Source organism: Streptomyces sp. NPDC024555 (assembly GCF_055559335.1).
The window spans coordinates 1-56673 of record NZ_JBVHKV010000001.1 but is presented as its reverse complement, the minus strand read 5'-3'; the positions used below and the strand labels follow the sequence as shown (position 1 = coordinate 56673).

Below are 56673 nucleotides of genomic sequence, written 5' to 3'. Positions count from 1 at the left end.
TGCTGGACGAGGTCGAGAAGGCCCACCCCGAGGTCTTCGACATCCTGCTCCAGGTCCTCGACGACGGCCGGCTCACCGACGGACAGGGCCGGACGGTGGACTTCCGCAACACCATCCTGATCCTGACGTCCAACCTCGGCAGCCAGTACCTGACCGATCCGCTGAGCAAGCCCGAGGAGAAGAAGAGCCAGGTCCTGGACGTGGTCCGGGCCGCGTTCAAGCCGGAGTTCCTGAACCGGCTGGACGATCTGGTGGTCTTCTCCGCGCTGTCCGGCGACGAACTCGCGCATATCGCGGGGCTCCAGATCGACCGGCTCGCCAAGCGGCTGGCCGACCGGCGGCTCACGCTGGACGTCACCCCCGAGGCCCTGGCGTGGCTGGCCGAGGAGGGCAACGACCCGGCCTACGGCGCCCGGCCGCTGCGCCGCCTCATCCAGACGGCGATCGGCGACCGGCTCGCGAAGGAGATCCTCGCGGGCGAGGTCGCGGACGGCGACACGGTGCGCGTCGACCGGGCCGGTGACGGACTGCTGGTCGGCCGGGCGGTCTGAGCCGCCGCCGCGACGGGGGCGCCGGGAATACGGTGATTCCCGAGGAATGGACGGGACGTCCTCCGTCCGGAGCGATCCATTCCCCGACATCGGAATCGCGCCAAAGGTGCTGCCCCGCCCCCTGTGCGCGAACACCCATACCGGCGCTTCCGCGACCACCCCGAACCCCCTCTGGCAAGGGAGTTCGGGGTGCGGAGCCCCACCGTCCGGCCAGGGGTGCGCGTATAAACAGGACACCGCACCCCACCTGCGGCGACCTGCCCGCGGCTGGGAATAGAGGTCGAATTGTGCGGCCGGTAGCGTGCCCGCATGAACGAGCGGACAGGCGATGAGATAACCAACGGACCCAAGAAGTCCAGATCTGACAATCTCTTTCACCTTGGCGAATTCCGTACCCTTTGGGCTGCTTACGCTCAGTCGATCCTGGGCGACCAGCTGGCCCGTGTGGCGCTTTCGTTGCTTGTCTTCGAACGTACGGACTCGCCGGGATGGACCGCGGCGACCTATGCCCTGACCACCTTGCCGGCGCTGCTCTCCGGAGTGCTGCTCTCCGGTCTGGCGGACCGGTTCCCCCGGCGCACGGTCATGGTCAGCTGCGATCTGACCCGGATGGTGCTGGTCGGGCTGATGGCGCTGCCCGGGATGCCGCTGCCGCTGCTCGCCGGACTGCTGGTGCTGGCGCAGCTGGCCGAGGCGCCCTTCGGGGCCGCCCAGGGCGCGCTCCTGCCCACCGTGCTGGGCGTGGAGCGGTACGAGCGCGGCCAGCGGGTCATGCAGATCACCCACCAGGCGGGCCAGCTGGTCGGGTTCGCCGGGGGCGGGCTGCTGGTCGCGTGGCTGGGCAGCAACCGCTCGCTGGCGGTGAACGCGGCGACCTTCCTGGTCTCGGCGGCCCTCATCCGGTTCGGGGTGAAGGCCCGCCCGGTGACGAGCGCCGAGGCGCGTACGGCGAAGCTCGGCGCCCAGGTCGGTGGCGCCGCCGCGCTGATCTGGTCGGACCGCAGGCTCCGCTCGCTGCTGGCCCTGGGCTGGCTCGCGGGGTTCGTCGTCCTGCCGGAGGGGCTGGCCGCCCCGTTCGCCGACGAGGCCGGCGGCGGGACCTACGCGGTGGGGCTGCTGCTCGCCGCGCATCCGGCGGGCATGGTGCTGGGCGCGGCCCTGCTGGGACGTTCCGCGGTCGGGGACGAGACCCGGCGCCGGCTGCTCGGCCCGCTGGCCGTCGCCGCGAATCTGCCGCTGGTCGTCTACCTGCTCCACCCCAGTACGGAAGTGGCCATGTTCCTGCTGCTGGTCGCCGGGGTCTGCTCGGCGTACCAGATCACCGCCGGGGCCACCTTCGTCCTGCTGACCCCGCCCGACCGGCGCGGCCAGGCGCTGGGGCTCGCCCGGTCGGGGGTGACCGCCATGCAGGGCGTCGGTGTGGCCGCCGGCGGGGCGGTGACCGAGCTGACCGGCTCCTCGGGGACCACCATCGGGGCCTCCGGGCTCCTCGGGGTGATCTGCGCCGTCCTGGCCGCCACCGCCTGGGCACGGGCACGGGGGACCGGGGCCGAGATGATCCCCGGGAAGGCGTAGGGCCTCCCACGCCGCTCGCACGATCCGCACACAGGCCTCCCGGCCCCGTGCGGTCTACGCTCCGGCGGCCAAACGCGGCTAGGGTCGTCGGCAGGAAACCACGCGCGATCCACAGGAGTACCCAGCGATGTCTATCGACCCGTCCTCGATCCCCAACTTCGGGGGCCAGCCCGAACCGCAGGCGACAGGACCGGAGGGCCCCGTCGTCCCCGACCAGGACCTCGTCAAGCAGCTCCTGGAGCAGATGGAGCTGAAGTACGTCGTCGACGACGAGGGCGACCTCGCCGCGCCGTGGGAAGAGTTCCGCACGTACTTCATGTTCCGCGGCGAGGGCGAGCAGCAGGTCTTCTCGGTCCGTACGTTCTACGACCGCCCGCACGACGCGGACCAGCGTCCGGTCCTCCTCGACGCGATCGACGACTGGAACCGCCGCACCCTGTGGCCCAAGGTCTACACCCACACCCACGAGCCCGAGGAGGGCTCCGAGGAGACCGGCACCTCGATCCGGCTGATCGGTGAGGCGCAGATGCTCATCGGCACCGGCGTCTCGCTGGAGCACTTCGTCTCCTCGACGGTCAGCTGGGTGCGCGCCTCCATCGAGTTCGACAAGTGGCTGCTGGAGCGCCTGGGCCTGGCCCCGGCCGAGGAGAAGACGGAGGCCGCCGAGGGCGACCCCACGCCGCCGGGAGTCTGAGCCCCCGCGTCACGACACCGGGCCCGGCCCGGGAGCGGCCCCTGCGGACCGCCCCGGACCGGGCTCCGTCATGTCCGGGACGGGGCGGGCGGGAACCCGGCCGCCCCCAGCGTCTTCAGCCGGGCGACGGCCTCCTCCAGGACCTCGGTGCGCTTGCAGAAGGCGAAGCGCACGAAGGGGGCGCCCTGTTCGCGGTGGTCGTAGAAGACGGCGTTCGGGACGGCGACCACACCGCAGCGCCCGGGAAGCGAGCGGCAGAAGGCGAATCCGTCGCCGGCCGGGTCGAGCGGGCCGATGCCCGTGGTGACGAAGTAGGTGCCGGAGGGGCGGTAGACCTCGAAGCCCGCCTCGGCCAGCCCGTCGCTCAGCAGGTCGCGCTTGGCCCGCAGATCGGCGCGCAGCCCGTCGAAGTACGCGTCGGGCAGACGCAGCGCCTCGGCGACCGCGTACTGGAAGGGCCCCGCCGACACATACGTGAGGAACTGCTTCGCCGAGCGGACCGCCGCCACCAGCTCCGCGCCCGCGGTGATCCAGCCGACCTTCCAGCCGGTGAACGAGAAGGTCTTGCCGGCCGAGGAGATGGTGACCGTGCGCTCGCGCATGCCGGGGAACGAGGCGATCGGGACGTGCTCGCCCTCGAAGACCAGGTGCTCGTAGACCTCGTCGCTGACCACGAGGAGGTCGCGTTCGCACGCCAGCTCGGCGATCGCGGCGAGTTCCTCGCGGCCGAGCACGGTGCCGGTGGGGTTGTGCGGGGTATTGAGCAGCAGCAGCCGGGTGCGGGGGGTGACGGCGGCGCGCAGTTCGTCGAGGTCCAGCCGGTAGGTGCGCGTGGACGGTTCGGGGTGCAGGGTCACGGGGACGCGGGTGGCCCCGGCGAGGGCGACGGAGGCGGCGTACGAGTCGTAGTACGGCTCCAGCGCGACGACCTCGTCGCCCGGTTCCAGCAGGGCGAGCATGGCGGCGGCGATGGCCTCCGTGGCGCCCGCCGTGACCAGGACCTCGGTGTCGGGGTCGTACGCCAGGCCGTAGCGGCGCAGCTGGTGGTCCGCGATCGCGGTGCGCAGCTCGGGGACGCCGGGGCCCGGCGGGTACTGGTTGCCGTGGCCGGCCCGCAGGGCGCGGACCGCGGCCTCGCGGACCTCCTCGGGGCCGTCGGTGTCGGGGAAGCCCTGGCCGAGGTTGATGGCTCCGGTGCGGGCGGCGAGGGCGGACATCTCCGCGAAGATCGTCGTGCCGAACTCGGCGAGGCGGCGGTTGAGCAGCGGTCGGCGCTGTGTCATGGACGTCATCCTGCGCGGAAGCTCTGGAGTTGCTCAAGTCGGCTTTGGCGCGGCGGCGGCGGGGGCATCCCCCAGGCACGCGGGAATCGGCAGGGAGCGGGGGCTCCGCCGCGGGGGACGGAAGGACGTGAGGTCGATGGTGGCTCTGCTCGTCGGGGTGATCGTGATCGTGGGGGTCGTGCTCCTCGTCGTGAGGCTGGCGAACGCCGGAAGCCGGGGGAATCCGCTGAGCGGTGCGCCCCGGAGCCGGCGCGGGGCGCGCAGCGGGGGTGCGGCCGGGGGCAGCTGGTGGGTCGGCGGCGGGGACGGCGGCGGCGGTGACTCGGGCGGCCACTCCGGGGGCCACTCGGGCGGCCACTCCGGAGGTCACGGGTGCGGTGGAGGCTCCTCGTGCGGCGGCGGCTCGTCGTGCGGGGGCGGGGGCGGATGCGGCGGAGGCAGCTGACACGGGGCAGCTGGTCCGCGCGGGCCGGGCCCACGTGTCCGGCCCGGTCCGGCAGAAAGGTGTTCGGAGGGACCGGGGGGATTCATCGAAATCCCCCTAAGTCCCTTCGGACACCTTTTTGTTGGCCGTCCGGCGCGTGCGCGGTGAACATCAGAACCGGAGGGCCCCCGGGGGGATGGAAACCACGTCAAGTTGGGCAAAAACGCTGCGAGTACGGCGTAGTCCGTGATTCCCTCATGAGAGAGAACATTCAGCCCTCGGACCCCAGTTGGACCTGATCGGGCGCTTCCCACCTCCCACGTGCACCACGTCGGGGCGCCCCCTGTCCACGTGTCCCATGTGTGTTTTGCGGAGCCGACCCATGCTCACGACCCTCCATACGGCCTATTCCGACACCCGCGCCGCCGATCTGGCCTGGGCGCTGGGGCGCGAACCGCTCCCGGCGCTCGCCGTGCTCGACCTCGAACTCGGCGGCGCGCAGTTGCAGCTGCGCCTGCTCGGCGCCTCCCACCAGGTGCTCCTCAAGGAGGAGTACGGCGACTGTTCCGAGACCGTCGCCTGTATCCCGGGCAGCAGCACCCCGCTGCCCCTCGGCGTCTCCAAGCGGCTGGGGGAGTGGGACTACGAGTTCGCCGCCCGCGTCGAGACGCTCACGCCGGGTTCGTTCGCCGGGCGGGCGCAGGAACTGCTCGCGCTCGTCGCCGACCACCCGCACGGCCTGGCGGGAACGTTTCCCGGCAGCCCGCACGCCTTCACGGCGATGCTCGCCCAGCGGACCGAGGGCCAGGTGCGCTGGCGCACCTGGCACGCGTACCCGCAGGAGGGACGCCTCGTGGTCACCCGGACCCGGGTGGGTGTGCGGATGCCGGCCGCGGCAGCGCTGTGACCGGGCCCAACTCCGGTGCGCGTGCGCCGATTACACCCTTGTGGGTGACAAGCGGCGACGGGTCCGTGACGTAGCGTTCGCGGCATGATCGACCAGCAGGTGTCGCTGCGAGGGGGCGCGGCGCGGCTCCCCGTGCGGCCGAGGACCGGCCGGTACCTCGTGCTGGCCGCCGTCTTCATCTGCGCCGCCTGCGGGCTGGTGTACGAGCTGGAACTGGTGGCGCTCGCCTCCTATCTGATCGGCGACTCCGTCACCCAGGCCTCCGTCGTGCTGTCCGTGATGGTCTTCGCCATGGGGATCGGCTCGCTCTTCGCGAAACGTTTACGCAACCACGCGGCGGTCGGGTTCGGGCTGATCGAGGCGGCGCTCGCCCTGATCGGCGGCTTCTCCGCCCTGGTGCTCTACGCCTCGTTCGCCTGGTTCGGGGAGTCGAGAGTCGCCCTGGTCGGGTTCTCGCTGGCCATCGGCATCCTGATCGGTGCGGAGATCCCCCTGCTGATGACGCTGATCCAGCGGGTGGACCGGCAGGACGCGGGCGGGGCCGTGGCCGATCTCTTCGCGGCCGACTACGTGGGCGCGCTGGTCGGCGGACTGGCCTTCCCGTTCCTGCTGCTCCCGATGTTCGGGCAGCTCACCGGTGCGCTGCTCACCGGCGCGGTGAACGCGGCGGCGGGCGGGGCGCTGGTCCTGTGGGTGTTCCGCCGCGACCTCACCACGCGCTCCCGCTGGCTGCTGGTCGTCGCCAACGTCGGGGTGATCGCCGTGCTCGCCACGGCGGCCCTGCTCTGCGACGACTTCGAACGGGCGGCGCGGCGGGCGGTGTACGGGGACGGGGTGCGCGTCGCCGTGCAGACCGAGGTCCAGGAGGTGGTCCTCACCGGCAGGGGCCGGGACTCCCTGGACCTGTATCTGGACGGGCGGCTGCGGGTCAGCTCCAAGGACGAGTACCGCTACCACGAGGCGCTGGTGCACCCCGCGATGAACGGGCCGCACGCCCGGGTGCTCATCCTGGGCGGCGGGGACGGCCTGGCCGCCCGCGAGGTGCTGCGCTACCCGGACGTACGCCGGGTGACGCTGGTCGAGCTGGACCCCGGCGTCACCCAGTTGGCCCGGACGGACCGCGCCCTGTCCGCGCTGAACGCGCACGCCTACCGCGACCCCCGGCTGACCGCCGTGACCGGGGACGCGTTCACCTGGCTGCGCGCGGTGCGCGACCGCTTCGACGTGGTGATCGCCGACCTTCCGGACCCGGGGATCTCGGCGAGCACGAAGCTGTACTCCGCCGAGTTCTACGGGCTGGTCGCCGGGGCGCTGGCCCCCGGCGGCCGGCTGGTGGTGCACGGCGGGCCCCCGGTGAGCCGGCCGCACACGTTCTGGACGGTGGAGGCCTCGGTCCGGGCGGCGGGGCTGCGGACCCGCGCCTACCGGGTGAGCGGGCGGTACGCGGGGTCCCCGGCCGGCCCCGACCGGTCGAGCCGCCGGGCCGGGGAGGCGCACGGCTGGGGGTTCGTGCTGGCGGCCCCCGGTGCGGTGCCGCGCCTCGGGCTGGCTCCCGGGGCCCCGCGCCTGCGCTCGCTGACCGGCCCCCTGCTGCGGGACGCCGGGCGGCGGGCGGAGGCCGGGCGGCTGCCGGACCAGGCGCCCTCGACCCTGGTGCACCCCCGGTACTGGGAGCGGTGACCGGGGTGTGCCGGGCCGGGGGAGGAGGGGGTGCGCCGGTCCGGAAGCGCTGACGCGGCGGCCGGGGTCCGAGTAGCCTCGGGTGCCATGGAGCATGAGGTGTTCGTACCGGTTCCGGTTCCGGCCCTGCGGCGGGCGCTGGACGATCCCGCCCGTGTCGCGCGCTGTGTGCCGGGGCTCCAGCGGGACGCCGACGCGTCCGCGGGCCCGCTGACCGGCCGGCTCAGGATCAGGGCCGGCGGCCACACCATCACGTACCGGGGCGCGCTGCGGCTGACCCCGTCGCCGGACGCGGCGGACGGCGCGGACTACGCGCTCTCCGTCGAGGGCGAGGGCACCGAGGCCCGTGGCGGCGGTTCCGCCCTGCTGGCCCTGACCCTCCGCCTGGCCGCCCGCGACGACGGCACGGCGATCACCTTCGCGGGCACGGCGACCGGCGAGGGCCGCATCCTGGAGCTGGACCCGGCCGCGGCCCTCTCGGCCGCCCACCGCCTGCTGGACCGCTTCGCGCAGCAACTCGTGACGGAATCCCTGACGGCCCACGGGCAGGACGGCGCGGAGGAGGGCGACGGGGGCGCGGGTGACTCCGCCGCGGGTGAATCGGTTTCGGGCGATCCGGCGTCGACTGAAACCGCCTCGGGTACGGCGGTTCCGGCCGCCGGGAAGCCGCCCGTCCCCGACGAGAAGCCTCCCGCCGTCTCCGCCGACGAGGAGCAGGCCGTCGGGGAGGCCGTGGAGCAGGCCATCGAGGAGGCCGCCGAGGAGGCGGACGAGGAGCGGGGGTCCGTGTTCGACGCCCCCGTGCCGCCATCGTCGCTGGACCCGGTGGCCGGGATCGAGTTCACCGTTCCGGACGGGCCGCCGGCCGAGGCCGCGCACGCCCGGCGCACGATGATCGGGCGCAGCGCGGAGGAGGTCGACCACGCCCCGCCGCGCGGCCGGTACGCCCCGGTGCCGTCACCGGACGCGAGCGGTGCGGGTGCCACGCTGCGCTGGGTGGCCCCGGCGGCCGCGCTGGCCCTCGCCTCGGCGGTGGTGGTCGGCCGGGCGCTGCGGCGCCGGAAGTAGGGGGCGGCTCCGGCCCGGCCGGCGGGACACCCCCGGTGGCCGACGTTTGGATCGGGTCCGGGCCGCGCCAGTAGTGTCGTCGGGTGAGCAGCAGCGAGAAGAGCGTCCGGCTGGCCGTCGGCGACGCAGAGTTGACCGTGAATCCCGACAACGGCTGCCGTATCGGCAGCCTGCGGATCGGTGGGACCGAACTGCTGCGGCAGGGGGAGCGCTACGGCTGCTTCCCGATGGTGCCGTGGTGCGGACGGACCGGGAACGGGCAGTTCCGCAACGGCGGTGTGCTGCACCGGCTCCCGCTGACCGCGCCGCCGCACGCCATCCACGGCACGGGCCGGGACACCGCCTGGCGCACCGCGCACGCCAGTGACACCGAGGCCGCCTTCTACTACGACCTGGCCGACCCCTGGCCGTACCCGGGACGGGTCACCCAGACCTTCGAGCTGACCGGGTCCGCGCTCACGGTGGCGTTCGGCATCGAGACGTACGGCGACTCCTTCCCGGCGCAGGCCGGCTGGCACCCCTGGTTCCGGCGCAGCCTCGGCGAGGGCGGGGACGTCCGGATCGCGTTCGACGCCGCCTGGCAGGAGGAGCGCGGCGAGGACCATCTGCCGACCGGCCGCCGGATCCCGCCGCAGCCCGGCCCCTGGGACGACTGCTTCGGGATGCCCGACGGCGTCGACGTGACGCTGACCTGGCCGGAGCGGCTGGAGCTCACGGTGAAGAGCCGGAGCGAGTGGGTCGTGGTCTACGACGAGCAGGACGAGGCGGTCTGCGTGGAACCGCAGTCGGGCCCGCCGAACGGGCTGAACACCGACCCGCGCTACGTCACCCCCATCGACCCCCTGGAGATCGCGACCACCTGGAGCTGGCGCACGCTCTGAGCACCGGGGCGGACCGCGCCCGGCACGCCCCGTGCCCACGGCGCCTTATCCTCGTAGCCATGACTGACGTACGCGCTGAGCTGCTCCAGCAGATCAAGGACAAGGCCGTGGTGCACGGCAAGGTGACGCTCTCCTCCGGGCTCGAAGCCGACTGGTACATCGATCTGCGCCGCATCACGCTGGACGGCAAGGCCGCTCCGATGGTCGGTCAGGTCATGCTCGACGCGACCGCCGAGCTGGACTACGACTGCGTGGGCGGGCTGACGCTGGGTGCCGACCCGGTCGCCACCTCGATGCTCCACGCCTCCGCCGCGCGTGGTCAGGTGCTGGACGCGTTCGTGGTCCGCAAGGCCCAGAAGGCCCACGGCATGCAGCGCCGGATCGAGGGCGCGGACGTCAAGGGCCGCCGCTGCCTGGTCGTCGAGGACACCTCGACCACCGGTGGTTCGCCGCTGACGGCCGTCGAGGCGGTGCGCGAGGCCGGTGGCGAGGTCGTCGCCGTCGCCGTGATCGTGGAACGGGGGGCCGCCCCGGCCATCGCCGAGGCCGGGCTGCCGTATGTCCACGCCTACACGGTCCCGGACCTCGACCTGTCCTGACCTGCGGTTCTTCGCGAAGGCGGTCGGTTTCACGTGAAACCGACCGCCTTTGTCGTACCCCTTCAGACCCGGTCGCCGAACGCTGGGGGAGTACACCGGGTGGAGCCCAGGCCAGAGTCTGGGAGGATGGGGGCGACGATGACGTCGCCCCCAGGTCAGGGAACCAGCAACGCACACCCGCACATCCCAAGGAGCGGACAGATGCCCATCGCAACCCCCGAGGTCTACGCCGAGATGCTCGACCGGGCGAAGGCAGGCAAGTTCGCCTACCCGGCCATCAACGTGACGTCGACCCAGACCCTGCACGCTGCGCTGCGCGGCTTCGCGGAGGCCGAGAGCGACGGCATCGTGCAGATCTCGACCGGCGGCGCGGAGTTCCTGGGCGGCCAGTACAACAAGGACATGGTCACCGGCGCCGTCGCCCTGGCCGAGTTCGCGCACATCGTCGCCGCCAAGTACGACGTCACCGTCGCCCTGCACACGGACCACTGCCCCAAGGACAAGCTGGACGGCTATGTCCGCCCGCTGCTCGACATCTCCGCCGAGCGCGTCGCCAAGGGCCTGAACCCGCTGTTCCAGTCCCACATGTGGGACGGCTCGGCGGAGACGCTGGCCGACAACCTGGCCATCGGCCAGGAGCTGCTGGCCAAGGCCGCCGCCGCCAAGATCATCCTTGAGGTCGAGATCACCCCGACCGGCGGCGAGGAGGACGGCGTCACCCACGAGATCAACGACGAGCTGTACACCACCGTCGACGACGCGCTGCGCACCGCCGAGGCGCTGGGTCTGGGCGAGAAGGGCCGCTACCTGCTGGCCGCGTCCTTCGGCAACGTCCACGGCGTCTACAAGCCGGGCAACGTCGTCCTGCGTCCGGAGCTCCTCAAGGACCTCCAGGAGGGCGTGGGCGCGAAGTACGGCAAGTCCTCCCCGTTCGACTTCGTCTTCCACGGCGGCTCCGGCTCCACCGCCGAGGAGATCGCCACCGCGCTGGAGAACGGCGTCGTGAAGATGAACCTCGACACCGACACCCAGTACGCCTTCACCCGCCCGATCGTGGACCACGTGTTCCGCAACTACGACGGTGTGCTGAAGGTCGACGGCGAGGTCGGCAACAAGAAGGTCTACGACCCGCGCAGCTGGGGCAAGTCCGCCGAGGGCGGCATGGCCAAGCGCGTCACGGAGGCCTGCGCCAACCTGCGGTCCACCGGCACCAAGCTGAAGTAGTCCCGTACGGATGTGCGGCGTGGGCCCGGCACCCCTCGGGGTGTCCGGGCCCACGGCATGTCCGGACCCCACCCGCACGACCCGAGGGAACAGCTGTGAGCACGTCCTACGACTTCGACACCGTCATCGACCGCCGCGGCACCTGGTGCGTCCAGTGGGACGGGGTCGCGGACCGCTTCGGGGTGGACGGGCTGCTGCCGTTCACCATCTCGGACATGGACTTCGAGACCGCCCCCGAGGTGCTGGCCGCCCTCCGGGCCCGGCTCGACCACGGCGTCCTCGGCTACACCGACTGGCGGCAGGACGACTTCCGCTCCGCGATAGCCCACTGGTACGCCACCCGGTACGGCACCGCGATCGACACCGGGACCCTCGTCTACGGGCCCTCCGTGCTCAGCCAGTTCTCCCAGCTGCTCCAGATGTGGACCTCCGAGGGCGACGGCGTCGTCCTCCACACCCCCACCTACGACGGCTTCCGCAAGGCCATCACCGGACTGGGCCGGGAGCTGCGCGGAGTGGCGCTCGGGGACACCGCCGCGCTGGAGCGGGAGCTGGCCCGGGAGGACAGCAAGGTCCTGGTGGTCTGCTCCCCGCACAACCCCTCGGGCCGGGTCTGGACCGAGGCGGAACTCGCCGCGACGGCCGCGCTCGCCGCCCGCCACGGCGTCGCCGTGATCAGCGACGAGATCCACGCCGACTTCGTCCACGACGGCCGCCCGCACGTGCCCTGGTCGCGGGTCGCGGGCGAGGGCCGCTGGGCGATCATCACCTCGGGTTCCAAGTCCTTCAACTTCCCGGCGCTGACCGGTTCGTACGGCTTCATCGGCCGGCCCGAGGACCGTACGGAGTATCTGCGCCGGATGGAGACGGCGGAGGGCCTCGCCTCCCCGGCGGTGCTCTCGCTGACCGCGCACATCGCCGCCTACCGCGAGGGCGCGCCCTGGCTGGACGCCCTGCGCGACTACGTCGCCGGCAACCTGGCCCTCGTCGCCGAACGGCTGGACGCGGCCTTCCCCGGACTGGGCTGGGAGCCGCCCCAGGCCGGCTACCTCGCCTGGATCGACGTACGGGCGGCGGGCGTCACGGACGACGAGGCGCTGCAGCGCGTGCTCGTCGAACAGGAACGGGTCGCCATCATGCCCGGCGGGGTCTACGGCGCCGAGGGCTTCGTCCGGCTCAACGTGGGCTGCCCCCGCAGCAAGGCGCTGGCCGGGGTCGAGGCGCTGATCCGGGGGATCGGGACGGTGCGGTCCGCCGCGTAGGGCGTCCGGGCAGGGCGTCCGGGTAGGGCGTCCGGCCCACCCCGCTGGTCCGCCGTGCGCGCGGCGGTGATGCTGGGGCCATGGCGAACAGCGAGGCGGACGGGCCCGGTATCCGGGTCGCCTCCGCCGCCGGGCGCTGGGTGGTGCTGACCACCGTGCTCGGCTCCGGCATGGCGATGCTCGACTCCACCGTCATCAACGTCGCCCTGCCCCGCATCGGCGAGGACCTGGGCACCGATCTGGCCGCGCTCCAGTGGACCGTCAACGCCTACATGCTCACGCTCGCCGGGCTGATCCTGCTCGGCGGCTCGCTCGGCGACCGCTACGGGCGGCGGCGGATCTTCGTCCTGGGCGTCGTCTGGTTCGCCGTCGCCTCGCTGATCTGCGGACTCGCGCCCAACGCCGCCGTGCTCATCGCCGCCCGCGCCCTCCAGGGGGTGGGCGGCGCCCTGCTCACCCCCGGTTCGCTGGCCCTGATCCAGGCGAGCTTCCACCCGGACGACCGGGCCCGCGCGGTCGGGCTCTGGTCCGGCTTCGGCGGGATCGGGGCCGCCGTCGGACCGTTCGTCGGGGGCTGGCTGGTCGACGGGCCCGGCTGGCGATGGGTGTTCCTGCTCAATCTGCCGCTTGCCGCGCTCTGTGTGCCCGTCGCGCTGCGCCACGTACCGGAGTCCCGCGATCCGTACGCGCACGGGCGCTTCGACGTCCTCGGGGCGGCCCTCGGGGCGCTCGCGCTCGCCCTGGTGACCTATGCGCTGATCGAGGCGCCGGGGCGGGGCGCCTCCCCTGCGGTGATCGGCGCGGCGGTGGGCGGGGTGGTGCTCGGCGCGGTCTTCGTCGGGGTCGAGCGGCGGCGGGCCGACCCGATGCTCCCGCCCTCGGTCTTCGCCTCCCGGCAGTTCACCGCCGTCAACGTCGTCACCTTGTGCGTCTACGCGGCGCTCGGCGGCTACTTCTTCCTCTCCGCGATCCAGCTCCAGGTCGTCGCCGGCTACTCGGCGCTCGGCGCGGGCACCGCTCTGCTGCCCACCACCCTGCTGATGCTGCTGTTCTCGGCCGCCTCGGGCGAACTGGGCCAGCGCATCGGGCCGCGCATCCCGCTGACCGCCGGTCCGCTGATCGCCGCGGCGGGCATGCTGCTGATGCTGCGCGTGGGGCCCGGCTCGGCCTCCGTCACCGGCTACCTCACCGACGTCCTGCCCGCCGTCGTGGTCCTCGGCACCGGGCTCGTCATCGTCGTCGCCCCGCTCACCGCGACCGTCCTGGCCTCCGTGGACACCGCCCGCGCCGGGCTCGCCAGCGGGATCAACAACGCCGCCGCCCGCGCCGCCGGGCTGATCGCGGTGGCGGCGCTTCCGCTGCTCGCCGGGATGGGGCCGGAGGCCTACCGGGACGCCGGGGAGTTCGCCGCGACCTTCCGGCGGGCCATGCCGATGTGCGCCGGGCTGCTGGCCGCCGGCGCCCTGATCGCCTGGGCGACCGTCCGCGATCCCGCGCCCGCCGTGCGCGACGCCGCCCGGCCCGAGTGCACCGTGCACTGCGGCGTCTCCGGCCCGCCGCTGGAACCCGCGCCGGAGACCGCCCGCCCGGACGGCGGCACGACCACGACCGGCGCGGACTGAACCGGCACGTCCCGCGCGGCGCGAACCGGCGCGGACTGAACCGGCGTGCCCCGGGCGGCGCCCGGGACAGGCACACTGGAACCCATGTCGATCCACGAGAACCTGCTCGGGGGCCCGCCCCCGACCCACCTGCCCGACGACCCGGAGCCGCGCGACCTGCTCGCCGCCGGCACCGCGCCCGCCGACGTCGCCGCGAAGTACCCGACCTCCTCGCTGGCCTGGGCACAGCTCGCCGACGAGGCCTTCGAGGGCGGCCGGGTCGTCGAGTCCTACGCGTACGCCCGCACCGGCTACCACCGCGGCCTGGACGCGCTGCGCCGGGCCGGCTGGAAGGGCCACGGCCCCGTCCCGTTCGAGCACGAGCCGAACCGCGGCTTCCTGCGCGCCCTGCACGCCCTCGCGCGCGCCGCGCAGGCCATCGGTGAGCAGGACGAGTACGAGCGCTGCTCCACGTTCCTGCGCGACTCCTCGCCGACCGCCGCCGAAACCCTCGGCTAGCCGATTCCCGCCCTGCGGGCCCCGCGGACGCCGCCGTCCGCGGGGCCTGCGCGTTCGCGGGGGCCGTGGTTAGGATGCGAACAGGGGACCGGGGCTCCACTTCCTCACCGGAAGGGGCGGACCGCTACCCGGAAGCTCGTGTCGAGGAGACAGCGATGTCGACGATCCACCCCGACCCCGAAGCCACCGGTGCGGCGACCCCGCACCTGGACTTCGCGGGAACGACTCCGTACGAGGACTATGTCCAGGCGGATGTTCTCACCCACCTCCAGCACCTCCGCTCGGACGATCCCGGCGAGATGGTCTTCCTGGTCACCACCCAGGTCATGGAGCTGTGGTTCACGGTCATCGTCCATGAGTGGGAGACCGCGGCGCACGCCCTGCGCCAGGACCGGCTGACGGTGGCGCGCGACGCGCTGAAGCGGTCCGTGCGGGAGCTGGAGGCGCTGAACGCCTCCTGGACGCCGCTCGCCCAGCTCACCCCCGCCCAGTTCAACTCCTACCGGTCCGCCCTCGGCGAGGGTTCCGGTTTCCAGTCGGCGATGTACCGGCGGATGGAGTTCCTGCTCGGCGACAAGTCCGCGTCCATGCTCGTGCCGCACCGGGGCGCGCCCCGCGTCCACGCCGAACTGGAGAAGGCGCTCGGCGAACCGGGGCTGTACGACGAGACGCTGGCCCTGCTCGCCCGGCGCGGGTACGCGATCCCGCCGGCGGTGCTCGAACGCGACCTCACCCTGAAGTACGAGCCCTCGCCCGAGGTCGAGGCCGTCTGGGCGGAGATCTACGCCGACCCCGACCAGCACGGCGAACTGGTCCGGCTGGGCGAGGCGCTGACGGACGTCGGCGAACTCGTGTGGCGCTGGCGCAACGACCATCTCGTCGCCACCCGCCGCGCCATGGGTTCCAAGACCGGCACGGGCGGTTCGGCCGGGGTGGCCTGGCTGGAGAAGCGCGCCACGAAGAACGTGTTCCCCGAACTCTGGACGGCCCGCAGCCATGTCTGACCTCCAGGAGCGCGCACAGGCGCTCGACACCGCCGACGCGCTCGCCCCGCTGCGGGCGCTGTTCACCCTCGACGACACCGTCTACCTGGACGGCAACTCGCTGGGCGCGCTGCCCCGGCACGTCCCCGCGCGGATGCAGGACGTCCTCACCCGCGAGTGGGGCGAACTGCGCATCAGGTCCTGGGACGAGAGCGGCTGGTGGACCGCGCCGGAGCGGATCGGCGACCGCATCGCCCCGATCGTCGGCGCGGCCGCCGGGCAGATCGTCGTCGGCGACTCCACCAGCGTGAACGTCTTCAAGGCCGTCGTCGCCGCCTGCCGGCTCGCGCCGGAGGGCCGCGACGAGATCCTGGTCGACGCCGCCACCTTCCCCACCGACGGCTACATCGCCGCGTCCGCCGCCCGGATGACCGGCCACCGCATCACCCCGGTCGCCCCCGCCGACGTGCCCGACGCGCTGGGGCCCCGGACGGCCGCGGTGCTGCTCAACCACGTCGACTACCGCACCGGCCGGCTCCACGACCTGCCCGGTCTCACCGCCGCCGTGCGGGCCGCGGGCGCGGTCTCCGTCTGGGACCTCTGCCACAGCGCGGGCGCCCTGCCCGTCGGCCTGGACGCGCACGGGGTCGACCTGGCCGTCGGCTGCACCTACAAGTACCTGAACGGCGGCCCCGGTTCGCCCGCGTACCTGTACGTCGCCGCCCGCCACCAGGACGCCTTCGACTCGCCGCTGCCCGGGTGGACCTCGCACGCCGACCCGTTCGCCATGACCCCCGGCTACACCCCCGCCGACGGAGCCGTACGCGGCCGGACCGGAACGCCCGACATCCTGTCCATGCTGGCCCTGGAGTCCTCCCTGGACGTCTGGGACGGGGTCCCGGTGGAGGCCGTGCGCGCCAAGTCGCTGGCCCTGACGGACTTCTTCCTGGAATGCGTCGAGGCGTACGCGCCCCGCGGCCGGGTCGCCTCCGTCACCCCGGCCGCGCACGCCGAACGCGGCAGCCAGATCGCGCTGCGGTGCGAGGACGCCGAACCGGTCATGCGCGCCCTCATCGCGCGCGGGGTCGTCGGGGACCTGCGCCGCCCCGATGTGCTGCGGTTCGGATTCACCCCGCTGTACGTGGGGTTCGCGGACACGGAACGCGCGGCGCGCGTGCTCGCGGACGTGCTGGCCGCTCCCTCGGCGTAGGCTTCCGGCTCCGTCCGGTGACCGGCTCGCCCCGGTCACCGGACGGCTGGGCGGGCGCCCGGCAGCCCGGGGGTTCCCGCCGGGCGGGCACCCGCGTGGTACTGGTACCGTCCCCGCAGGTCAGGCCAGTTGACTAGGCATCAGGGACGGTTGGAGCACCATGTCGGATTCTGCCGCGCGCGATCGGGACGCCGTCGAGACCGAGTCGGCGTTCTCCCATCCGGCCGTCGCGCCCGATACCTCCGCCGCCTACGGCAGCCATCCCGACCAGGTGATCGACTTCTACGCGCCGCGCGACGGGCGCACCGGCGCGCCCGTCGTGGTCGTGCTGCACGGCGGGGCGTGGCGGGCGCCGTACGACCGGGGCCATGTGTCGCCGTTCGCGGACTTCCTGGCCCGGCGCGGCTTCGCGGTCGCCAGTGTGGAGTACCGGCGCGGCAGCGAGCTCCCGCAGCAGCGGGGCTCCGGTCCGGTCGCCGGTCGCTGGCCGGAGACCTTCGACGACATCGCGGCGGCCATGGACGCGCTGCCCGCCCTGCTGGCGCGGGAGCTGCCCGCGGCGGACGCCCGGCGGACCGTCGTCACCGGGCACTCCGCGGGCGGGCAGCTCGCCCTGTGGGCCGCCGCCCGGCACGTGCTGCCCGAGGGTTCGCCCTGGCGGCTGCCCCGCCCGCCCGCGCTGCGCGGGGTGGTCGCGCTGGCCCCGATCGCGGACTTCGCCTCGGCCGTGGAACTGGACGTGTGCTCCGGCGCGATCGGGCAGTTCCTGGGCCGGGCGGAGGACTACGCGGAGCGGTCCGCGTACGCCGATCCGGCGCGCCTGCTGCCCACCGGCATCGCGACCGTGGTCGTCCAGGGCACCACGGACCTCACCGTTCCGCAGGCCGTGTCCGAGGCGTTCGTCGACGAGGCCGCGCGCCGGGGCGAGACGGTGGGTCTGACGCTGCTGCCCGAGGTCGGGCACTTCCCGCTCATCGACCCGGCGGCCGACGCCTGCGCGGTCGTCGCCGAGGAGATCGCGCAACTGGCCTGGTAGAACCCGGTGCGGAGGCGGAGGAGGGCCGCGTAGTACTTGCGACGGACGGTTCAGGATCCGCAGCGCTGCTGACGACCGGGGTCCCGTGTCCCCGTACGTTGGAATCGTGACCGAGACCAAGACCAGGAGCCCGGAGCTCCGTGTGGCCGCAGGGGCGATAGGCGGCCTGCGGCAGGACCTGATCCACGACGCGTTCGCCTACCGGCCGCTGGCGCCGATGCGGACCGACGGGGTGCTGACCCGCAGGCTGCCGGACCGCTTCCGCGCCCGGGTCGCGTGGACCCCGCACGCGGTGGTCCTGACCGCCGCCCTGATCTCCTTCTTCGTGGGGTTCTCCACCACCGGCAACGCCGGAGTCCTCGTGTCGGGGCTGCTGCCCGCCGCCTGCGTCGGGATGACGCTGGTGCGGCCGGTCGGGGCGTTCTGGATGTCGATGGCGCTCATGCCGCTGTGCATGGTCACCTCGGCGTCCGACGGTCCGTGGGTGGCGGGCACCTTCTTCGCGCACCTGGTGGTGATGACCGTCGTCGCCGCCCGGACCCGGCCGCGGACCGGGGCCTGGATGTGGGGCCTCACCCTGGTGTTCGGGGTGCTCCTGGAGAACGCCGCCGGCTGGCACTCCGGACCGCCCACCACCGCGATGGCCGTCGCCTCGGCGTTCTCGCTGCTGGTGGTGAGCCTGGTGCAGGTGCGGCGCGAGGCCGAGCGCGAGGTGACCGTGCAGCGCACCGTCACCGCCGTCGAACGCGACCGGCGCACCCTGCTGGAGGAGCGCACCACCATCGCCCGCGAACTGCACGACGTGGTCGCCCACCACATGTCCGTCGTCGCCATCCAGGCCGAGGCCGCCCCCTACCGGGTGGAGAACCCGCCGCCCGAACTGGAGCAGGCCTTCCTCACCATCCGGGAGAACGCCGTGGCGGCGCTCACCGAACTGCGCCGGGTGCTCGGCGTCGTCCGCGCGGAGGACTACGAGGTGCCGGACGCCCCGCAGCCCACCCTCGCCGAACTCGACGGACTGATCGCCAATGTCGGCGAGGCCGGGCTGCCCACCGAGAAGACGGTCACCGGCGCGGTGCGCGAACTCCCGCAGGGCGTCGAGCTGTCGGCGTACCGGATCATCCAGGAAGCGCTCAGCAACAGCCTGCGGCACGCCCCCGGGGCCACCGCGAAGGTCGAGATCGGCTATGTGCTCGGCGGGCTCGGTCTGCGTGTCGTCAACGGGCCGCCGACCGGCCCGGTCAAGCCCTCGCCCGGTGCCGGGCACGGGATCACGGGGATGCGGGAGCGGGTCGCGATGCTGAACGGCGAGATGACGGCCGAGACGACGGCGGAGGGCGGTTACGAGGTCACGGCGTTCATCCCCGTGCAGACGGCCCCGGCCGACGCCCCCTCCGACGGCCGCTCCGGCACCTCCGGGGGGACGGCATGACCGGCGCCGCCGGGGCGCCGATCCGGGTGCTCATCGTCGACGACCAGATGATGGTCCGCGAGGGCTTCTCGGTCCTGCTCAACGCGATGCCCGGCATCGAGGTCGTCGGCGAGGCCGTCAACGGGCGGCAGGCCGTCGCCCAGGTCGCCGCGCTCCGCCCCGACGTCGTGCTGATGGACATCCGGATGCCGGAACTCAACGGCATCGAGGCGACCCGCGAGATCGTCGCCGCCGACGCGGACGCCAAGGTGCTGGTCCTCACCACCTTCGACCTCGACGAGTACGTCTACCAGGCGCTGCGCGCCGGGGCCTCCGGCTTCCTCCTCAAGGACGCCTCCGCCCGGCAGCTCGCCGACGGCGTCCGGGTGGTCGCCTCCGGCGAGGCGCTGCTCGCCCCGACCGTCACCCGGCGGCTGATCACCGAGTTCTCCAAGCTGGCGGCGGCCGCCCCGCGCCCTCCGGCCCTCGCCCAGATCGGCGATCTCACCGAGCGCGAGACGGAGGTGCTGGTCCTGATCGCGCAGGGCCTGTCGAACGCGGAGATCGCCTCGCACCTGGTGGTCGCGGAGTCGACGATCAAGACCCATGTGAGCAGAATCCTTGTGAAGCTGGGGCTGCGCGACCGCACCCAGGCCGCCGTCTTCGCCTACGAGGCCCGGCTGGTCACCCCGTCCTGAGACGGGTCCGGGACAGGACGGACGGCGGGTCCGGGACAGGGTCGGCGGCGGGTCCTGGACAGGACGGGAGGCGGGTCCGGGGCAGGGCCGGCCGGGCAGGGCTGGCTTGGGGGCGGGTGGCCGGTTAGCGTCGCTGCATGGACCAGCCCACGCACCCCTCCTCCGGCCCCGCCGCCCCGTTCGATCCCTGGTCGGCGGCGTTCGTCGCCGATCCGTACCCCGCCTACGCCGAGCTGCGCGCCACCGGCCGGGTGCACTGGTTCGAGCCGACCGGGCAGTGGCTCGTCCCGCACTACGCGGACGTGTCGGCGCTGCTGCGGGACCGCCGGCTGGGCCGGACCTATCTGCACCGCTTCACCCACGAGGAGTTCGGCCGGACGCCCCCGCCGCCCGAGCACGAGCCCTTCGACACGCTCAACGGCAACGGGCTGCTGGACCTGGAGCCCCCGGACCACACCCGGATCCGGCGCCTGGTCTCCAAGGCCTTCACCCCGCGCACCGTCGAGCGGCTGGTCCCCACGGTCCGGCGGCTGGCCGCCGAGCTGGTCGACGACTTCGTCGCCGAGGGCGGCGGCGATCTGCTCACCGCCGTCGCGGAACCGCTGCCCGTCGCCGTCATCGCCGAGATGCTGGGCATCCCGGAGTCCGACCGCGCCCCGCTGCGCCCCTGGTCGGCGGCGATCTGCGGGATGTTCGAGCTCAACCCGTCCGAGGACACCGCCCGCGCCGCCGTGCGCGCCTCGCTCGACTTCTCCGCGTATCTGCGCGAACTGATCGCCGAACGGCGCGGCAACCCGGGAGAGGACCTGATCTCCGCCCTCATCGCCGCCCATGACGAGGGCGAGCGGCTGACCGAGCAGGAGATGGTCTCCACCTGCGTGCTGCTGTTGAACGCCGGGCACGAGGCGACCGTCAACACCACCGTGAACGGCTGGCGGACCCTGCTGGGCCACCCGGAGCAGCTGGCCGCGCTCCGCGCGGACCACGGGCTGCTGCCCACCGCGGTGGAGGAGCTGATGCGGTACGACACCCCCTTGCAGATGTTCGAACGCTGGGTGCTCGACGACATCGAGATCGACGGCACGGTGATCCCCCGGGGCTCCGAGGTGGCCCTGCTCTTCGGCTCGGCCAACCGCGACCCGGCCCGCTTCGCCGACCCGGACACCCTGGACCTCGCCCGTCAGGAGAACCCCCACATCACCTTCGGCGCCGGCATCCACTTCTGCCTCGGGGCGCCGCTGGCCCGGGTGGAACTCGCCGCCTCCTTCGGCGAACTCCTCCGCCGCGCTCCCGGCATGCGGCTGGTGGCCGAACCGGAGTGGAACCCTGGCTATGTCATCCGCGGTCTGAAGGAACTCCGGGTCGCCCTCTGACCCCGCCCGCCGGACCCCCGCCGTCGACCCCCGCCGCCGGACCGGTGTCCGGCGGCGCGGGCCCCGCGCCTGTCAGGTCAGCAGGTCGCGCCGGCGCAGCGCCGCCAGCCCGGCCGCCACCAGGCCCGCCGCGATCACGGTCAGGAGCACCACCGGACCCCAGGCCATGCCCGCCGCCCCCGGCAGCTTCGGCAGATGCGTGAACGGCGACAGGTCCATGACCGCCTGCGGCAGGTTCAGCGCGGGGCCGATCCAGCTCAGCGCCAGGCATATTCCCACCAGCCCCCATCCGGCGGCGGCCAGCCGGGGCAGCGCCCCGTACAGCAGGACGGTCACGCCGCCCAGCAGCCAGACGGCGGGCAGTTGCACCAGGGCGGCGCCGAGCACCGCCGGTATCGCGTGGCCGTAGCCGACCGCCAGTCCGAGCCCGCCGATCGCCATGACCAGGGCGGCTCCGCCGAAGGCGATGAGGAGATGGCCGGCGGCCCAGCCGACGCGGCTCACCGCCCCGGCGAGCACCGGCTCGGCACGCCCCGCGGTCTCCTCGGCGGAGAGCCGCAGCACGGAGGAGACGACGTAGAGCGCGGCCACCGTGCCCAGGACGGAGACCATCGAGGCGAGGAAGGCGTCCGTGAGTCCGGACTGGCCGCCCATCCGCTCGAAGATCTCCCGGGTCTTCTCGTTGTCCCCGACGAGATCACCGACCCCGTCGGTCAGCCCGCCGAAGACGAACCCGACCACGGCGAACGACAGCGTCCATCCGACGAGCGCGCCGCGCTGGAGGCGCAGGGCGAGACCCCGGGCGGAGGCGAGCCTGCCCCGCGCCGGTCCGGGCCGGGTCGGCAGGAAGCTCATGCCGACGTCGCGGCGCCCGGCCAGCGCGTACGCCACGATCCCCTGGACGGCGACGGCCCCGGCGATCACGAGGAGCACCCACCAGCGCTCGTCCGCGTACGGCCGGACGTTCTCCGCCCAGCCGAGGGGGGAGAGCCGGGTGAGGACGGACGAACCGTCGTCCGTCGCGGAGTCGCCCGCCGCCTTCAGGACGAACGCGGCCCCCACGACCGCCGCCGTCAGCCCCTTCGCCAGCCGGGCGCTCTCGGTGAACTGCGCGGCGATCGCCGCGGTGCAGGCGAACAGCATCCCGACCCCGGCGACGGCCGCGGCGAGCGCCACCGCCCCGGCGCCGCCCGCACCCGAGCCCGCCATCCCGGCGACGATCACCAGGGCCAGCGCCGCGTTGGCGGCGAGGGCGGCGAGCAGGGCCGCGGTGAGCGGGGCGCGCCGTCCCACCATGGCGGAGGAGATCATCTCCTGACGGCCCGTCTCCTCCTCCTCGCGGGTGTGACGCACGACGACGACCAGGCTCATCACCCCGGCCAGCGCGGCGCCGAAGGCGAGCATGCGCCAGCTGACCAGTCCGCCCACGGAGTCGCCGAACACGGGCCCGTACAGGGCGCGCACGGAGCTGTTGGCGTTCATCGACGCGGCCAGCTCGGCGCGCTCGGCGGCCGTCCCGTAGAGCGCGGAGATCGACCGCCCGACGGAGGAGAAGGAGCCGCCGAGCACGAGCACCCAGACGGGCAGGATGATCCGGTCGCGCCGCAGGGCGAGCCGGAACAGGGTCCCGGTCCCGGCGAGCTGCCCGGTCCCCGCCCGGTGCCGCTCGCCCGTGGCGGCGGCCATGGTCGCGGTGGTCATCGCGCGCTCACCTCCGCGTCCTGTCCGGTCTCCGCCGTGTAGTGCCGCAGGAACAGCTCCTCCAGCGTGGGCGGCGTGCTGGTCAGGGAGCGGACCCCGGCGGCGGAGAGCGATTTGAGGACGGCGTCCAGCTGCTCGGTGTCGACCTGGAGGGAGACCCGCCGGCCCCGCACGTCGAGGTCGTGCACCCCGGGCAGCCGGGACAGTCCGTCCGGGTCGGCGGCCAGCTCGGCGGTGATGTTGGTCCGCGTCAGATGGCGCAGTCCGGCCAGGGTGCCGGTCTCCACCGTCCGGCCCTGGCGGATGATGGAGACCCGGTCGCAGAGTGATTCGACCTCGCTGAGGATGTGGCTGGAGAGCAGCACGGTCCGCCCCCGGTCGCGCTCCTCGGTGACACAGCTCTGGAAGACCTCCTCCATCAGCGGATCGAGGCCGCTGGTCGGCTCGTCCAGGATCAGCAGGTCCACATCGGAGGCGAAGGCGGCGACCAGGGCCACCTTCTGCCGGTTCCCCTTCGAGTACGTCCGGCCCTTCTTCGTCGGATCGAGCTCGAAGCGCTCGACGAGGTCCGCGCGCCGGGCCGGGTCGAGCCCGCCGCGCAGCCGGCCGTAGAGATCGATCACCTCGCCGCCCGACAGATTCCGCCACAGCGTGACGTCACCCGGCACGTACGCCACCTTGCGGTGCAGCTCCACCGCGTCGCGCCAGGGGTCGCGGCCGAGCAGCTGGGCCGCGCCGGAGTCGGCGCGCAGCAGGCCCAGCAGCACTCTGATGGTGGTGGACTTCCCCGATCCGTTCGGTCCGAGGAAGCCGTGCACCTCACCGGACTCGACGGTCAGATCGAGCCCGTCCAGCGCATGCGTCCGGCCGAACGACTTGTGCAGCCCGGCCACGGTGATTGCCTTCGTCATGCTTCTGAACGTACGCTACTTTCACAAAGTTGTGAAGTTAAGGAAACGTATAAACTCGAAGGAGTGACCCGGGCGAAGGGCAGGGGCCGGGGCCGCGGAGAGGACGAGGAACCGATGAGCAGCGAATCCGCAGAGGACGTACGCGAGGCGCCCGGCGCCGCCCGGGGGAGCGGGGAGCGGGACGCGGAGGCCGTCTCGCGGTTCGTCGAGCGGTTCGCGTCCGAGATGACCGAGGCGGGGATGCAGCGGATGGCGTCCCGCGTCTTCGCCGCGCTGCTCGCCGACGACGACGCGTCGATGACCTCGGCGGAGCTGGCCCTGGCCCTGCAGATCAGTCCGGCGGCCGTGTCCGGCGCGATCAACTACCTCACGCAGGTCAGCATGGTCGGACGGGAGCGCGAGCCGGGCTCGCGCCGCGACCGCTACCGGCTGCACAACGAGATCTGGTACACGACCTTCGCCAGCCGCGACCGGGTGCTCACCCGCTGGGAGCAGACCCTGCGCGAGGGTGCCCGCACCCTGGGCGAGGACACGCCCGCGGGCGCCCGCATCGCCGAGACGGCGGCCTTCTTCGAGTTCCTCCAGAACGAGCTGGGTGCCCTGATGGGCCGGTGGGAGGAGCACCGCAGGACCCTCGGCCTGCCGGGCGACGGAAAGCCGCGCGAGGACGCCGCCGGATCCGCCGGCTAGGGCCGCCCCGCAAAGATCCACAAAGAGCCTGGGGCGCTGCTTCCAGGACCCCCCGTCAGCCCCCCGACACCGGCAGCATCAGCCCCCAGGCGCCCGCCCGCACCGTCCACGTCCGGGTCCGCACCGGTCCTCCGACCTGTATGTCCGCCCGGTAGCGGAAGTCCGCGCCGGAGACCGTGACGGCCTTGGCCTCCGTGGTGAGGGGGCCGCCGTCCGGCGGGTGGATGGTCACCTCGGCGACGCCTCCGTCGGTGCCCGAGGTGACCGTCACCGACTCCACCGGGCGGCCCAGGTCGGTCAGCACCACGCCGTCCGCCTCGACGCGCAGCCGGTGGGTGCCTGGTCCGTCGGCGGGGGCGGCCGGGGCCGGGCGCACGAGCGTGCGGACCAGGGAGCGGCAGGTGTTCCAGACGGCCGTGACACCCGAACGGTCCTGACGGGCCCCGGGAGCGTCGCCCGGGGCCGGGATGCGCAGCGCGCCCAGGACCACGCCGTCGCTGTCGTCGACCAGCAGGTCCAGCCGGCGCACCACCCCGTCGAGCGCCGTGCGCGCCGCCGCCACCGCGCCGGCGGGCACGCCCAGCCCGTGCGCCAGCTCCAGCCGGGCGGCGGTGCCCACGGGGATCAGCGAGAGGGCGCTCATGGCCGGTTCCCGCTCCCGATGGAGCAACGCGACCGCACGGCGCAGAGCGCGGTCGTCACCGATCACCACGGGCCTGCGGGAGCCCCGCCGGGAGAGCGCCCGGTCGAACTCCGCGGGACCGTCCGGAAGGCAGATCTTGGCGTGCGCACCGGCGCTCAGCACGTCTTTCGCGATCCGGACGGACTCGCCGTCGGTCCGGCGGGCGTCCGGATCGACCACCACCAGCAGATGGGGCGCACCGTTGCCGGGGGGCTGGGCAGCCGACACCTCGGTCCTTCCTCGGGTAGCATCTTGGTGCAAGAGCCCCTTGCGCTATTGCGCCAGGGGCTTCGTCTATTCCGGGGCACCCGGTTCGACGGTTCAGGCCGTGTCGTACAGCGTCGTACGGCATGTACGGCGTTTACGTACGCCCCCTGACCTTGGACATGCCCCGCCCGGAAGGGGTGTACGCCTGTGCCCGCACTTGTGCTGCTCGGTGCTCAGTGGGGTGACGAGGGCAAGGGAAAGGCCACCGACCTCCTCGGTGGGTCCGTGGACTATGTGGTGCGCTACCAAGGGGGCAACAACGCCGGACACACCGTCGTCGTCGGTGACCAGAAGTACGCACTGCATCTCCTCCCCTCCGGAATCCTTTCGCCGGGGTGCACCCCGGTCATCGGTAACGGTGTCGTCGTCGACCCGGCGGTCCTGCTCTCCGAGCTGAGTGGGCTGAACGAGCGTGGCGTGGACACGTCCAAGCTGCTGATCAGCGGCAATGCTCATTTGATCACTCCGTACAACGTCACCGTCGACAAGGTGACGGAACGGTTCCTCGGCAAGCGCAAGATCGGTACGACCGGGCGCGGCATCGGCCCGACGTACGCGGACAAGATCAACCGGGTCGGCATCCGCGTCCAGGACCTCTACGACGAGTCGATCCTGGAGCAGAAGGTCGAGGCGGCCCTGGAGCAGAAGAACCAGCTTCTGGCCAAGGTCTTCAACCGGCGGGCGATCGAGTCCGGCAAGGTCGTCGAGGACATGCTCCAGTACGCGGAGCAGATCAAGCCCTACGTCGCCGACACGACGCTGATCCTGAACGACGCCATCGACGAGGGCAAGGTCGTCCTCTTCGAGGGCGGCCAGGGCACGCTGCTCGACGTCGACCACGGCACGTACCCCTTCGTCACCTCGTCGAACCCGACCGCGGGCGGCGCCTGCACCGGGGCCGGCGTGGGCCCGACGAAGATCACCCGCGTCATCGGCATCCTCAAGGCCTATACGACGCGTGTGGGTGCCGGTCCGTTCCCGACGGAGCTGCTCGACGAGGACGGCGAGGCGCTGCGCCGGATCGGCGGGGAGCGCGGTGTCACCACCGGCCGCGACCGCCGCTGCGGCTGGTTCGACGCGGTCATCGCGCGGTACGCGACCCGGGTCAACGGTCTCACCGACTTCTTCCTCACCAAGCTGGACGTGCTGACCGGCTGGGAGCAGATCCCGGTGTGCGTGGCGTACGAGATCGACGGCAAGCGCGTCGAGGAGCTGCCGTACAGCCAGACCGACTTCCACCACGCGAAGCCGGTCTACGAGATGCTGCCGGGCTGGTCGGAGGACATCACCAAGGCCAAGACCTTCGGTGACCTGCCGAAGAACGCCCAGGCGTACGTGAAGGCGCTGGAGGAGATGTCCGGCGCCCCGATCTCCGCGATCGGCGTCGGCCCCGGCCGGACCGAGACCATCGAGATCAACTCCTTCCTGTAGGCGGGAGGGCGGCCGGAGGGCCGGGGCGCGGTTGCGTCCCGGCCCTCCGGCGCGTCCGGGCTCGGCGTGCCCCGCACAGCCGCAGCCCCTCGGGCGTCGCGCACGGCAGGTGCCCGTGGGTGCGGACGACGTCCTGGCCGCTGCCCCGGCCGAGGTAGGCGAGGAAGCTGGAGACCAGGGAGTCGGCGGGCGGGTGGCCGTAGGTGTACGCGTACTCGATCTCCCGGTACGGATAGCGGCTGGTGGCGAGGGTGTCCACGGAGGGGGCCGCGCCGTCGAGGGAGACCGGATGGGCTCCGGGCGGTTTGGCCCCGGCCCGCAGTTCGCTGTAGCCGATGGCGCCGTCGAGCCGTCCGACCTCGGCGAGGACCTGATCGGTGGAGTCCAGTTCGCAGCGGATGACGGGGGCCCGGGGGTCGTCCTTGGTGGTGCAGTCGCGGGAGGACTGGGCGGGTTCGTTGCGGCCCAGGACGCGGCGCTGGAAGACCTCGCGGGTGCCGGAGTTGGCGTCCCGGCTGACCAGGAGCACCGGCAGGTCGGGGCCGCCGAGCGCACTCCAGTTGCGGATGTCGCCCCGGTAGAGCGCGCGGACGGTGTCGAGGCCCAGGTTCTTCAGCGGGACCTTGTCGTTGACGACCAGGCGGAAGAGGGAGACGGCGACGCGGTTCTCGCGCAGCTGCGGGAAGCCGCTCGGCTTCGGGCCGTCGGAGAACGCCACGAGGGCGGGCGAACCGGAGCGGCCGGCCCGTGCGCCGCGTTCGGCCAGCTCCCGTATCCCGGCGGTGCTGCCGTGCGCGTCCACGGTGACGGTGGCGCCCGCGCACGCCTCGGCGTACTTCTGGGCCAGCTCGCGCAGGACGGGTTCGAAGGCGGTGGAGCCGGTCACGGTCAGCTCGCCGCGCGCGCAGCCGATCGGGGGCGGGGTGTCGTCGCGGACCAGGATGATCGTGGACAGGGTCATGACGCAGACGGTGAGCGCCACGGTGATGAACCGGGCGGCGCGGCCGAACAGCGGCGGCTTCTCGTCCGGCCGGGCGGCCGAGTTGGGCCGCACCTCGCCGTCCCGGATGCCGCCGGTGATGCGGACGGGGCTGCCGACGCGCGCCCCGGTGAGCAGGACCAGGAGCTTGAAGTGCTCACCGCGGTTGAGCGGGACGCGCGGCAGCCGGATCAGCGAACCGCTCTCGCGGAGCCCGGCGGACGGGGTGAAGTGGTCCATCAGATGGTCGGCGCCGGGGGAGTGCGTGACGGCGATCCCGCGCACCCGGCGGTCGGTGAACTCGACGACCAGCCCGTGCAGCTGCTCGTCGGGCCCGGTGTAGTCGCCGCGCGCGATCGACTGCGAGCCGTCGTTCTCTATACGGAGCAGGACGAGGGTGGCGTCGGCCATGTCCGGGGTCTCGTCGAAGAGCCCGAGCCGGACGTTGGCCCGGCCCTGTCCGGCGTCGCCGCCGATCGGGGTGTCCATCTGCACGCGGTAGCCGATGCGTTTGCGGCGCGGGACGCGGCGCTCGTACCAGAGCACGCCGATCGAGGCGAGGACGCCCAGGACGGCGGTGAGGACGGCCACGACGTTCTCGGCGGTGAACCACTCCACGGCCCGTTTCCCCCTCGGCTTCCGGACGGCTGTGCGCGTGCGCGTCACCGTAGGGCGGCCGGGGCGCGTCCGGCGGGTCGTACGGGGACCCGTCGCCCGTTGTTCGCTCGCCGTTCGGCCGGGGAGCGGAACGGGGGCCGCGCGCACGGCACTTGGTCCAGACCTTGACAGGTCCAGACCAATCACGGTTGGGTGTCCGGGTGCCCGACGGCATGCCGGAGCCTGTTCGGGGTGCCCTGCCGAAGGAGTGAGCAGCGCTGAACCGCATCAAGAGCGTTCTGACCGTACTGAGCGCCGTCGTCGCGACGGCGGCCTTCCTCCCCGGTGCGGCGCAGGCCGCGCCCGCCCCCGCGGCCGAGGTGTCGTGCGCGCCCCTGTGGAGCTCGTCCACGGCGTACGGCGCGGGCGGGACCGTGTCGCACCACGGCCGCAACTGGACGGCCAAGTGGTGGACGCAGAACGAGAATCCGGGCGCCACCTCGGTCTGGAAGGACGGGGGCGCCTGTACGGGCGGCGTCTCGGACTTCGTCATCAGCGAGGACGAGTTCGACGCGATCTTCCCGGACCGCGCCCCCTTCTACACGTACCAGGGACTGATCGACGCCCTGCACGCCTATCCCCGGTTCGCGAACACGGGGACGGAGACGACCAGGGCCCGGGAGGCGGCGGCGTTCCTGACGCACGCCGACTTCGAGTCGGTCGGTCTGCAGTACGTGAAGGAGATCAACGAGGCCAACTACTGGATCAAGTGCGACTACAGCCAGCCCTTCGGCTGCCCGGCCGGTCAGAAGGCCTACTACGGGCGCGGGCCGATCATGTTCAGCTGGAACTTCAACTACAAGGCGGCCGGTGACGCGCTGGGGCTGGACCTGCTGAACGATCCGTGGATGGTGGAGCGCGATCCCTCGGTCGCCTGGCAGACCGCCCTCTGGTACTGGAACACCCAGAACGGCCCCGGCACCATGACCTCGCACGAGGCCATGGTCGGCGGCGCGGGCTTCGGTGAGACGATCCGCTCGCTCAACGGCTCCCTGGAGTGCAACGGCGGCAATCCCGCCTCGGTGGCGGCGCGGGTCGCCAAGTACGAGCGGATCACCGGCATTCTCGGGGTGAACCCCGGTTCGGGGCTGACCTGCTGACGCGGTGACGGAGTGCGGGCGCCGCGGGACGGCGTTCCGCATGCTGGACGGGCCCGGAGGATTTTCCTCCGGGCTCTTCTCCGTACGGCTGCCCCATCCGGACGAACCTCCTCCGGAATAAGGGCTGTTGAGGCGTGTGGTGCGCAAGTGGACGGCAGTGGCCGGTGGTTGGCTCTTCCGCTGTCGTAAGAATGTTCGGCGATGGTCTAGACCTTGACAGGTTCAGACCATTCCCGCTTGAGTGACGGCATCCCCCCATGGCGGCGTGCCGACGAGAGCGGCGCGCCGCGCCGAAGGAGTGCTCACATGATCAAACGTGTCATGGGCCTGTTCGCCGCGCTCAGCGCGGTCGTCGCGACGGTCGTCATCCTTCCCGCCACCACCGCCTCCGCGGCCGAGTGCGCGTCCCCCTGGAGCTCCTCCGCCGTCTACACCGGCGGCGGCTCCGCCTCGTACAACGGCCACAACTGGACCGCCAAGTGGTGGACCCAGAACGAGACCCCCGGCAACGCCGACGTCTGGGCCGACCAGGGCAGCTGCGGCGGCGGCGGTACGGACCCGGGCGGTCCGGGCTCCTCGGACGGCTTCGTCGTCAGCGAGGCGCAGTTCAACCAGATGTTCCCGAACCGCAGTTCCTTCTACACCTACAGCGGTCTCACGGCGGCCCTCAGCGCCTACCCGGGCTTCGCCAACACCGGCAGCGACACGGTGAAGAAGCAGGAGGCCGCGGCCTTCCTCGCCAACGTCAGCCACGAGACCGGCGGGCTGGTGTACGTGGTCGAGCAGAACACGGCCAACTACCCGCACTACTGCGACACCAGCCAGTCCTACGGCTGTCCGGCGGGCCAGGCCGCGTACTACGGGCGCGGACCGATCCAGCTCAGCTGGAACTTCAACTACAAGGCGGCCGGTGACGCCCTCGGCATCAACCTGCTGGCCAACCCCTACCTCGTCGAGCAGGACGCGGCCGTCGCCTGGAAGACCGGCCTCTGGTACTGGAACACCCAGAACGGCCCCGGCACCATGACGGCCCACAACGCCATGGTGAACGGCGCCGGCTTCGGCGAGACCATCCGCTCCATCAACGGCTCCCTGGAGTGCAACGGCGGCAACCCCGCCCAGGTCCAGAGCCGGATCGACCGCTACACCTCCTTCACGCAGATCCTGGGCACCACGCCCGGATCGAACCTGAGCTGCTGAACCGGCGGACACCCCGATGACGAGGGGCGCACCGGACCCGAACGGTCCGGTGCGCCCCTTCCGCCGTACGCGGACCCGGTCAGCCGTCCTCCGCCAGCTCCAGGGCCCGGAACGCCAGCCACAGGTCGTATCGGGCACTCGGCGTCCGCAGCAGCGAGCGCTGGAGCGCGCTCTCCAGCCGGGTCAGCCGCTTGCGCACCCCCGGCACGGAGATCTCCAGCGCCTCGGCCGCCGGACCGAGCTGCGCCTCGCAGTCCAGCCAGGTGCGCAGGGTCGTGTACGGGTCCGAGCCGCCGCCCGGTTCCGCGCCGCCCAGCGGGCGCACCTGCTGCACGGCCCAGGAACGGACCGCGGGCTGCCGCAGCACGTCGTCCAGGCAGGGCGCCGGTTCCGCAGCGGCCCCGGGACCCGGCGGGCGGGGCAGGCTGGGCGTGGCGCGGATGCTCAGCGCCAGGTCCAGGGCCGCCTGGTCGGCCACCCGCTGCAGATCGTGGCCCAGCAGCTCACCGATCAGCCGCAGCCGCGCGGCCAGGGTGTTGCGGTGGATCTTCAGATGGTCCGTGGCGTGCGAGGAGAAGGCGAGCCAGGAGGCGAGCGTGGCCGCGAGCTCCTGCGCGCCCGGGTCCTGGGCGCGCCGGGGCAGATGTGTGAGCAACGGGGCGAGCAGGGCGTCGGCCCAGGCCGCTCCCCGGGCGCCGGCCACCAGGGCCGGGGAGGGGGCGGTGCCGAAGCGGGCGCTGCGGCCGGGCAGTCCGCGCGCGACGGCCAGGGCGTGGAACGCCTGACGGTACGCGGTCGGGGTGTCGGCCAGCGGAGCGTCCTCGCTGATCCCGACGTGGCAGTCGGCCACGGCCGACGCGACCGCCTGGCCGAGACGGTCCCGCTCCGGCCCGGGGCCCACCGGGGTGATGAGGATGAGATGGCGGGCGTACACCGGGCACCGCACGATCCAGGACCGCCCCCCGGACAGCTCCGCGCAGATCCGGGCCACCTCGTCGCGGCTGCTCCCGGGGCATTCGACGACGCAGACCCGGACCGGGTCCGGCAGTCCGGGCTTCAGGGCGCCCGCCACCTGATGGGCGATCGACAGCTGTCCGGTCATCAGCAGATGCAGCACCGCCTCCCGGCCGCGCGACTCCGCGAGGTCCACGCGCCGGCGCTTGCGCTCGACGGCCTCGGCCGACCAGCACAGGGCCAGCGGCAGGGCGGCGTCCGCGAGCAGCGTGGTCAGCCCGGCGGCGGTGGGGCGGCGGGTGACCACGCCGAGGACCGGCGGTGCCACACCGGGGGGCGCGTCCAGCGAGAACAGCAGCACGGTGTGCGCCCCGCGGTCGAAGGAGAGCGACCTGGCGCCGAGGCCGGTCAGTTCCCGCGCCCCCTCGGAGGCCAGTCCGGGGGCGCCGGCGCTCGCGGTGTCCGGGGCGCGGGCGACGCCGTGCAGGACGGTGCCGTCGCCGTCGAGCAGCCCGGCCCAGCCGTCCGCCCGCCCCGAGAGCCAGCGCAGCAGTTCCCGGGTGCCGCCCGATCTGGCCAGGCCATGCATCCGGATGACGTCGTCCGCCCGCCTGCGCGTCTGCACGTTTCCCCCGCTCCCGCCCCAAACCGGAGTGCAGCGTACCGGTTCCGTTGTGCGGACTGATACCTCTGCCCGGCCTCACCGTGCGAACTGATTCTTTCGTTCGTCTGCCCCGCGACCTAGAGTCCGAACGCGGTTGCGGGCCTTTCGGGGGAGAGGAACGGGGGACGACGGCATCGGCTCACGGGGGTGGCCGCTGCGGTCGGCCGCAACCGCCCTCCTTCCACTGCCGCCGGTGACCTGTCCCGGCGGCGGTGTCCGTTCGCGGGGCTGACCCGCGGAGCGGCGCCGGTGCCGTCGGACCGTGTCCGGCGCACCGGCGTTGTCAGTGGTGCCCTCTACCGTCGGAAGGGTCAGGACCGGCCCCGCCCGCATGGCTCGGGCGGCCGGCGTGCGGCCGAGGAGAGGGCGTCACCGTGGAATTCCGTATCGAGCGCGGCGCGTTGGCGGACGCCGTGGCCTGGGCGGCCCGGGTGCTGCCCACCAGGTCACCGGTGCCCGTCCTGGGCGGACTGCTGCTGGAGGCGGCGGACGGCCGGCTCGGCATCTCCGGACTGGACTACGAGGCGTCCGCCCGCATCGAGATCGCCGCCGAGACGCTCCGGCCCGGCCGCGTCCTGGTCATGGGGCGGCGGCTCCTGGACGTGTGCCGGGTGCTGCCCGACGGAGCGGTGGAGTGCGGGACGGAGGGCTCACGGTTCACGGTCACGGGCAGCGGGGCGCGCTTCGGCCTGTCGGTGCTGCCGCTCGACGACCGCCCCACACTGCCCCCGCTGCCCGAGGTGCTGGGGGCGGTGGACGGACGGGAGTTCGCGGCGGCGGTGGCCGATGTGGCGGTGGCGGCCGGGCGGGACGAGGCGCTGCCGGTCCTCACCGGGATCCGGCTGGGGCTCGACGGCGACCGGATGACGCTCGCGGCCACCGACCGCTACCGCTTCGCGGTGCGCACGCTGGGATGGAAGCCCGCGGCCGGGGAGGCGTCGGCCGATGTCGTCGTCTCCGCGCGCCGGCTCGCGGAGATCGCCCGCTCCTTCGACGGCGCGGGCCCGGTCAGCCTGGCCCTCGACGCGGGTTCGGCCGGTTTCGAGCGGGACGGGATGCGCACCACGGTCCGTCTCGTGGACGGCAGACTCCCGCGCCACGACAAGCTGTTCGCCCTCGCCGACCCCGTCGAGGCGGTGACCGAGCGGGAGCCGCTGGTCGAGGCGGTGAAGCGGGTCTCCGTCGTCGCCGAGGGCGACAGCCCCCTCCAACTCGCCTTCGAGGAGGGCTCCGTACTGCTCCGGGCCGGTTACGAGGACGATGTGGCCTCGCAGCGCCTTCCGGCGGTCCTCAGCAGCCCGGACGCCATCACCGTCGCCTTCAAGCCCTCGTATCTGATGGACGCCCTGTCCTCCTTCGGTGAACCGGTCGTCCGGTTCCGGATGATGGGCCCCGGCCAGCGCGCCCTGGTCTCCGGCCACGCGGACCGGGAGGACGCGCTGCGTCCGACGGGGGAGCCGGCCCACCGGCATCTGCTGATGTCGCTGAAGCCGCTGGTGTAGCGGGCGGCGCCGGTCTGCCGGGAGGGCTGTGCCGATCCGTCCGGTGCGGGATCGGGTCAGTCCGACTTCGTGTACGTGAGCCGGTCGCCGGTGTCCGTGTTCACCCGGCTCAGGCTTCCATCCGGGAGGAGGGTGAGGGTGGTGGCGCCGCCCGGGGTGCAGGAGGTCATCGGCTCGCCCTCCGTCACCGTGGACGGGCCGATGCTGACCGGCGAGCCCGCGGAGGGCTGTGCCGCCAGCGCGGCGCTGAAGACGCAGTGGTAGGTGCCGCCGGTGTCCAGCGGCCCTTCGGCGGTGAGGGTGAGGACGGTCTCGCCGACCTTGCCCCGGCCGATGACCAGGGTGCGGGTGGAGTGGCCGGAGGCGTTGTCCAGCCCTGCCGTCCAGGTGCCCACGTAGCCGTCCGGCACGTCGCCCCCGGCCGGGGGCCCGCCGTTGCCGCCGTCGTCGCCCGGGGAGGGGGACGGGGGGTCGGCGGACTCGTCGGTGGGGGCGGGGTCCGGTGTGCCGCTGGGGGAGGCCTTGGGCGTCGAGCCCTTGTCGCTCATCAGCGCGTACACCGAACCGCCCGCGCCCAGCGCGACCAGCACCGCGATCACGATCAGGGCCACCGTCGACCCGGTGCTCCGGCGTTCGGGCCGCTCCGGGCGGCCGTCGGCCGGGCCGTACGGGGGCGCGGAGCCGAAGCCCGGCTGCTGGGGGTACGCGTAGGCGTAGCCCTGATGCGGCTGCCCCGGCTGCGGGTAGCCGTAGCCGGCGGACGAGCCGGGGGTCTGCGGGGGGTAGCCGTGGGCGGGCGGGCCGGCGGTGGTCTGCGGGTAGCCGTACGCCGGCGGGGCCGGTGCCGCGTGCGGATCGCCGGCCACGGGTGCGCCCGGGGCCGTGCCGCCCGGCGGCGGTGTGCCCTCGGCGGCCGCCGGGGCGTAGGGCGCATCGGGGTGGGCGGCCCCGGCCCGGGTGGGCGAAACGACCGGTGCGGTCGGTGCGGTGTCCTGCGGTGCCACGGCGGTCGCGGGGGTCCGGCCGGGGTCCTGGGCGGGATCCGGGACCGGAGGCGGGCCGGCGGGGGCCGTGACGCGCAGGACGGCGGTCGAGGGACCGGACTCGGGGGCCGCGTCCTGCGGGTCCTCCGTGTCGAGCAGACCCACGGCCTGGCGCCCCAGTTGGGCGATGAGCGCGGCGGGCAGCCAGGGCTCCGCGGTGTCGCCCTCGTCCAGCCGGTCCAGGATCTCGTCCGTCGTCGGGCGGGCCGGGGGATCCTTGCGGAGGCAGTCGCGGACCAGCTCCACGAGGTCGACGGGGACCCCGGTGAGGTCCGGCTCCTCCTGGGCGATCCGGAAGAGCTGGGCGTGCACCCCGGTGGCCGCCGTCCCGAACGGGAGCCGTCCGGTCGACGCGTACGCCAGCACCGACCCCAGGCAGAACACGTCGCACGCGGTGGTCACCCGCTCGCCGCGCACCTGCTCCGGGGCCATGAAGCCGGGGGAGCCGACCAGCGCGCCGGTGCGGGTGAGACCGCCGTCCGTGACGGTGTCCAGCGCGCGGGCTATCCCGAAGTCGATGACGCGCGGACCGTCGATCGTCAGCAGGATGTTGGACGGTTTGAGGTCCCGGTGGATGAGCCCGGCGGCGTGGATGGCCCGGAGCGCGTGCGCGAGGCCGGTGCCCAGGATGTGCACGGAGCGGTCGGGCAGCGGGCCGTACGCCCCCGGGGCGGGACCGGCCGAGAGGAGCGTGCGCCCCGAGACGGTGGTCTGGAGGGAGGGTCCGGCGACGTAGCCGGTGGCCACCCACGGCACCGCGGCGTCGGTGTCGGCGTCCAGGACGGGGGCCGTCCAGGCCGATCCGACCCGGCGGGCCGCCCCCACCTCCTGGCGGAACCGCTCGCGGAACTCCTGCTTCTCGGCCAGCTCCGCGCGGACCAGTTTCAGTGCGACGACCCGGCCCCGGTCCGAGCGGGCCAGGTAGACCTGCCCCATGCCGCCCGCGCCGAGTCTGCCCAGCAGCCGGTAGCCGCCGATGCGTTGAGGATCGGCGGACCCGAGCTTCTCCATGGTGTGCGGTCTCCCCCCGTACGACGACACGCCGGACGGGGTCGAGAATAGCGGCGCCGCTTCGGCCCGCCGCGTCCGCCCGGAACCGGTCCGGCCGCCCGGACCCCGGGGCGGGCGGCCCCGCGCGACGGCCGGTGCGCCCCGCTCACGCCCCCGGCGTACCGGGCCCGTCCGGAGCGGCCGGCGGGCCCACGGTGTCCAGGGCGCGCGACAGCCGCTCCAGGACCCGGACCGTCCGGTCGAACTCCTCCTCGCCCAGCTCCTGCGCCAGCCGCTCGGCGAACGCCGCGTGCCCCGGGCCGATCCGGCCCACCGCCGCCAGGCCCCCGGCGGTCGGGCGGAGCAGTTTCGCGCGGCGGTGGGCCGGGTTGGGCGCGTACTCCGCGAGACCCTGGTCCACCAGGAGATCGGCGATGCGCTGCACGCTCTGCCGGGTGATGCCCATCGCGCGGGCGATCCCGGCGACCGGCAGCGGTTCGGCGAGCACCGCGCCGAGCACCTGCCACCGGGCGGCGGTCAGTCCGGCCGGCCCGGCCAGCTCCTCGGCCACGGACAGGAACTGGCCGTTCAGCCGGAAGACGGCGAGGGCGCCGGCGCTCAGCCGGTCCTGGTTCCCGCGGCTCATCCCTGGAGCACCGGGTAGGCGCTCGCGTCCGAGTCGTGGAAGAGCCGGTACCAGGCGTCGAGCCGCTTCGCGTCGTACACCCCGAGCAGCGCGAGGATCTCCCGGGCGAAGGCGACCGGTTCGGTCGGCCCGGCGGTGATCAGGCCGCCGTCGGTGAGCGCGTCGGCCTCGGTGTAGTGGGCGCCGCCCGCGTAACCGGTGGCCGCCAGATAGACGTCGGCCGCGCTCGTGTGCGGCCGCGCGTCGAGCAGTCCCTCGCGGGCCAGGCCCGCCGTGGCCCCGCAGATCGCGGCGACGGGCACCTCCGCGTCCAGGAAGGCGCGCGCGGCGCGGGCGAAGGGGGCGAGCGTGTCACCCGTGTCCCAGAGCCCGGCCCCCGGCAGGATCAGCAGCGCGCTGTCCTCGGGGCGCAGCGCGTCGAGCGCCAGATCGGGGCGGACCACGAGCCCGCCCATGCTGGTGACCGGGACGGTCGTGGGGCCGACCGAGCGGACGGTGAAGCCGTTGGCGGCGAGGTGGGCGGTGGCGTACCCGGGCTCCCAGTCGGCGTAGGTGTCGTACACGGCCAGATGAACGGTCCCGCGGGTCATGACGGCCTCCTCGGAAGAACGCTGATGACAACATGCTGTCATTTCGACAGTGTGCTGTCAATGAGAGGCAGGGCGCCGCGCCGGGCTTCCGCGCGGGGGACGCGACACCCTGCCGAACCAGGCGGCCCGCGCCATACAAGATGGCCATACCGGCAGGTGCGGAGCGCCGCCTACGCTCGGGGCATGACCCCTCATCCCCCTGTCGACTCCGCCGCCGGCGCGGCCGTCAAGGCCGCCGACCGCGCGCACGTGTTCCACTCCTGGTCCGCCCAGGGCCTGATCGACCCGCTCGCCGTCGCCGGCGCCGAGGGGGCGTACTTCTGGGACTACGACGGCAACCGCTACCTCGACTTCACCAGCGGTCTCGTCTACACCAACATCGGGTACCAGCACCCCGTCGTCGTCGCCGCGATCCAGGAGCAGGCGGCGAAGATGACGACCTTCGCGCCCGCGTTCGCCATCGAGTCGCGCTCCGAGGCCGCCCGCCTCATCGCCGAGCGCACCCCCGGCGACCTCGACAAGATCTTCTTCACCAACGGCGGTGCCGAGGCCGTCGAGAACGCCGTCCGGATGGCCCGGCTGCACACCGGCCGTACGAAGGTGCTCTCCGCCTACCGCTCCTACCACGGCGCCACCTCCACCGCGATCAACCTGACCGGTGACCCGCGCCGCTGGCCCTCGGACAACGGCTCCGCCGGTGTCGTCCGGTTCTGGGCCCCGTTCCTCTACCGTTCGCCGTTCTACGCGCAGACCGAGGCCGAGGAGTGCGCCCGCGCGCTCCAGCACCTGGAGGACACCCTCGCGTTCGAGGGTCCCTCGACGATCGCCGCGATCGTGCTGGAGACGATCCCGGGCACGGCCGGCATCATGACGCCGCCGCCCGGCTATCTGGCCGGCGTCCGGGAGATCTGCGACCGGTACGGGATCGTCTTCGTCCTGGACGAGGTCATGGCCGGCTTCGGCCGGACCGGGAAGTGGTTCGCCGCCGACCACTACGACGTCGTCCCCGACCTGATGACCTTCGCCAAGGGCGTCAACTCCGGATACGTGCCGCTCGGCGGTGTCGCCATCTCCGCCGAGATCGCCGCCACCTTCGAGACCCGCCCCTACCCGGGCGGACTCACCTACTCCGGCCACCCGCTCGCCTGCGCCGCCGCCGTCGCCACCATCCAGGTGATGGAGGACGAGCAGGTCATCGAGAACGCCGCCCGCATCGGCGAGACCGTCCTCGGCCCCGGACTGCGCGAACTCGCCGAGATCCACCCGTCCGTCGGCGAGGTCCGCGGCCTCGGCGCCTTCTGGGCGCTGGACCTGGTCCGCAACAAGGAGACCCGCGAGCCGCTGGTCCCGTACAACGCGACCGGCGAGGCCAACGCGCCGATGGCCGCCTTCGGCGCGGCGGCCAAGAAGAACGGCCTCTGGCCCTTCATCAACATGAACCGCACCCACGCCGTGCCCGCCTGCACCATCTCCGAGGAGGAGGCCAAGGAGGGCCTGGCCGCGCTCGACGCCGCGCTGTCGGTGGCCGACCAGCACACGGTGTGACCACCGGCGCGCGGTGAACCATCCGCGCGCCCCCGCCGCTTCCGTACGCCCGGCGCTTCCGCGCCCCTCCCCGTGGCCTCGTCTAAGGTGACCCGAGGCCGAAACAGGGGAGGGGCGCGATGCGCGCGAGCGGAGCTGTCACCCGCAGTACGCTGCGACAGCAGATCGCGGACGCGCTGCGTGACGAGGTGCTCGCGGGGCGTCTGCAGCCCGGCCGGGAGTTCACCGTCAAGATGATCGCCGAGCAGTACGGGGTCTCCGCGACGCCCGTCCGCGAGGCGCTGTTCGACCTCTCCGCGCAGGGGCTCCTCGAATCCGACCAGCACCGCGGCTTCAGGGTCCACCAGTTCAGCGTCGCCGACTACCGGGCGATGGTGGAGGCGCGCACCCTGGTCATGGACGGGGTCATCCGTGACGTCTTCGAGGGGCCGCCCGCCCCGGGTGCCCGGCAGGCCGCCTACCGCGAGGCCCTCGTCTCCGTGCGCCGCCGGGCCGAGGAGGCCGCCCGCGCCGCGCGCGGCGGCGACCTGGACATCCTCATCGGCTACGACCTGCGCTTCTGGCGCGAACTGGGCGCCCTCGTCGGCAACCCGTACATCACCGACTTCCTGCACCGGCTGCGCGTCCAGGCCTGGGTCTTCGCCGTGCCCTACCTGCGCGGTGACGCGGACGTGCGGGACTGGCTCTGGCGCGGGCACCCCGAACTCGTCGCGGCGATCTCGCTGCGCGACCGCGCCGCGCTGCGCGCCGCCGTCGACGACTACAACAACCACGCGCTGAGCTGGGCCGATCGGCTCGCGGCCGGCGACCCGCCGCACCCGGGACCGGCCGCGGACCGCCCCGGCCCCGGCGGCACCGCCGCCTGAGCCGTCCCGCCGGGGACGAGGAGCGTCCGGCGACGGCCGGAGGGGCACTGTCCGCGACGTCCCGACCGCATTACGCTGTCCCGACCATCGCACCACCCCGCGCATCCCCGTATGAGAGCGAGACTTCGTGGCCTGTGACCTGTGGCTGGTCCCCCTCGTCGACGTGCTGTGCCACAGCCCCGACAATCCGTTCGCCGAAGAGATAGCCGTCTACGACAAGGCGCTGGGCGACGCGGGCCTGCCGCCCGTCCCCGTCTACGCCTACATGCCCGGACTGACCGGTGACGTCGCCCCGGTCGCGGGCTTCGACTACGACGCCCTGCACTTCCTGCGCCGCGCCTATCTCCTCCGGCTCAGCGGCCTCGCCGTGACCCCCGTCGACGAACTGGGCGGGGACTACGAACAGCTGCTGGAGATGTTCGAGGCCACGGCCCAGCAGTCGCACCTGGTGTGGCACTACGACCACGCGGGGGCGTACGTCCCGGTGGACTTCGCCACCCCGCTGACCACCGACGCCCTGCTGGAGGGCGGCGGCCCGCTCGGCTCCTCGTACGGACTGCTGCGCGAGCTGGAGTTCGTCGCCCCGTCCATCGGCATCGACCCGGGCAACCCGCCGGCCGCTCCGCTGCCGCCCGCCGCGCCCACCTCGCTGGAGGAGCCCGCGGTGCCGTTCCCCTACGACGACAATCCGTTCGCCCGTGAACGCCATGTCTGGCTCGGCCTCCACGCGGCCGTCACCCGCAGCCTGGCCCAGGGCTCGATGATCATCTTCAGCTGAGGCCGGCGGCCGCCCGCGCTCCGTACCGGGCGGCCCCGCGCCGGCCCGGGGGCCGTCTCCGGGACGAGGCATCGGGCGAGGACCGGCCTCTCACCGCGGGGACTCCGGCGGCCGCTGCCGGGGCATGTTCGGCCGGCCCATCGACTGCAACGGGAAGCGGCCCGGCTGCGCGCCCGGCTCGGCACGGCCGCCGCCCGGCCCCCCGGACACCAGCGCCTGCATCCCCATCGGCGCCGGACCCGCCCGGAACTCCACCATCCAGTCCGCGGTCTCCGAGCGCACCAGCTCCGTCACGTCCTCCGAGAACCGCCGCAACACCCCGAGGCAGCGCTCGGTCGCCTCGCTGGCCGTCCCCTCGGCCGGTCCCAGCACCTCGCGCACGCACTCCGACGCCCAGTCGAAGTGCAGCACCTGGAGCCTGCGCTGCACGGCCTGGGCGGTGGCGAGGCTCCTTATCCAGCCCGAGGTCAGCCCGAAGTAGCGGTCGCAGGCCATGCACGCGGCACCCAGCAGCAGCGACAGATACCCCCAGCCGGCCGCCCCGTGCAGCGCTCCGGTCAGATCCAGCAGCGGCAGCGCGGCACCGGCGACCGCCCCCGCCGCGGTGCCCATCCGCAGCGCCCTGGCCCCCCGCCGCTTCCACAGCCGGTCGCCCAGATACCAGTCGGCGGTGCGCAGCGCGTCGGCCTCCAGCCAGCGGTACAGCTCGTCGAGCCGCTGCGCGGGATCGCCCCAGTCACCGGCCGGAAACGGTGCCGCGGTCAGATCCCCGCCCCGCGGCCGCGCCGTTTTCCGGCCGCGCTCGCCGGAGCCCGTCGCGGAGGGCGCGGACGGACCGGGCACACCGGATTCGTTGCGGGGCGGCCCTTCGGGCTGCATCTCCGGCTGACTCACCGGGGTACTCCTCTGCATGCTGGATCACGACGCGTGGTTCTCGACGGCGTACTCGACGACGGGCGGGTCTCTGCTCTCTGCGCACTCGCTGCTCATCGGCCCGGCGCCACGGGCAGTCCCCCATGCGTAACCTTGCGTGACGGGAGAGGTGGGTGCGCGTACCGGGACGCATGCCCTTCCTACCGCCGAATGGTGGGCCGTGGGGTCGAAATCGCGGTATTCCCGGGTGCACCGGGCCTCTGGTCAGGTATAGGAGTCCCGCCACCGCCCACCCGAACTCACTCGAAAGAGTTGCCCGCCAGTGGGTGGGGCGCGCCGCCCGGGGACCACGTAGGCTCGGCGTACCGAAACATTTGTCGTCGAAATGCCTGGAGTGACCCGTGATTCCCGGTGGCGGTCAGCCCAATATGCAGCAGCTCCTTCAGCAGGCCCAGAAGATGCAGCAGGACCTCGCCCAGGCGCAGGAGGAACTGGCCAGGACCGAGGTGGACGGCCAGGCGGGCGGCGGCCTGGTGAAGGCGACGGTCAACGGCTCCGGCGAGCTGCGCGGCCTGGTGATCGACCCGAAGGCGGTCGACCCGGAGGACACCGAGACGCTCGCCGACCTCGTCGTCGCGGCGGTCCAGGCGGCGAACGAGAACGCCCAGCAGCTCCAGCAGCAGAAGCTGGGCCCGCTGACCCAGGGTCTGGGCGGTATGCCCGGCCTCCCCTTCTGACCGAGTCCGTACCCAAGACCGTACGTACCCCCTACGGTACGTACCACGACCCGGCCGAGCCGGCACGAAAGGCGATCCGTTGTACGAAGGCGTGGTTCAGGACCTCATCGACGAGCTGGGCAGGCTGCCCGGCGTCGGTCCCAAGAGCGCGCAGCGGATCGCCTTCCACGTCCTGCAGGCCGAGCCGACCGATGTGCGCCGGCTGGCCCAGGCGCTGCTGGAGGTCAAGGACAAGGTCCGCTTCTGCGCGGTCTGCGGCAACGTGGCCCAGCAGGAGGAGTGCAACATCTGCCGCGACCCGCGCCGCGACCGCACGGTCATCTGTGTGGTCGAGGAGCCGAAGGACGTCGTGGCGATCGAGCGGACCCGGGAGTTCCGGGGGCGCTACCACGTCCTGGGCGGGGCGATCAGCCCGATCGAGGGCGTCGGCCCGGACGATCTGCGCATCCGCGAGCTGCTGGCCCGTCTCGCCGACGGCTCCATCACCGAACTGATCCTGGCGACGGACCCCAATCTGGAGGGCGAGGCCACCGCGACGTACCTGGCGCGGATGGTCAAGCCGATGGGGCTGCGCGTCACCCGGCTGGCCAGCGGTCTTCCGGTCGGCGGGGACCTGGAGTACGCGGACGAGGTCACCCTCGGCCGCGCCTTCGAGGGGAGGCGTCTGCTCGATGTCTGACCCCCGTCGCCGCACCGTCGCCCGGTGGCCTCACCGGGGTTTTACGGTCGCCGTCGTTAACTGCTTCCCACCGTCCGCGACCGTGCCCACGGGAGGTCTCCTCGATGTCTGACGCCACGCTCGACACCGTCACCCAGGACCCCGACGACTTCGCCGTCCAGATCGCCGACCAGATCAAGACGTTCATCGTCGCGGTCACGGAGGTGTCCAAGGTCGAGGAGCCCGAGGAGGCCGTCCCGGTCCTGCTCCTCCAGATCTCCCAGCTCCTGCTGGCCGGCGGCCGGCTGGGCGCGTACGAGGACATCCTCCCCGACGAGCGCTACGAGCCCGATCTGGGCGCCGAGCCGGACGCGGACGGCCTGCGCGAGCGCTTCGCCGTCCTGCTGGAGCCGATCGACGTCTACTCCGAGGTCTTCGACCCGTACGAGCCCCGCAAGGCCCCGGTGGCCGCCCGGATCTCCGACGATCTGGCCGACCTGGTCACCGATCTGCGCCACGGCCTGGCCCACTACGAGGAGGACCGCGTCACCGAGGCCCTCTGGTGGTGGCAGTTCTCCTACTTCTCCAACTGGGGCTCCACCGCCTCCGCCGCCCTGCGCGCCCTCCAGTCCCTCATCGCCCACATCCGCCTCAACCAGCCCCTCCAGGAGCTCGACGGCCTCGACACCGACCAGGACGCCGGCGACGACGCCCTGGCCGAGGAGGCCGGCCGCGTCATGGCCGAGGAGATCGCGGGCCCGCTGGGGCTGCGGCCGGTGCAGTAATCCAGGTGCCCACTGTCAGTACCCCCTGTTAGCGTCCCCTCCTGTCCGTGATCACCACGGACAGTGAAGGGGAGGGGACACACGGGCATGTGGGAAAGAACGAGGCACCGGGGGAGAGCCGGCTTGCTCGGCGCGCTGTCGGCCGGTGCGGTTCTGATGATGGCGGCACCGGGGGCGGCCGTCGCGGCGGACAACCTGCCGCCGCTTCAGCCGGGTGTGGCGGATCTGACGACCGATTCCCGGGTGTGCGCGGCAGGAGACGACCGGCCCTACGTGCCGGAGGCTCCGCGGGCCTACGCGGTGCTCAATGATCCGGTGGAGGACGATCGTCCCGGGGAGGGCAATTCCGTCACCGGTGAGTTCGAGGCGTGGTGGCAGGACGCCGACGGCGTCGAGCAGCGTCGCACCTACCGCGATCCCGTGTCCCTGCCCTCGGGTTCGACGTTTTCGTGGCAGCTGCCCTCCGGCCTTCCGGTGGGGACGGTCGTCTCCTGGCGGGTGCGGGCCGATGACGGCGATGCCGTCTCGCCCTGGAGCGCCGCCGACGGCGGCGACGGGGCCTGCGAGTTCGTGATCGACGACACGAACCCGGAGCCGCCGGTGATCACCTCGGCCGAGTATCCGGAGGACGTGCTGTGGACGGACGGCGTCGGCGTCTACGGCACCTTCCACTTTGACTCCCCTTCCGACGACGTCGTCGGGTACACGTACAGGTTTCTCGGCGGTGTCCCGACGAGAGTGACGGCGGATGGGCCGGACGGTTCGGCGGAGGTCCGCTTCCTCCCCACGTCGGCGAGGCCCGATCGGATCGAGGTGTACGCGAACGACCGCTCCGGCCGCCGCAGCGCGACCACCAGCTACAACTTCTACGTCAAGGAGGGCCGTTCCCCCGTCGGGCAGTGGGCCCTGTCCGATCCGGCCGGTTCCCGGACGGCCGGGGCGACGGCGGGCCCCGCGGCCCGTGCCGGGACGGGCGTCGCCTTCGGGGGCCCGGCGCCCTCGGGCACCGCGTTGACGTCCACGGCCACGCTGGACGGGACCGGACACGGCTTCCTGACGCCGGAGGCGCCGGTGGTGGACACCGGCAGGACGTTCGCGGTCGGCGGCTGGGTGCGTCCGGCGGCACTGGACCACGACATGACGGCCGTCAGCCAGGACGCGGGCACCGCGCCCGGGTTCACCCTGGGGGTGCGTACGGCGAGCGGTGAGCCGGTCTGGTCCTTCGGCACGGGTGGCACGCGCGTCGAGGGCGGCAGCCCCGAGGCCGGCGAATGGGCGTACGTACTCGGGCTGTACGACGCCGAGACCGGGCTGGCGCGTCTGTACGTCAACGGCGAGGAGGCGGGCACCGCCGCCGCGGCCACGCCCGCGACGGCGGCGGGTGACTTCCAGATCGGCCGGGCCCGCGGCAAGGCGGGTTACCGGGACCGCTGGCAGGGGCAGATCGGCGACGTCCGCGCGTACGACCGGGTGGTCGTTCCCGACGAGGCGGCGCGGCTGGCCCGTCGCACCCCGCAGGAGCGGGGGCACTGGGCGCTGGAGGCGGCGCCGGACGGGCTCAGCCCGGAGGCGCACGGCGGCGAGCCGCTGGCCCTCGCCGCGGGTGCCTCGGTCTACACCCGTCCGGCCCCGTCGTGCGAGCCGGAGTCCGACCCGTTCTGCGAGCCTTCTCCGGCACCCGCTCCGCTCGTCGGCGCGGGTCATCTGGACCTCGACGGGGCCGGTGGCCACGCGGCCACGGCCGGTCCCGTGGTCGACACCCGCGACAGCTTCACCGTCGGTGCGGTCGTCCACGTCGCGGAGGGGGCGGACGAACCCATGACGGTCCTCTCGCAGGGCGGTGCGTACGGTGACGCCTTCGCGGTGCGGTACGTGCCGGCGACGCGGTCCTTCGCGCTCGCGATGGGCCACGGAGACACACAGGGCGCGCAGGAGACCGTGATCGAGGGGAAGACCCCCGGGTCGGACGGCGGCCGGGGCTACCGCGTCGCCGTCGTGCACGACGCGCAGCTGAACCGGGTCACGCTCTACGTGGACGGCTTCGCCAGGGCCGAGGCCTCCTTCCGCTCCGCCTGGACGAGCACCGGCGGCCTCCAGGTGGGGCGCGGCCACACGGCCGACGGCTGGGGCGCGTACCTGCACGGATCGGTCGACGAGGTGCAGGTCTTCTCCGGGGCGCTGAGCGTCGTCACCCTCGGTCAGCTCGGGACCGGCGCGGAGCCCTGCCTCAGCTGCTGATCCCGCCCCGGTGCGGCCCGACCCCCTGTGGTCTGGGCCACACCGGGGAGTGGTCCGGTGATCGGCGGGCAGCAGGCTCGTACGAGCAGTCCGGGGCGACACGCCGATGATCACGTTCTGAGCGGGACATCTCAGCATGTGGTATCAGGAGGGCGTTTCCGGGCTGCTCGTTAAACTGAGCCGACCGCGATAAATGGATTGAGCGAGGAGCGCACGTGGGCCTTGTCGTGCAGAAGTACGGAGGCTCCTCCGTAGCCGATGCCGAGGGCATCAAGCGGGTCGCCAAGCGAGTAGTCGACGCCAAGAAGAACGGCAACCAGGTGGTTGTCGTGGTGTCGGCGATGGGCGACACGACGGACGAGCTGATCGATCTCGCCGAGCAGGTATCCCCGATGCCTGCCGGGCGTGAGTTCGACATGCTGCTGACCGCCGGAGAGCGGATCTCCATGGCCCTGCTGGCGATGGCGATCAAAAACCTGGGCCACGAGGCCCAGTCGTTCACGGGCAGCCAGGCGGGTGTCATCACCGACTCGGTCCACAACAAAGCGCGCATCATCGATGTCACGCCGGGCCGCATCCGGACCTCGATCGACGAGGGCAACATCGCCATCGTCGCCGGGTTCCAGGGCGTCAGCCAGGAGGGCAAGAACATCACCACCCTCGGCCGCGGCGGGTCGGACACGACCGCCGTCGCGCTGGCCGCCGCGCTGGACGCCGAGGTCTGTGAGATCTACACCGACGTCGACGGAGTCTTCACCGCGGACCCCCGGGTCGTGAAGAAGGCGAAGAAGATCGACTGGATCTCCTTCGAGGACATGCTGGAGCTGGCCGCGTCCGGCTCCAAGGTGCTGCTGCACCGGTGCGTCGAGTACGCACGCCGTTACAACATCCCGATCCACGTCCGCTCGTCCTTCTCGGGACTGCGCGGGACCTGGGTCAGCAACGAGCCGCAAGGGGACCAGAAGGTGGAGCACGCGATCATCTCCGGAGTCGCCCATGACGTCTCCGAGGCCAAGGTCACGGTCGTCGGCGTGCCCGACAAGCCGGGCGAGGCGGCGGCGATCTTCCGCGCCATCGCGGACGCCGAGATCAACATGGACATGGTCGTGCAGAACGTGTCCGCCGCGGCGACCGGACTGACCGACATCACGTTCACGCTGCCCAAGTCGGAGGGCCGCAAGGCCATCGACGCCCTGGAGCGCAACCGGGCGGGCATCGGCTTCGAGTCGCTGCGCTACGACGACCAGATCGCGAAGATCTCCCTGGTCGGCGCCGGTATGAAGACCAACCCGGGGGTCACCGCGGGCTTCTTCGAGGCGCTGTCCAACGTCGGTGTGAACATCGAGCTGATCTCGACCTCCGAGATCCGCATCTCGGTCGTCACCCGCGCCGACGACGTCAACGAGGCCGTGCGCGCCGTGCACACCGCCTTCGGACTCGACAGCGACTCGGACGAGGCCGTCGTGTACGGGGGCACCGGCCGATGACCGCACGCCGCCCTTCGCTCGCGGTCGTCGGTGCGACCGGGGCGATCGGTGGCGTCATGCTCCAGATCCTCTCGCAGCACGCGGATGTCTGGGGCGAGGTGAGACTCGTCGCCTCGTCGCGTTCGGCCGGCCGCAAGCTGGTCGTCCGCGGCGAGGAGTCCGAGGTCCTCGAACTCACCGAGGACGTCTTCGACGGCGTCGACGTGGCCCTGTTCCTGGTGCCCGACGAGGTGTCCGCGCGCTGGGCCCCCGTCGCCACGTCCAAGGGCGCCGTCGTGATCGACGACTCGGCCGCCTTCCGCATCGCGGACGACGTCCCGCTCGTCGTTCCCGAGATCAACCCCCATGCCGTACGGATCAGACCGCGCGGCATCGTCGCCAACCCCAACGGCACCACGCTGGCGCTGATCGTCGCGGTCGGCGCCCTGCACGCCGAGTTCGGGCTGCGCGAGCTGGTCGTCTCCTCGTACCAGGCCGTGAGCGGGGCCGGGCGCGACGGCGTCGCCGCGCTGCGGGAACAGCTCGCGATGGTGGCCGGGACCGAACTCGGCACCAAACCGGGCGATGTCCGCCGGGTCGTGGGCGAGGGCGGCGAGAGCCCCTTCGCCGCCCCCGTCGCCCTCAACGTCGTCCCGTGGGCCGGTACGGACGCCGGGGACGGCTGGTCCTCGGAGGAGCTGGCGATCCGCGACGAGTGCCGCAAGATCCTCGGCCTGCCGGAGCTGCGGGTCTCGGCGACCTGTGTGTACGTCCCCGTGATCGCCACCCACTCGATGTCGGTGCACGCCCGTTTCGAGAACGAGGTCGAGGTCGACCGGGCCCACGAGATCCTGGCCACCGCGCCGGGTGTCGTGCTGTACGACTCCCCGGGCGCGGGGGACTTCCCCACCCCGTCCGACGTGGTGGGCACCGACCCGACCTGGGTCGGCCGGGTCCGCCGCTCGAAGGACGATCCCAGGGCGCTGGAGCTGTTCGTCTGCGGCGACAACCTCCGCAAGGGGGCCGCGCTGAACGTCGCTCAGATCGCCGAAGCGGTCGCCGCCGAATTTCCCCGGTCCTGATCGAACCTGTTTTGTACGCTCTGTGAACGCCCTGTGAGCAAGTTGCTGGTCTGAACCTCTTGAGCTGGGGCGTTGCGGTGGCCGACGATGACCTTTCGGTCTGTTGCAACCGCTGGTCGGACGGCAGGCGTCTAAGCGGTCACTTCTTGCGCGGCGGGGCGCATGTTCGGGGTATTTGCGGAAGAACGGGTTCGTATGAGGGCATTTCGCATGGTGTCAAACGCGGTGCCGTATGCGTACAACCCTGACGGGGGGAAGCGTGTCCAACTGGCGTGGCAGAGGTTCTCGATATCACAGTGGTGGGCCCCCTGCGCGGCGCCGCGGTGCGACCGCTCGGACGGCCCCGCGCGTCCGGCGGCATGCCGGTGATCGCGCCCATGCCGGCCGCCCGACCGACAGCACTGCCGTCGCAGCGCGAGGGCGCTGACGAGAGCGTGGCAGCCGGAACCACCGTCGACCATCTCACCGAGACCTATCGCGCCCACTACCGTTCGCTGCTCGGGCTCGCCGCCCTGCTGCTGGACGACACGGCGTCCTGCGAGGACGTCGTGCAGGAGGCGTTCATACGCGTGCACTCGGCGCGCAACCGGGTGCGGGAGCCCGAGAAGACCCTGGCCTATCTGCGCCAGACCGTCGTCAACCTCTCCCGCTCCGCCCTCCGCCGCCGCATCCTCGGGCTGAAGCTGCTCTCCAAGCCGATGCCGGACATGGCGAGCGCCGAGGAGGGCGCGTACGACCAGCTGGAGCGGGACGCGCTGATCAAGGCGATGCGCGGACTGCAGCGGCGCCAGCGCGAGGTGCTGGTGCTGCGCTACTTCGCCGACATGACCGAGGCACAGGTCGCCGAGACGCTGGGGATCTCCCTGGGCTCGGTGAAGGCCTACGGATCGCGCGGCATCGCGGCGCTGCGCGTCGTCATGGAGGCGCAGGCATGAACCGCCACCACGACGAGCAGGGGCACGCGGGCGGTGGCCGGTTCCGCCGGGGGCCCCTGCGCGGACACCGGACAGACCCGACTGGAAACGGAACTGTGAACCACGGGCCGGAGAACACCCCGCACGCCGACCGGGACGGGGAAGGACCGGACACGTTGGCGTTCGGCGCGCCCGGCGCCCCGTTCGGGGAGGACTCCCTCGACGAGGAGGCGCTGCGCCGGATGCTGCGCGGCGCCGTGCAGGGCCTCGAACCGGGTGAGGGCACGCTCGACCGGCTGCACCGCGCGGTGCCCGCCCGGCGGGCCCGCCGCCGCCAGGCCCTGGTCGGGGCGGCGGCCGCCGCCCTCCTCATCGGCACGGCGGTCCCCGCCTTCGTCCACGTCGCCAACTCCGAGGGCTCCAACGCCGCCAACCCCGCCATCGCCGGCCACGGCGAGCAGGCGCAGGGCGGCAACGGCGAGGACGCCGGCGCGCAGACCGGCAACGGGGGAGGCTCCGGCGGCGGCGACGGCGAGCAGACCAGCGGGCAGGGCCTCCCCGACGGCACGGCGAGCCCGACCGACACCAGCGGGCCCGGCTCGGGCAGCGAGGTGAACGGCGGTTCGGCGGACGGTCCCGTCGCCAGCGCCGAGGCCGCGATGCCGGCCTGTTCCCCCGACCAGCTCGGCGTCGCCTCCGCGACGACCGGCGCGGCCGGGGCCGACGGCACGGTCTACGGAAGCTTCCGCATCGCCAACGTCTCCGGCACGAACTGCTCGGTCAGCAGCGGCGGGACCGTGGGCTTCCAGGCCGCGGGCGCCGCCGACCCGGCCAAGATCGTCGTGGTCCGCCACACCCAGGGCGACCCCGCCTCCGGACTGCCCGATCCGGCGGAGGAGGAGTCCACGATCCTCCTGAAGCCGACCATGGTCTACGAGGTGAAGTTCGCCTGGATCCCCCAGGAGACCTGTCCGACCTCCGGCGGATCGCCGTCGCCCACGCCGACGGACGGTGCCGCGGGCAGCACCGGGGTCGCGGCCGGTTCGTCCACGGCGGGCACGGGCAGCGGGGACGGCGAATCGGGTGCCGACACCCAGCTGGGCGGCGAGGACGGGGCGAGCACGGCCCCGGGCAGCGTCTCCGTGCAGCACACCCCGGAGCCGGGAGCCCCGGTCGCCGAGGCGAAGATCCCCAACGCCTGCGCCGGCACCATCTACCGGACGGGCGTCCTCGAACCCGGCGCGTAGGACCGCGCTGCCGAGGGGAGGCCCCTCGTCCGGCCCGGACGGTCCGGACGATCCCGGCCGACGGCCCCGCCGGGCCGCGCGCACACGGCCCGCGGACCGGGCGGGTACGGAAGGCCCGTCAGCGCTCCGCGCCGACCGGTGCCGACGGTGCGGCGGGTGACGCGGTCTCAGGCTCCGTGTCCGCGTCGGGAACCAGGCCCAGGGCCACGTCCCGGGCGGCCTCGGCCTCGCGCCGCAGCAGCCGGAACCACATGAAGAGCACGAACGCGGCGAAGACGAACCACTCGCCCGTGTAGCCGAGGTTCTGGAACGCCTTCAGATCGAGCCCGGTGCCCTGGGGCGCCGCGGCCGGTACGGGGCGCAGCCCGCCGCCCGCCTTCGAGGGGGTGTCGGCGGCGGTCCCGGACGCGCCCCGTCCTTCGCCGGTGTCCTGGAGCGTCACCCAGGCGTCGTAGACGTCGTACGGCACGAGGTTGACCAGCGACGCGGCGCCGATGATGCCGACCTGGCCCTCGGGCAGTCCGCCCGAGGCGTCGACCCCGGTGCTGCCCGCGTTCTCCGAGGCCTGGAGGTCGCCGGTGACCGTGACCCGGCCGGTGGGCGCGTCCGGGACCGCCGTCTCCCCGGGCTTCCCGGGCAGCCAGCCGCGCACCACGGGCAGCGCCTTGCCGCTGTCGGTGCGGAGCATGTCCAGGACGTAGAAGCCGTCGCGGTCGTCCAGCTTCCGGCCGGGGACCACGAACTGGTCCGCGTACCGTCCGCTCGCGGTGGCCGGACGGCCCGAGGTCTCCGTGTCGACGGGCAGCAGCTCGTCGAGCGGAGCGGCGGCCCGCGTGCCCGGATCGGGCCGCTTCTCGGCGGCCTCGTGCGTCTGCACGCGGTCCTCGAAGCGGCCGAGCTGCCAGGTGCCCATGAACACGCAGAACGGGATGGCCAGCACGACGAAGACGTTGATCCCCCACCAGCGCGGGGTCAGCAGGAACCGGTACACCCCTCCACGGTACGGTCCCCGCCCCGGCGCCCCGGCGCGGGGGCACCCCCGCGCCGCCCGTTTATACGGCCCCTACGCCCGGACACGCCCCTCCTTCCCGGAGCCGCGACGGCCCGCACCGCCTCGCGCCTTCCCGCCACGGACCCGCCTCGTGCCCTCCGGTCACGCACCCGCGCCGGTCGGTGCGGGTGCGCGACGGGAGCCTGCGCTCACACCCCCTCGTCGGGGCCTCCCAGATGGCGTCGCGCGAAGTCCAGCTCCAGGCGCACCTGCTTGATCCGCTCCTCCACGACGAGCGAGCCGTGCCCGGCGTCGTAGCGGTAGACCTCGTGCACCGCGTCGCGGCCCTTGAGCCGGTCCACGTAGTTCTCCACCTGCTGGATGGGACAGCGGGGATCGTTGACGCCCGCCGAGATGTAGACGGGGGCCCGTACCGCGTCGACGTACGTGAGGGGTGAGGAGGCCTCGAACCGCTCGGGCACCTCCTCCGGCGTCCCGCCCAGCAGCGTGCGGTCCATCGCCTTCAGCGCCTCCATCTCGTCGTGGTACGCCGTGACGTAGTCCGCGACCGGGACCGCCGCCAGCCCCACCGCCCAGGCGTCGGGCTGGGTGCCGAGGCCGAGCAGGGTCAGATAGCCGCCCCAGGAGCCGCCGGCCAGGACCAGCTTCGCCGGGTCCGCGAGACCGGACTCCACCGCCCAGCCGCGCACCGCCGCGATGTCCTCCAGCTCGATCAGGCCCACCCGGTGCTTGAGGGCGTCCGTCCAGGCCCGTCCGTAGCCCGTCGAGCCCCGGTAGTTGACGCGCACCACCGCGTACCCGTGGTCCACCCAGGCGGCGGGACCGGCCGCGAAGGCGTCGCTGTCGTGCCAGGTCGGGCCGCCGTGGATCTCGAAGACCGTGGGGAACGGGCCCTCACCGGTGGCCGGGCGCTGCACCAGCGCGTGGACGCGGCCCCCCGGCCCGTCCACCCACGCGTCCTCGACCGGCACCGACGCGGGAGCCTTCGCCCCCGGCGGATCGAGGACCACCGCGCCGGTCGTGGAACGGACCACGGGCGGCTCGGCGGCCGACGACCACAGATACTCCACGGTGCCGTCCGGCCGGGCCGTGGCACCCGAGACCGAACCGGCGGGCGTCTCCACCCGGGCGAGCGTCCCCCCGGCGGCGGCCGGGGCGTACCGCCACAGCTCGCTGCGGGCCTCGAAGTCGTGCTCGACGAGGAGCGCGGAGCCGTCCGCGTACCACTCGGCGCCCACATCACCCGGCAGCTCGATGGACAGGTCCGTCTCCGTGCCCGCGACCGGATCCCAGATCATCGGCTCCCAGCGGCCCCGCCGCTGGTGCCCGACCAGCAGCCGGGGGTCCCCGGCGACGGGCGCGAAGCCCAGCACGCTGAGCCCCAGCTCCTTCGTGCCGCCCTCGGTGTCGTCCAGCTCCGCGACCGTCGAGCCGTCGGGGCGCACCACGCGCAGCGCGGAGTGCATCGCGTCGCCGTGCTCGGTGTGCTCCAGCGCGATCAGCGTCCCGTCGTACGACAGATCACCGACTCCGGCGGACTCGCGGTGCCGGTAGATCTCCACGGGAGCCTGCCCCGGGCGCACGACATGGACCGTCGACCCGTCCTCGTCCGTCGAACGGCCGATCACCGCCGTCCCGTCCCGTCCGATCGCGAGCCCCGCCGGATAGGAGGGGTCGAGTCCGGGCGCCGCGGGCTCGTCCACGTCCTCCTCGCTGCCCGCGCCGAACGGCCGGCGCATCCACACCCCGAACTCGTCCCCGTCGGTGTCGCTGAACCACCACACCGCCTCGCCGTCGGGGGTCAGCACGCCGTCCGTCGTCCCGTTCGGCCGGTCGGTGATCCGGCGCTGCTCGCCCGTCGAGCGGTCCCATGTGTACAGCTCGTACGTCCCCGTCGCGTTGGACACGAACAGGGCGCGGTCCGGCGCGTCCTGCGCCCAGTCGGGCAGCGACACCCGGGGCGCGCGGAAGCGCCGCTCCCACTCCGGGACGGACTCGGTCGTCGCACCATTGCTCTCAGTCATGTCCCCCATTCTGCGCCGGACGGCCGACAATCCGTTCGCCTCGTCCTCAGCCTGTGGATAACCTCGCGGACATGCATGGACCGATACCCGCCGACTGGCGCGAGGCCAACCGGGCCCTGTGGGACGAGCGCGTGCCCATCCACGCGGGCAGCGACTTCTACGACCTCGCCGCCTTCCGGGCGGGCAAGGACGCCCTGCGCCCGTTCGAACGGGCCGAGGTCGGGGACGTCACCGGGCGGACGCTGCTGCACCTGCAGTGCCACATCGGCGTGGACACGCTGTCCTGGGCCCGGCACGGCGCGGCGCAGGTGGTCGGCCTGGACTTCTCCGAACCGGCCGTCGAGGCCGCCCGTGCGCTCGCCGGCGACCTGGGTCTCGGCCCGGAGCGGGCGGCGTTCGTCGCCGCCGACGTGTACGACGCGGCCGAGGCCGTGCCGGACTCCGCGTACGACATCGTCTACACGGGGGTCGGCGCGCTGAACTGGCTGCCCGACATCGAGCGCTGGGCCGAGACGGCCGCCTCGCTCGTCGCGCCCGGCGGGTTCCTGTACCTGGCGGAGTTCCATCCGATGACGGACTGCCTCGACGACGCGACGGGCTCGCGCGTCGTGCACGACTACTTCAGCCGCGAGGCGTGGGTGGACGAGACGCCGGGCACGTACGCGGACTTCGACGCGGCGACCGTCCACAACCGCAGCGTCGAGTGGCAGCACCCGGTCGGCAGCGTGGTCTCCGCGCTGGCCACGGCGGGCCTGCGCATCGAGTTCCTGCACGAGCACGACGCCTCGCTCTTCGCCCGCTTCCCGGTGCTGGAGCGCTACCCGGACGGCTTCTACCGCTTCCCGGAGGAGCGTCCGAGGATTCCGCTCATGTACTCGCTCAAGGCGTCGCGACCGGGCCGGCCCTGAGGCCCCGAACGGCGGGCACATCCGGCCGGTCCCCGGGGCGGGAACCGGCAGCCCGGACCGATTGTCAGTGGTGGGGTCCACACTCGGAACCATGACCACGCATGCTGATCTGCGGGCCACGGTCGAGCGTTACTGGACCGCGGCCGACCTGCGCGACTGGGACGACTTCGCCGAGACGCTCGCCGACGACGTGGTGTACGAGCTGCCGCAGAGCCGCGAGCGCATCCGCGGCAAGGGGCGGTACGTGCAGTTCAACCGGGAGTATCCGGGGGACTGGCGGGCGAGCGTCGTGCGCGTCGTGGCCGACGCGGAGGAGCGGCAGGCCGCCGCGCGGACGAGATTCGTCGTCGACGGCGAGGAGGCGCACGCGGTGCACTTCTTCACCTTCGACGACGAGGGCCGGATCAGCGCGGTCACCGACTTCTGGCCGGAGCCGTACGAGCCGCCGGCCGGGCGCGCGCACCTGGTGGAGCGGTACTGACACGCGGGAGGCCGCCGTCGCCGTGAGCACGGCGACGGCGGCCCGGGGCCCCAGCGGGCTATGCGGCCGAGCGGAAGGCGGGGAGGTAGCCGTTCGACTGGCCGATGGCCTTGGGGTGGTACGAGTTGTAGACCGGGATCGAGACGCTGTGCAGCCACGGGTCTCCGGAGCACAGCTCGTGCCCAGTGAACTCGTCGGCGACACCCGAGAAGGTGAAGCCGGCGTTGGCCGCCTGCTTGGCGATGACGCCGTTCAGGACGTCGGAGGCGTTGTTGATGGCCGTGCGCGACTTGTCCGAGAGACCGAGGAGGCAGCTGCCGCCGATCTTGTAGAAGCGCGGGTAGCCCAGCACCACGACGCGCGCCGAGGGCGCCTTGGCGTGGATGGACGAGTAGAGCGAGCCGAGCCGGGAGGGCAGGGTGCTGTTGATCTTGCCCACGGCGGTGTTCACGCTCGCGATGCAGGTGGCCTCGCCGGACAGCACGCAGTCCTGCATGACGTCGGCGAAGCCGACGTCGTTGCCGCCCGCGGTGACGCTCACCAGCGAGGTGGACGAGCTGAGTGCGCCGAGCTGGCCGCCGGCCACCGTGCTGGTGGTGGCACCGGAGCAGGCGACGAAGGCGAACGAGGACGGGGAGTTCGCCTGCGCCCAGAGATAGGGGTAGGCGTTGGTGCTGCGACGGCAGTCGCCGCTGTCGGACAGATAGCTTCCGGCACCGACGCCGGACGAGTACGAGTCGCCCAGGGCGACGTACCCGCCGGCGGCGGCCGAGGCCGGCTGGGCCATGCCCAGGGCGGCCGCGGCGGCGAGGAGCAGAGTGGATGCGGACGCCCAGAATCTCCGTACTGACATAGCTGTCAGCCCTCCGAAGTGTGGGGGGTGGGTGGGGGGTTGAGTGAGCGTCACCTGTTGTAGCAGCTTCGGGTACCAGTCGGTAATAGGCAGACGCGAAGCTGCCGGAATTGCCCGAATGATCGTTCGGGACTCGTAGCTCCGCGCGTAGACAACCCATGAACACCCTGTGAAACAAAGGAGGGACGGCCATGGGGTGGACCACTTCGCAGGCCGCCTCGCGGGGGTCGCGCGGCGGGCGGCAGGGGCTTCGGCGCGCCGAAGGGCGGCGGCCCCGACCGGTGTCGGGGGCGCCGCCCTTCGGTGGACGGAGGCGGTTACGCCGCTTCGCTGTCGAACCTCGCGGTGGCCCACAGATAGCCGAGCACGGCCAGGGCGACGCACCAGCCGAGGGCGATCCAGCCGCTGTTGCCGATCTCCGTGCCGAGGAGGAGTCCGCGGAGGGTCTCGATGGCGGGGGTGAAGGGCTGGTACTCGGCGATGGGCCGGAACCAGCCGGGCATGGAGTCGAGCGGGACGAAGGCGCTGGAGAGCAGCGGGAGCAGGATCATCGGGAGCGCGTTGTTGCTGGCGGCCTCCGCATTGGGACTGACGAGGCCCATGCCCACGGCGATCCAGGTGAACGCGGTGGCGAAGAGGACCAGGAGGCCGAAGGCTGCCAGCCACTCCAGCGCGGTCGCGTCCGTGGAGCGGAAGCCGATGGCGACGCCGACCGCGCCCACGAGGACCACGCTCGCGACGCACTGGAGGACGCTGCCGACGACATGCCCGACGAGGACCGACCCGCGGTGGATGGCCATCGTGCGGAAGCGGGCGATGATCCCCTCGGTCATGTCGTTGGAGACCGAGACCGCGGTGCCGACGGTGGTGGAACCGATCGTCATGAGCAGCACCCCGGGCACCAGGTACGCGATGTACCGGGCGCGGTCCGCCCCTCCGCCGTCGATCCCGGCACTCATCACGTCTCCGAAGATGTAGACGAAGAGGAGGAGCAGCATGATCGGGGTGAGGAGGAGGTTGAGGGTGAGGGAGGGGTAGCGGCGGGCGTGGAGGAGGTTGCGTCGGAGCATGGTGGTGGAGTCGCGGACGGCGAGGGTGAGGGTGCTCATCGGGTGGTCTCCTTCGCGGAAGTGCTGGTGTGGGTGGTGGTGAGGGCGAAGAAGACGTCGTCGAGGTCGGGGGTGTGGACGGTGAGTTCGTCGGCTTCGATGTGGGCGGTG

Annotated in this window: 50 protein-coding genes and 1 pseudogene (1 of these 51 only partly in view); 36 read left to right on the top strand and 15 right to left on the bottom strand. The window is 73.0% G+C overall.

Going from position 1 to position 56673, the window contains the following annotated elements; genetic code table 11:
* The 3 genes from clpB to ACZ4FH_RS00245 form a co-directional block, all read left to right on the top strand.
* On the top strand, nt 1-551 hold the end of the coding sequence (gene clpB, locus ACZ4FH_RS00255) for an ATP-dependent chaperone ClpB (RefSeq protein WP_467301360.1). 2044 nt of this gene lie to the left of the window's left edge; the window shows 551 of its 2595 coding nt (coding positions 2045-2595); the start codon falls outside the window, past its left edge; it ends in the stop codon at nt 549-551.
* A gap of 309 nt (nt 552-860) precedes the next feature.
* On the top strand, nt 861-2126 hold the full coding sequence (locus ACZ4FH_RS00250; RefSeq protein WP_467301359.1) for an MFS transporter: 1266 nt from the start codon (nt 861-863) through the stop codon (nt 2124-2126).
* A gap of 127 nt (nt 2127-2253) precedes the next feature.
* Nucleotides 2254-2820, top strand: a complete 567-nt coding sequence (locus tag ACZ4FH_RS00245; RefSeq protein WP_467301358.1) for a YbjN domain-containing protein — start codon at nt 2254-2256, stop codon at nt 2818-2820.
* A 68-nt stretch (nt 2821-2888) separates the two neighbouring features.
* On the opposite strand, the gene ACZ4FH_RS00240 is transcribed toward ACZ4FH_RS00245, so the two are convergent.
* The gene (locus ACZ4FH_RS00240) at nt 2889-4103 is read right to left on the bottom strand and encodes a pyridoxal phosphate-dependent aminotransferase (protein WP_467301357.1); all 1215 of its coding nucleotides are present in this window, start codon (nt 4101-4103) and stop codon (nt 2889-2891) included.
* Nucleotides 4104-4909: 806 nt separating this feature from the next.
* On the opposite strand from ACZ4FH_RS00240, the gene ACZ4FH_RS00235 reads away from it, so the two are divergent.
* The 15 genes from ACZ4FH_RS00235 (at nt 4910) to ACZ4FH_RS00165 (ending at nt 20979) form a co-directional block, all read left to right on the top strand.
* A complete protein-coding gene (locus ACZ4FH_RS00235; protein WP_383630731.1) occupies nt 4910-5434 on the top strand; it encodes a DUF2617 family protein in 525 nt (174 codons plus the stop codon).
* 84 nt (nt 5435-5518) lie between these two features.
* Nucleotides 5519-7114 (top strand): polyamine aminopropyltransferase, encoded by a 1596-nt coding sequence (locus ACZ4FH_RS00230; protein WP_467301356.1) that lies wholly within the window; start codon nt 5519-5521, stop codon nt 7112-7114.
* A gap of 87 nt (nt 7115-7201) precedes the next feature.
* The gene (locus tag ACZ4FH_RS00225; RefSeq protein WP_467301355.1) at nt 7202-8182 is read left to right on the top strand and encodes an SRPBCC domain-containing protein; all 981 of its coding nucleotides are present in this window, start codon (nt 7202-7204) and stop codon (nt 8180-8182) included.
* Between the two features lie 83 nt (nt 8183-8265).
* On the top strand, nt 8266-9063 hold the full coding sequence (locus ACZ4FH_RS00220; RefSeq protein ID WP_467301354.1) for an aldose epimerase family protein: 798 nt from the start codon (nt 8266-8268) through the stop codon (nt 9061-9063).
* Between the two features lie 59 nt (nt 9064-9122).
* A complete protein-coding gene (gene pyrE / locus ACZ4FH_RS00215; protein ID WP_383630719.1) occupies nt 9123-9662 on the top strand; it encodes an orotate phosphoribosyltransferase in 540 nt (179 codons plus the stop codon).
* 201 nt (nt 9663-9863) lie between these two features.
* On the top strand, nt 9864-10886 hold the full coding sequence (gene fbaA, locus ACZ4FH_RS00210; RefSeq protein WP_467301353.1) for a class II fructose-bisphosphate aldolase: 1023 nt from the start codon (nt 9864-9866) through the stop codon (nt 10884-10886).
* A 95-nt stretch (nt 10887-10981) separates the two neighbouring features.
* Nucleotides 10982-12148, top strand: coding sequence for a MalY/PatB family protein (locus ACZ4FH_RS00205; RefSeq protein ID WP_467301352.1), 1167 nt, complete (start codon nt 10982-10984; stop codon nt 12146-12148).
* A gap of 80 nt (nt 12149-12228) precedes the next feature.
* Nucleotides 12229-13770: an MFS transporter gene (locus ACZ4FH_RS00200; protein ID WP_467301351.1), complete on the top strand. Its 1542-nt coding sequence runs from the start codon at nt 12229-12231 to the stop codon at nt 13768-13770.
* Between the two features lie 84 nt (nt 13771-13854).
* The gene (locus tag ACZ4FH_RS00195) at nt 13855-14268 is read left to right on the top strand and encodes a DUF3151 domain-containing protein (protein WP_383630706.1); all 414 of its coding nucleotides are present in this window, start codon (nt 13855-13857) and stop codon (nt 14266-14268) included.
* Between the two features lie 155 nt (nt 14269-14423).
* Complete coding sequence (locus tag ACZ4FH_RS00190; protein ID WP_467301350.1) at nt 14424-15272, top strand: tryptophan 2,3-dioxygenase family protein; 849 nt, start codon at nt 14424-14426, stop codon at nt 15270-15272.
* Nucleotides 15265-16461: a kynureninase gene (kynU, locus tag ACZ4FH_RS00185; protein ID WP_467301349.1), complete on the top strand. Its 1197-nt coding sequence runs from the start codon at nt 15265-15267 to the stop codon at nt 16459-16461. The genes ACZ4FH_RS00190 and kynU overlap by 8 nt, the downstream gene beginning before the upstream one ends.
* 160 nt (nt 16462-16621) lie before the next feature.
* Nucleotides 16622-17497 carry an alpha/beta hydrolase family protein gene (locus tag ACZ4FH_RS00180; RefSeq protein WP_467301348.1) on the top strand — a complete coding sequence of 292 codons (876 nt, stop codon included), beginning with the start codon at nt 16622-16624 and terminating at the stop codon, nt 17495-17497.
* Between the two features lie 106 nt (nt 17498-17603).
* Nucleotides 17604-18929 (top strand): sensor histidine kinase, encoded by a 1326-nt coding sequence (locus tag ACZ4FH_RS00175; RefSeq protein ID WP_467301347.1) that lies wholly within the window; start codon nt 17604-17606, stop codon nt 18927-18929.
* Nucleotides 18926-19606 carry a response regulator gene (locus ACZ4FH_RS00170; RefSeq protein ID WP_467301346.1) on the top strand — a complete coding sequence of 227 codons (681 nt, stop codon included), beginning with the start codon at nt 18926-18928 and terminating at the stop codon, nt 19604-19606. The genes ACZ4FH_RS00175 and ACZ4FH_RS00170 overlap by 4 nt, the downstream gene beginning before the upstream one ends.
* A 137-nt stretch (nt 19607-19743) precedes the next feature.
* Complete coding sequence (locus tag ACZ4FH_RS00165) at nt 19744-20979, top strand: cytochrome P450 (RefSeq protein WP_467301345.1); 1236 nt, start codon at nt 19744-19746, stop codon at nt 20977-20979.
* 72 nt (nt 20980-21051) lie between these two features.
* Here ACZ4FH_RS00165 and ACZ4FH_RS00160 read toward each other — a convergent pair whose 3' ends face one another.
* A complete protein-coding gene (locus ACZ4FH_RS00160; protein ID WP_467301344.1) occupies nt 21052-22680 on the bottom strand; it encodes an ABC transporter permease in 1629 nt (542 codons plus the stop codon).
* Complete coding sequence (locus ACZ4FH_RS00155) at nt 22677-23591, bottom strand: ABC transporter ATP-binding protein (RefSeq protein ID WP_467301343.1); 915 nt, start codon at nt 23589-23591, stop codon at nt 22677-22679. The genes ACZ4FH_RS00160 and ACZ4FH_RS00155 overlap by 4 nt, the downstream gene beginning before the upstream one ends.
* 114 nt (nt 23592-23705) lie before the next feature.
* Between ACZ4FH_RS00155 and ACZ4FH_RS00150 the strand changes: the two genes are divergently transcribed.
* On the top strand, nt 23706-24281 hold the full coding sequence (locus tag ACZ4FH_RS00150) for a GbsR/MarR family transcriptional regulator (RefSeq protein ID WP_467301342.1): 576 nt from the start codon (nt 23706-23708) through the stop codon (nt 24279-24281).
* A gap of 55 nt (nt 24282-24336) precedes the next feature.
* On the opposite strand, the gene ACZ4FH_RS00145 is transcribed toward ACZ4FH_RS00150, so the two are convergent.
* Entirely contained in the window at nt 24337-25191 is an 855-nt protein-coding gene (locus tag ACZ4FH_RS00145) for a diacylglycerol kinase (RefSeq protein WP_467301341.1), read from the bottom strand.
* 186 nt (nt 25192-25377) lie between these two features.
* Between ACZ4FH_RS00145 and ACZ4FH_RS00140 the strand changes: the two genes are divergently transcribed.
* A complete protein-coding gene (locus ACZ4FH_RS00140; RefSeq protein ID WP_467301340.1) occupies nt 25378-26661 on the top strand; it encodes an adenylosuccinate synthase in 1284 nt (427 codons plus the stop codon).
* On the opposite strand, the gene ACZ4FH_RS00135 is transcribed toward ACZ4FH_RS00140, so the two are convergent.
* Entirely contained in the window at nt 26645-28258 is a 1614-nt protein-coding gene (locus ACZ4FH_RS00135; RefSeq protein WP_467301339.1) for a substrate-binding domain-containing protein, read from the bottom strand. The two genes, ACZ4FH_RS00140 and ACZ4FH_RS00135, sit on opposite strands and share 17 nt — an antisense overlap.
* 278 nt (nt 28259-28536) lie before the next feature.
* Here ACZ4FH_RS00135 and ACZ4FH_RS00130 point away from each other — a divergent pair, with 278 nt between their 5' ends.
* Nucleotides 28537-29397, top strand: coding sequence for a glycoside hydrolase family 19 protein (locus ACZ4FH_RS00130; RefSeq protein ID WP_467301718.1), 861 nt, complete (start codon nt 28537-28539; stop codon nt 29395-29397).
* Nucleotides 29398-29703: 306 nt separating this feature from the next.
* Nucleotides 29704-30597 carry a glycoside hydrolase family 19 protein gene (locus ACZ4FH_RS00125; protein WP_467301338.1) on the top strand — a complete coding sequence of 298 codons (894 nt, stop codon included), beginning with the start codon at nt 29704-29706 and terminating at the stop codon, nt 30595-30597.
* 79 nt (nt 30598-30676) lie between these two features.
* Here the strand turns inward: ACZ4FH_RS00125 and ACZ4FH_RS00120 are convergent, their stop codons facing one another.
* Nucleotides 30677-32140 (bottom strand): helix-turn-helix domain-containing protein, encoded by a 1464-nt coding sequence (locus ACZ4FH_RS00120; RefSeq protein ID WP_467301717.1) that lies wholly within the window; start codon nt 32138-32140, stop codon nt 30677-30679.
* A 449-nt stretch (nt 32141-32589) separates the two neighbouring features.
* Here ACZ4FH_RS00120 and dnaN point away from each other — a divergent pair, with 449 nt between their 5' ends.
* Entirely contained in the window at nt 32590-33717 is a 1128-nt protein-coding gene (gene dnaN, locus ACZ4FH_RS00115) for a DNA polymerase III subunit beta (RefSeq protein ID WP_467301337.1), read from the top strand.
* Between the two features lie 56 nt (nt 33718-33773).
* Here dnaN and ACZ4FH_RS00110 read toward each other — a convergent pair whose 3' ends face one another.
* From ACZ4FH_RS00110 to ACZ4FH_RS00100, 3 genes are all read right to left on the bottom strand, one after another.
* Nucleotides 33774-35771, bottom strand: a complete 1998-nt coding sequence (locus ACZ4FH_RS00110) for a serine/threonine-protein kinase (RefSeq protein ID WP_467301336.1) — start codon at nt 35769-35771, stop codon at nt 33774-33776.
* Between the two features lie 145 nt (nt 35772-35916).
* Nucleotides 35917-36396 carry a MarR family winged helix-turn-helix transcriptional regulator gene (locus tag ACZ4FH_RS00105; protein ID WP_467301335.1) on the bottom strand — a complete coding sequence of 160 codons (480 nt, stop codon included), beginning with the start codon at nt 36394-36396 and terminating at the stop codon, nt 35917-35919.
* A complete protein-coding gene (locus ACZ4FH_RS00100) occupies nt 36393-36986 on the bottom strand; it encodes a DJ-1/PfpI family protein (protein WP_467301334.1) in 594 nt (197 codons plus the stop codon). The genes ACZ4FH_RS00105 and ACZ4FH_RS00100 overlap by 4 nt, the downstream gene beginning before the upstream one ends.
* Nucleotides 36987-37169: 183 nt before the next feature.
* Here ACZ4FH_RS00100 and ACZ4FH_RS00095 point away from each other — a divergent pair, with 183 nt between their 5' ends.
* The 3 genes from ACZ4FH_RS00095 (at nt 37170) to ACZ4FH_RS00085 (ending at nt 40175) form a co-directional block, all read left to right on the top strand.
* Nucleotides 37170-38531, top strand: a complete 1362-nt coding sequence (locus tag ACZ4FH_RS00095; protein ID WP_467301333.1) for an aminotransferase class III-fold pyridoxal phosphate-dependent enzyme — start codon at nt 37170-37172, stop codon at nt 38529-38531.
* Nucleotides 38532-38650: 119 nt separating this feature from the next.
* Complete coding sequence (locus tag ACZ4FH_RS00090) at nt 38651-39397, top strand: GntR family transcriptional regulator (RefSeq protein ID WP_467301332.1); 747 nt, start codon at nt 38651-38653, stop codon at nt 39395-39397.
* A 127-nt stretch (nt 39398-39524) separates the two neighbouring features.
* The gene (locus tag ACZ4FH_RS00085; protein ID WP_467301331.1) at nt 39525-40175 is read left to right on the top strand and encodes a hypothetical protein; all 651 of its coding nucleotides are present in this window, start codon (nt 39525-39527) and stop codon (nt 40173-40175) included.
* 90 nt (nt 40176-40265) lie between these two features.
* On the opposite strand, the gene ACZ4FH_RS00080 is transcribed toward ACZ4FH_RS00085, so the two are convergent.
* Entirely contained in the window at nt 40266-41054 is a 789-nt protein-coding gene (locus ACZ4FH_RS00080) for an SLATT domain-containing protein (RefSeq protein ID WP_467301716.1), read from the bottom strand.
* Nucleotides 41055-41449: 395 nt separating this feature from the next.
* On the opposite strand from ACZ4FH_RS00080, the gene ACZ4FH_RS00075 reads away from it, so the two are divergent.
* The 8 genes from ACZ4FH_RS00075 to ACZ4FH_RS00040 all read left to right on the top strand — a co-directional run bounded on the left by ACZ4FH_RS00075 (nt 41450) and on the right by ACZ4FH_RS00040 (nt 50175).
* Nucleotides 41450-41785, top strand: coding sequence for a YbaB/EbfC family nucleoid-associated protein (locus ACZ4FH_RS00075; protein WP_148022075.1), 336 nt, complete (start codon nt 41450-41452; stop codon nt 41783-41785).
* A 79-nt stretch (nt 41786-41864) separates the two neighbouring features.
* Complete coding sequence (gene recR, locus ACZ4FH_RS00070) at nt 41865-42464, top strand: recombination mediator RecR (protein ID WP_383630642.1); 600 nt, start codon at nt 41865-41867, stop codon at nt 42462-42464.
* Between the two features lie 104 nt (nt 42465-42568).
* Entirely contained in the window at nt 42569-43228 is a 660-nt protein-coding gene (locus ACZ4FH_RS00065; protein WP_383630639.1) for a DUF5063 domain-containing protein, read from the top strand.
* A gap of 123 nt (nt 43229-43351) precedes the next feature.
* Nucleotides 43352-45466 carry a LamG domain-containing protein gene (locus ACZ4FH_RS00060; protein ID WP_467301330.1) on the top strand — a complete coding sequence of 705 codons (2115 nt, stop codon included), beginning with the start codon at nt 43352-43354 and terminating at the stop codon, nt 45464-45466.
* A gap of 215 nt (nt 45467-45681) precedes the next feature.
* Nucleotides 45682-46953, top strand: coding sequence for an aspartate kinase (locus ACZ4FH_RS00055; RefSeq protein ID WP_383630633.1), 1272 nt, complete (start codon nt 45682-45684; stop codon nt 46951-46953).
* Nucleotides 46950-48014 (top strand): aspartate-semialdehyde dehydrogenase, encoded by a 1065-nt coding sequence (locus ACZ4FH_RS00050; RefSeq protein WP_467301329.1) that lies wholly within the window; start codon nt 46950-46952, stop codon nt 48012-48014. The genes ACZ4FH_RS00055 and ACZ4FH_RS00050 overlap by 4 nt, the downstream gene beginning before the upstream one ends.
* A gap of 359 nt (nt 48015-48373) precedes the next feature.
* Nucleotides 48374-48949, top strand: coding sequence for a SigE family RNA polymerase sigma factor (locus ACZ4FH_RS00045; protein WP_383632070.1), 576 nt, complete (start codon nt 48374-48376; stop codon nt 48947-48949).
* Nucleotides 48950-49044: 95 nt separating this feature from the next.
* On the top strand, nt 49045-50175 hold the full coding sequence (locus ACZ4FH_RS00040) for a hypothetical protein (RefSeq protein ID WP_467301328.1): 1131 nt from the start codon (nt 49045-49047) through the stop codon (nt 50173-50175).
* Nucleotides 50176-50293: 118 nt separating this feature from the next.
* On the opposite strand, the gene ACZ4FH_RS00035 is transcribed toward ACZ4FH_RS00040, so the two are convergent.
* Together ACZ4FH_RS00035 and ACZ4FH_RS00030 are read right to left on the bottom strand one after the other, a co-directional pair.
* Nucleotides 50294-51166 (bottom strand): SURF1 family protein, encoded by an 873-nt coding sequence (locus ACZ4FH_RS00035; RefSeq protein WP_467301327.1) that lies wholly within the window; start codon nt 51164-51166, stop codon nt 50294-50296.
* 209 nt (nt 51167-51375) lie between these two features.
* On the bottom strand, nt 51376-53220 hold the full coding sequence (locus ACZ4FH_RS00030) for a S9 family peptidase (protein WP_467301326.1): 1845 nt from the start codon (nt 53218-53220) through the stop codon (nt 51376-51378).
* A gap of 62 nt (nt 53221-53282) precedes the next feature.
* Between ACZ4FH_RS00030 and ACZ4FH_RS00025 the strand changes: the two genes are divergently transcribed.
* Nucleotides 53283-54119, top strand: a complete 837-nt coding sequence (locus tag ACZ4FH_RS00025) for a class I SAM-dependent methyltransferase (protein WP_467301325.1) — start codon at nt 53283-53285, stop codon at nt 54117-54119.
* Nucleotides 54120-54210: 91 nt separating this feature from the next.
* Complete coding sequence (locus ACZ4FH_RS00020) at nt 54211-54600, top strand: nuclear transport factor 2 family protein (RefSeq protein WP_467301324.1); 390 nt, start codon at nt 54211-54213, stop codon at nt 54598-54600.
* 58 nt (nt 54601-54658) lie between these two features.
* Here the strand turns inward: ACZ4FH_RS00020 and ACZ4FH_RS00015 are convergent, their stop codons facing one another.
* From ACZ4FH_RS00015 to ACZ4FH_RS00005, 3 genes and pseudogenes are all read right to left on the bottom strand, one after another.
* Nucleotides 54659-55453, bottom strand: coding sequence for an SGNH/GDSL hydrolase family protein (locus tag ACZ4FH_RS00015; protein ID WP_467301323.1), 795 nt, complete (start codon nt 55451-55453; stop codon nt 54659-54661).
* 317 nt (nt 55454-55770) lie between these two features.
* Entirely contained in the window at nt 55771-56562 is a 792-nt protein-coding gene (locus tag ACZ4FH_RS00010; protein WP_467301322.1) for an ABC transporter permease, read from the bottom strand.
* Nucleotides 56559-56673 (bottom strand): annotated as a pseudogene (locus ACZ4FH_RS00005) (ABC transporter); the annotation flags it as partial. The gene ACZ4FH_RS00010 and the pseudogene ACZ4FH_RS00005, both read right to left, overlap by 4 nt.

Excerpts from the sequence above, each read along its gene's own strand:
- ACZ4FH_RS00100 (WP_467301334.1), bottom strand. The coding sequence starts at position 36,986 with ATGACCCGCGGGACCGTTCATCTGGCCGTGTACGACACCTACGCCGAC.
- ACZ4FH_RS00090 (WP_467301332.1), top strand. The coding sequence starts at position 38,651 with ATGCGCGCGAGCGGAGCTGTCACCCGCAGTACGCTGCGACAGCAGATC.
- ACZ4FH_RS00125 (WP_467301338.1), top strand. The coding sequence starts at position 29,704 with ATGATCAAACGTGTCATGGGCCTGTTCGCCGCGCTCAGCGCGGTCGTC.
- ACZ4FH_RS00230 (WP_467301356.1), top strand. The coding sequence starts at position 5,519 with ATGATCGACCAGCAGGTGTCGCTGCGAGGGGGCGCGGCGCGGCTCCCC.
- ACZ4FH_RS00020 (WP_467301324.1), top strand. The coding sequence starts at position 54,211 with ATGACCACGCATGCTGATCTGCGGGCCACGGTCGAGCGTTACTGGACC.
- ACZ4FH_RS00170 (WP_467301346.1), top strand. The coding sequence starts at position 18,926 with ATGACCGGCGCCGCCGGGGCGCCGATCCGGGTGCTCATCGTCGACGAC.
- ACZ4FH_RS00030 (WP_467301326.1), bottom strand. The coding sequence starts at position 53,220 with ATGGGGGACATGACTGAGAGCAATGGTGCGACGACCGAGTCCGTCCCG.
- ACZ4FH_RS00120 (WP_467301717.1), bottom strand. The coding sequence starts at position 32,140 with ATGCATGGCCTGGCCAGATCGGGCGGCACCCGGGAACTGCTGCGCTGG.
- ACZ4FH_RS00150 (WP_467301342.1), top strand. The coding sequence starts at position 23,706 with ATGAGCAGCGAATCCGCAGAGGACGTACGCGAGGCGCCCGGCGCCGCC.
- ACZ4FH_RS00160 (WP_467301344.1), bottom strand. The coding sequence starts at position 22,680 with ATGACCACCGCGACCATGGCCGCCGCCACGGGCGAGCGGCACCGGGCG.
- ACZ4FH_RS00245 (WP_467301358.1), top strand. The coding sequence starts at position 2,254 with ATGTCTATCGACCCGTCCTCGATCCCCAACTTCGGGGGCCAGCCCGAA.
- ACZ4FH_RS00195 (WP_383630706.1), top strand. The coding sequence starts at position 13,855 with ATGTCGATCCACGAGAACCTGCTCGGGGGCCCGCCCCCGACCCACCTG.
- ACZ4FH_RS00110 (WP_467301336.1), bottom strand. The coding sequence starts at position 35,771 with ATGGAGAAGCTCGGGTCCGCCGATCCTCAACGCATCGGCGGCTACCGG.
- ACZ4FH_RS00180 (WP_467301348.1), top strand. The coding sequence starts at position 16,622 with ATGTCGGATTCTGCCGCGCGCGATCGGGACGCCGTCGAGACCGAGTCG.
- ACZ4FH_RS00095 (WP_467301333.1), top strand. The coding sequence starts at position 37,170 with ATGACCCCTCATCCCCCTGTCGACTCCGCCGCCGGCGCGGCCGTCAAG.
- ACZ4FH_RS00015 (WP_467301323.1), bottom strand. The coding sequence starts at position 55,453 with ATGTCAGTACGGAGATTCTGGGCGTCCGCATCCACTCTGCTCCTCGCC.
- ACZ4FH_RS00045 (WP_383632070.1), top strand. The coding sequence starts at position 48,374 with ATGCCGGTGATCGCGCCCATGCCGGCCGCCCGACCGACAGCACTGCCG.
- ACZ4FH_RS00200 (WP_467301351.1), top strand. The coding sequence starts at position 12,229 with ATGGCGAACAGCGAGGCGGACGGGCCCGGTATCCGGGTCGCCTCCGCC.
- ACZ4FH_RS00250 (WP_467301359.1), top strand. The coding sequence starts at position 861 with ATGAACGAGCGGACAGGCGATGAGATAACCAACGGACCCAAGAAGTCC.
- ACZ4FH_RS00025 (WP_467301325.1), top strand. The coding sequence starts at position 53,283 with ATGCATGGACCGATACCCGCCGACTGGCGCGAGGCCAACCGGGCCCTG.
- ACZ4FH_RS00050 (WP_467301329.1), top strand. The coding sequence starts at position 46,950 with ATGACCGCACGCCGCCCTTCGCTCGCGGTCGTCGGTGCGACCGGGGCG.
- ACZ4FH_RS00010 (WP_467301322.1), bottom strand. The coding sequence starts at position 56,562 with ATGAGCACCCTCACCCTCGCCGTCCGCGACTCCACCACCATGCTCCGA.
- ACZ4FH_RS00235 (WP_383630731.1), top strand. The coding sequence starts at position 4,910 with ATGCTCACGACCCTCCATACGGCCTATTCCGACACCCGCGCCGCCGAT.
- ACZ4FH_RS00165 (WP_467301345.1), top strand. The coding sequence starts at position 19,744 with ATGGACCAGCCCACGCACCCCTCCTCCGGCCCCGCCGCCCCGTTCGAT.
- ACZ4FH_RS00155 (WP_467301343.1), bottom strand. The coding sequence starts at position 23,591 with ATGACGAAGGCAATCACCGTGGCCGGGCTGCACAAGTCGTTCGGCCGG.
- ACZ4FH_RS00105 (WP_467301335.1), bottom strand. The coding sequence starts at position 36,396 with ATGAGCCGCGGGAACCAGGACCGGCTGAGCGCCGGCGCCCTCGCCGTC.
- ACZ4FH_RS00240 (WP_467301357.1), bottom strand. The coding sequence starts at position 4,103 with ATGACACAGCGCCGACCGCTGCTCAACCGCCGCCTCGCCGAGTTCGGC.
- ACZ4FH_RS00190 (WP_467301350.1), top strand. The coding sequence starts at position 14,424 with ATGTCGACGATCCACCCCGACCCCGAAGCCACCGGTGCGGCGACCCCG.
- pyrE (WP_383630719.1), top strand. The coding sequence starts at position 9,123 with ATGACTGACGTACGCGCTGAGCTGCTCCAGCAGATCAAGGACAAGGCC.
- fbaA (WP_467301353.1), top strand. The coding sequence starts at position 9,864 with ATGCCCATCGCAACCCCCGAGGTCTACGCCGAGATGCTCGACCGGGCG.
- ACZ4FH_RS00080 (WP_467301716.1), bottom strand. The coding sequence starts at position 41,054 with ATGCAGCCCGAAGGGCCGCCCCGCAACGAATCCGGTGTGCCCGGTCCG.
- kynU (WP_467301349.1), top strand. The coding sequence starts at position 15,265 with ATGTCTGACCTCCAGGAGCGCGCACAGGCGCTCGACACCGCCGACGCG.
- ACZ4FH_RS00065 (WP_383630639.1), top strand. The coding sequence starts at position 42,569 with ATGTCTGACGCCACGCTCGACACCGTCACCCAGGACCCCGACGACTTC.
- ACZ4FH_RS00225 (WP_467301355.1), top strand. The coding sequence starts at position 7,202 with ATGGAGCATGAGGTGTTCGTACCGGTTCCGGTTCCGGCCCTGCGGCGG.